Origin of the sequence: Evansella halocellulosilytica (assembly GCF_002335745.1) — a bacterium.
Taxonomy (GTDB): domain Bacteria; phylum Bacillota; class Bacilli; order Bacillales; family Salisediminibacteriaceae; genus Bacillus_CA; species Bacillus_CA halocellulosilytica.
In genome coordinates, this window is sequence record NZ_NIST01000001.1 from 2,267,437 (window position 1) to 2,325,107 (window position 57,671).

General features: G+C 38.3%; 55 protein-coding genes, 2 pseudogenes and 2 riboswitches (2 of these 59 only partly in view). Of the genes and pseudogenes, 39 read left to right on the forward strand and 18 right to left on the reverse strand.

The features are described 5' to 3' along the window. The 3 genes from CD001_RS10755 to CD001_RS10765 form a co-directional block, all read left to right on the forward strand. Positions 1-736, forward strand: the 3' portion of a protein-coding gene (locus tag CD001_RS10755) for an HD domain-containing protein (protein ID WP_096190564.1). Its footprint begins 239 nt before the window's first position; the window shows 736 of its 975 coding nt (coding positions 240-975); its start codon lies beyond the left edge, outside the window; the stop codon is at positions 734-736. A 428-nt stretch (positions 737-1,164) separates the two neighbouring features. Beyond that, on the forward strand, positions 1,165-1,698 hold the full coding sequence (locus tag CD001_RS10760; RefSeq protein ID WP_096187696.1) for a tetratricopeptide repeat protein: 534 nt from the start codon (positions 1,165-1,167) through the stop codon (positions 1,696-1,698). Positions 1,699-1,748: 50 nt separating this feature from the next. Next, positions 1,749-2,207 carry a DUF1801 domain-containing protein gene (locus tag CD001_RS10765; protein ID WP_096187698.1) on the forward strand — a complete coding sequence of 153 codons (459 nt, stop codon included), beginning with the start codon at positions 1,749-1,751 and terminating at the stop codon, positions 2,205-2,207. A 321-nt stretch (positions 2,208-2,528) separates the two neighbouring features. Here the strand turns inward: CD001_RS10765 and CD001_RS10770 are convergent, their stop codons facing one another. Continuing rightward, on the reverse strand, positions 2,529-3,557 hold the full coding sequence (locus CD001_RS10770; RefSeq protein ID WP_179298703.1) for a M23 family metallopeptidase: 1,029 nt from the start codon (positions 3,555-3,557) through the stop codon (positions 2,529-2,531). Positions 3,558-4,115: 558 nt separating this feature from the next. Between CD001_RS10770 and CD001_RS10775 the strand changes: the two genes are divergently transcribed. The 6 genes from CD001_RS10775 to CD001_RS10800 all read left to right on the forward strand — a co-directional run bounded on the left by CD001_RS10775 (position 4,116) and on the right by CD001_RS10800 (position 12,850). Then, positions 4,116-5,540 (forward strand): MDR family MFS transporter, encoded by a 1,425-nt coding sequence (locus CD001_RS10775; protein ID WP_096187702.1) that lies wholly within the window; start codon positions 4,116-4,118, stop codon positions 5,538-5,540. Positions 5,541-5,656: 116 nt separating this feature from the next. Continuing rightward, complete coding sequence (locus CD001_RS10780; protein ID WP_096190565.1) at positions 5,657-6,508, forward strand: AraC family transcriptional regulator; 852 nt, start codon at positions 5,657-5,659, stop codon at positions 6,506-6,508. Between the two features lie 613 nt (positions 6,509-7,121). Beyond that, on the forward strand, positions 7,122-8,411 hold the full coding sequence (locus CD001_RS10785) for a sugar ABC transporter substrate-binding protein (protein ID WP_096187703.1): 1,290 nt from the start codon (positions 7,122-7,124) through the stop codon (positions 8,409-8,411). A 115-nt stretch (positions 8,412-8,526) separates the two neighbouring features. Beyond that, positions 8,527-9,852, forward strand: coding sequence for a carbohydrate ABC transporter permease (locus CD001_RS10790; protein ID WP_096187705.1), 1,326 nt, complete (start codon positions 8,527-8,529; stop codon positions 9,850-9,852). Next, a complete protein-coding gene (locus CD001_RS10795; protein ID WP_096187706.1) occupies positions 9,849-10,694 on the forward strand; it encodes a sugar ABC transporter permease in 846 nt (281 codons plus the stop codon). The genes CD001_RS10790 and CD001_RS10795 overlap by 4 nt, the downstream gene beginning before the upstream one ends. A gap of 104 nt (positions 10,695-10,798) precedes the next feature. Beyond that, the gene (locus CD001_RS10800; protein WP_096187708.1) at positions 10,799-12,850 is read left to right on the forward strand and encodes a beta-galactosidase; all 2,052 of its coding nucleotides are present in this window, start codon (positions 10,799-10,801) and stop codon (positions 12,848-12,850) included. Positions 12,851-12,912: 62 nt separating this feature from the next. Here the strand turns inward: CD001_RS10800 and CD001_RS10805 are convergent, their stop codons facing one another. The 4 genes from CD001_RS10805 to CD001_RS10820 all read right to left on the reverse strand — a co-directional run bounded on the left by CD001_RS10805 (position 12,913) and on the right by CD001_RS10820 (position 17,777). After that, positions 12,913-13,230, reverse strand: coding sequence for an RNHCP domain-containing protein (locus tag CD001_RS10805; RefSeq protein ID WP_096187710.1), 318 nt, complete (start codon positions 13,228-13,230; stop codon positions 12,913-12,915). 763 nt (positions 13,231-13,993) lie between these two features. Further along, complete coding sequence (locus tag CD001_RS10810) at positions 13,994-14,656, reverse strand: DUF3889 domain-containing protein (protein ID WP_142303575.1); 663 nt, start codon at positions 14,654-14,656, stop codon at positions 13,994-13,996. A gap of 185 nt (positions 14,657-14,841) precedes the next feature. After that, complete coding sequence (locus CD001_RS10815) at positions 14,842-16,749, reverse strand: iron ABC transporter permease (RefSeq protein WP_257009783.1); 1,908 nt, start codon at positions 16,747-16,749, stop codon at positions 14,842-14,844. Between the two features lie 50 nt (positions 16,750-16,799). Continuing rightward, positions 16,800-17,777 (reverse strand): ABC transporter substrate-binding protein, encoded by a 978-nt coding sequence (locus CD001_RS10820; RefSeq protein ID WP_096187714.1) that lies wholly within the window; start codon positions 17,775-17,777, stop codon positions 16,800-16,802. 205 nt (positions 17,778-17,982) lie between these two features. On the opposite strand from CD001_RS10820, the gene CD001_RS10825 reads away from it, so the two are divergent. Next, positions 17,983-18,810 (forward strand): ABC transporter ATP-binding protein, encoded by an 828-nt coding sequence (locus CD001_RS10825; protein WP_096187716.1) that lies wholly within the window; start codon positions 17,983-17,985, stop codon positions 18,808-18,810. After that, positions 18,803-19,459 carry a hypothetical protein gene (locus CD001_RS10830; protein ID WP_096187718.1) on the forward strand — a complete coding sequence of 219 codons (657 nt, stop codon included), beginning with the start codon at positions 18,803-18,805 and terminating at the stop codon, positions 19,457-19,459. The genes CD001_RS10825 and CD001_RS10830 overlap by 8 nt, the downstream gene beginning before the upstream one ends. 193 nt (positions 19,460-19,652) lie before the next feature. Here CD001_RS10830 and CD001_RS10835 read toward each other — a convergent pair whose 3' ends face one another. The 4 genes from CD001_RS10835 to CD001_RS10850 all read right to left on the reverse strand — a co-directional run bounded on the left by CD001_RS10835 (position 19,653) and on the right by CD001_RS10850 (position 22,421). After that, positions 19,653-19,985, reverse strand: a complete 333-nt coding sequence (locus CD001_RS10835; protein ID WP_096187720.1) for an HIT domain-containing protein — start codon at positions 19,983-19,985, stop codon at positions 19,653-19,655. Positions 19,986-19,999: 14 nt separating this feature from the next. Next, a complete protein-coding gene (locus CD001_RS10840) occupies positions 20,000-20,539 on the reverse strand; it encodes a GNAT family N-acetyltransferase (RefSeq protein ID WP_096187722.1) in 540 nt (179 codons plus the stop codon). Between the two features lie 117 nt (positions 20,540-20,656). Beyond that, on the reverse strand, positions 20,657-21,589 hold the full coding sequence (locus CD001_RS10845; protein ID WP_096187725.1) for a sigma-70 family RNA polymerase sigma factor: 933 nt from the start codon (positions 21,587-21,589) through the stop codon (positions 20,657-20,659). Positions 21,590-21,740: 151 nt separating this feature from the next. After that, the gene (locus CD001_RS10850; protein ID WP_096187727.1) at positions 21,741-22,421 is read right to left on the reverse strand and encodes a S1 family peptidase; all 681 of its coding nucleotides are present in this window, start codon (positions 22,419-22,421) and stop codon (positions 21,741-21,743) included. Between the two features lie 612 nt (positions 22,422-23,033). Here CD001_RS10850 and CD001_RS10860 point away from each other — a divergent pair. The 5 genes and pseudogenes from CD001_RS10860 to CD001_RS10875 all read left to right on the forward strand — a co-directional run bounded on the left by CD001_RS10860 (position 23,034) and on the right by CD001_RS10875 (position 25,947). Continuing rightward, positions 23,034-23,333: a hypothetical protein gene (locus tag CD001_RS10860; RefSeq protein WP_142303576.1), complete on the forward strand. Its 300-nt coding sequence runs from the start codon at positions 23,034-23,036 to the stop codon at positions 23,331-23,333. Then, positions 23,305-23,451: pseudogene (locus CD001_RS27300) on the forward strand (IS1380 family transposase); the annotation flags it as partial. The gene CD001_RS10860 and the pseudogene CD001_RS27300, both read left to right, overlap by 29 nt. Before the next feature lie 475 nt (positions 23,452-23,926). Then, complete coding sequence (locus CD001_RS10865; protein ID WP_096187732.1) at positions 23,927-24,715, forward strand: PhzF family phenazine biosynthesis protein; 789 nt, start codon at positions 23,927-23,929, stop codon at positions 24,713-24,715. Between the two features lie 45 nt (positions 24,716-24,760). Beyond that, positions 24,761-25,213: a GNAT family N-acetyltransferase gene (locus CD001_RS10870; RefSeq protein ID WP_096187734.1), complete on the forward strand. Its 453-nt coding sequence runs from the start codon at positions 24,761-24,763 to the stop codon at positions 25,211-25,213. Next, positions 25,213-25,947 carry a hypothetical protein gene (locus CD001_RS10875; protein ID WP_096187736.1) on the forward strand — a complete coding sequence of 245 codons (735 nt, stop codon included), beginning with the start codon at positions 25,213-25,215 and terminating at the stop codon, positions 25,945-25,947. Before CD001_RS10870 ends, CD001_RS10875 begins: the two co-directional genes overlap by 1 nt. A gap of 40 nt (positions 25,948-25,987) precedes the next feature. On the opposite strand, the gene rsgA is transcribed toward CD001_RS10875, so the two are convergent. The 5 genes from rsgA to CD001_RS10900 all read right to left on the reverse strand — a co-directional run bounded on the left by rsgA (position 25,988) and on the right by CD001_RS10900 (position 31,796). Further along, complete coding sequence (gene rsgA, locus CD001_RS10880) at positions 25,988-27,028, reverse strand: ribosome small subunit-dependent GTPase A (RefSeq protein ID WP_096187738.1); 1,041 nt, start codon at positions 27,026-27,028, stop codon at positions 25,988-25,990. 408 nt (positions 27,029-27,436) lie between these two features. Next, a complete protein-coding gene (locus CD001_RS10885; protein ID WP_096187740.1) occupies positions 27,437-28,843 on the reverse strand; it encodes an ABC transporter substrate-binding protein in 1,407 nt (468 codons plus the stop codon). 24 nt (positions 28,844-28,867) lie between these two features. Further along, on the reverse strand, positions 28,868-29,674 hold the full coding sequence (locus CD001_RS10890; RefSeq protein ID WP_096187742.1) for a carbohydrate ABC transporter permease: 807 nt from the start codon (positions 29,672-29,674) through the stop codon (positions 28,868-28,870). Beyond that, positions 29,671-30,582: a carbohydrate ABC transporter permease gene (locus tag CD001_RS10895; RefSeq protein WP_142303660.1), complete on the reverse strand. Its 912-nt coding sequence runs from the start codon at positions 30,580-30,582 to the stop codon at positions 29,671-29,673. Before CD001_RS10895 ends, CD001_RS10890 begins: the two co-directional genes overlap by 4 nt. Before the next feature lie 56 nt (positions 30,583-30,638). Beyond that, entirely contained in the window at positions 30,639-31,796 is a 1,158-nt protein-coding gene (locus tag CD001_RS10900; protein ID WP_096187744.1) for an ABC transporter ATP-binding protein, read from the reverse strand. Between the two features lie 339 nt (positions 31,797-32,135). On the opposite strand from CD001_RS10900, the gene CD001_RS10905 reads away from it, so the two are divergent. From CD001_RS10905 to CD001_RS10980, 16 genes are all read left to right on the forward strand, one after another. After that, complete coding sequence (locus CD001_RS10905) at positions 32,136-33,545, forward strand: Glu/Leu/Phe/Val family dehydrogenase (RefSeq protein WP_257009784.1); 1,410 nt, start codon at positions 32,136-32,138, stop codon at positions 33,543-33,545. 195 nt (positions 33,546-33,740) lie between these two features. Next, positions 33,741-33,785: riboswitch (PreQ1 riboswitch) on the forward strand. 64 nt (positions 33,786-33,849) lie between these two features. After that, positions 33,850-33,978 (forward strand): hypothetical protein, encoded by a 129-nt coding sequence (locus CD001_RS26905; RefSeq protein WP_257009785.1) that lies wholly within the window; start codon positions 33,850-33,852, stop codon positions 33,976-33,978. Positions 33,979-33,991: 13 nt separating this feature from the next. After that, on the forward strand, positions 33,992-34,648 hold the full coding sequence (gene queC / locus CD001_RS10915) for a 7-cyano-7-deazaguanine synthase QueC (RefSeq protein WP_096187748.1): 657 nt from the start codon (positions 33,992-33,994) through the stop codon (positions 34,646-34,648). Between the two features lie 2 nt (positions 34,649-34,650). Next, the gene (queD, locus tag CD001_RS10920; protein ID WP_096187749.1) at positions 34,651-35,124 is read left to right on the forward strand and encodes a 6-carboxytetrahydropterin synthase QueD; all 474 of its coding nucleotides are present in this window, start codon (positions 34,651-34,653) and stop codon (positions 35,122-35,124) included. Then, entirely contained in the window at positions 35,117-35,845 is a 729-nt protein-coding gene (queE, locus tag CD001_RS10925; RefSeq protein ID WP_096187751.1) for a 7-carboxy-7-deazaguanine synthase QueE, read from the forward strand. The genes queD and queE overlap by 8 nt, the downstream gene beginning before the upstream one ends. 107 nt (positions 35,846-35,952) lie before the next feature. Continuing rightward, positions 35,953-36,477: a cysteine hydrolase family protein gene (locus CD001_RS10930; protein WP_096190569.1), complete on the forward strand. Its 525-nt coding sequence runs from the start codon at positions 35,953-35,955 to the stop codon at positions 36,475-36,477. 38 nt (positions 36,478-36,515) lie between these two features. Further along, positions 36,516-36,971: an NUDIX hydrolase gene (locus CD001_RS10935; RefSeq protein WP_096187753.1), complete on the forward strand. Its 456-nt coding sequence runs from the start codon at positions 36,516-36,518 to the stop codon at positions 36,969-36,971. Between the two features lie 37 nt (positions 36,972-37,008). Continuing rightward, complete coding sequence (locus CD001_RS10940; RefSeq protein ID WP_096187755.1) at positions 37,009-37,716, forward strand: response regulator transcription factor; 708 nt, start codon at positions 37,009-37,011, stop codon at positions 37,714-37,716. Then, positions 37,713-38,780 carry a sensor histidine kinase gene (locus tag CD001_RS10945; RefSeq protein WP_096187757.1) on the forward strand — a complete coding sequence of 356 codons (1,068 nt, stop codon included), beginning with the start codon at positions 37,713-37,715 and terminating at the stop codon, positions 38,778-38,780. The genes CD001_RS10940 and CD001_RS10945 overlap by 4 nt, the downstream gene beginning before the upstream one ends. A 106-nt stretch (positions 38,781-38,886) precedes the next feature. Further along, positions 38,887-39,663, forward strand: coding sequence for an ABC transporter ATP-binding protein (locus CD001_RS10950; RefSeq protein ID WP_096187760.1), 777 nt, complete (start codon positions 38,887-38,889; stop codon positions 39,661-39,663). Next, the gene (locus CD001_RS10955; RefSeq protein ID WP_096187761.1) at positions 39,641-41,590 is read left to right on the forward strand and encodes an FtsX-like permease family protein; all 1,950 of its coding nucleotides are present in this window, start codon (positions 39,641-39,643) and stop codon (positions 41,588-41,590) included. The genes CD001_RS10950 and CD001_RS10955 overlap by 23 nt, the downstream gene beginning before the upstream one ends. A 167-nt stretch (positions 41,591-41,757) precedes the next feature. Then, on the forward strand, positions 41,758-42,213 hold the full coding sequence (locus tag CD001_RS10960) for a GNAT family N-acetyltransferase (RefSeq protein ID WP_096187764.1): 456 nt from the start codon (positions 41,758-41,760) through the stop codon (positions 42,211-42,213). Between the two features lie 82 nt (positions 42,214-42,295). After that, on the forward strand, positions 42,296-42,616 hold the full coding sequence (locus CD001_RS10965; RefSeq protein WP_306454068.1) for a VOC family protein: 321 nt from the start codon (positions 42,296-42,298) through the stop codon (positions 42,614-42,616). Between the two features lie 20 nt (positions 42,617-42,636). Beyond that, the gene (locus CD001_RS10970; protein ID WP_096187766.1) at positions 42,637-43,236 is read left to right on the forward strand and encodes a hydrolase; all 600 of its coding nucleotides are present in this window, start codon (positions 42,637-42,639) and stop codon (positions 43,234-43,236) included. A gap of 278 nt (positions 43,237-43,514) precedes the next feature. Then, entirely contained in the window at positions 43,515-43,979 is a 465-nt protein-coding gene (locus tag CD001_RS10975) for a GyrI-like domain-containing protein (RefSeq protein WP_096187769.1), read from the forward strand. 43 nt (positions 43,980-44,022) lie between these two features. Further along, on the forward strand, positions 44,023-44,565 hold the full coding sequence (locus tag CD001_RS10980; protein WP_096187771.1) for an NUDIX hydrolase: 543 nt from the start codon (positions 44,023-44,025) through the stop codon (positions 44,563-44,565). 39 nt (positions 44,566-44,604) lie between these two features. Here CD001_RS10980 and CD001_RS10985 read toward each other — a convergent pair. Continuing rightward, positions 44,605-45,020, reverse strand: a pseudogene (locus tag CD001_RS10985) (NUDIX hydrolase). Between the two features lie 85 nt (positions 45,021-45,105). Between CD001_RS10985 and CD001_RS10990 the strand changes: the two are divergent. From CD001_RS10990 to CD001_RS11010, 5 genes are all read left to right on the forward strand, one after another. Continuing rightward, positions 45,106-45,498 carry a C40 family peptidase gene (locus CD001_RS10990; protein WP_096187773.1) on the forward strand — a complete coding sequence of 131 codons (393 nt, stop codon included), beginning with the start codon at positions 45,106-45,108 and terminating at the stop codon, positions 45,496-45,498. A gap of 105 nt (positions 45,499-45,603) precedes the next feature. Beyond that, positions 45,604-46,755, forward strand: a complete 1,152-nt coding sequence (locus CD001_RS10995; protein ID WP_257009786.1) for a glycerate kinase family protein — start codon at positions 45,604-45,606, stop codon at positions 46,753-46,755. 487 nt (positions 46,756-47,242) lie between these two features. Next, positions 47,243-48,979: an ABC transporter ATP-binding protein gene (locus tag CD001_RS11000; RefSeq protein ID WP_096187775.1), complete on the forward strand. Its 1,737-nt coding sequence runs from the start codon at positions 47,243-47,245 to the stop codon at positions 48,977-48,979. Next, positions 48,963-50,813 carry an ABC transporter ATP-binding protein gene (locus tag CD001_RS11005; protein ID WP_096187777.1) on the forward strand — a complete coding sequence of 617 codons (1,851 nt, stop codon included), beginning with the start codon at positions 48,963-48,965 and terminating at the stop codon, positions 50,811-50,813. Before CD001_RS11000 ends, CD001_RS11005 begins: the two co-directional genes overlap by 17 nt. Positions 50,814-51,074: 261 nt before the next feature. Then, positions 51,075-52,421 (forward strand): MATE family efflux transporter, encoded by a 1,347-nt coding sequence (locus CD001_RS11010; RefSeq protein WP_096187779.1) that lies wholly within the window; start codon positions 51,075-51,077, stop codon positions 52,419-52,421. 151 nt (positions 52,422-52,572) lie between these two features. On the opposite strand, the gene CD001_RS11015 is transcribed toward CD001_RS11010, so the two are convergent. Further along, positions 52,573-53,070, reverse strand: a complete 498-nt coding sequence (locus tag CD001_RS11015) for a hypothetical protein (RefSeq protein WP_096187781.1) — start codon at positions 53,068-53,070, stop codon at positions 52,573-52,575. Between the two features lie 204 nt (positions 53,071-53,274). After that, positions 53,275-53,376: riboswitch (purine riboswitch) on the forward strand. Between the two features lie 159 nt (positions 53,377-53,535). On the opposite strand from CD001_RS11015, the gene ade reads away from it, so the two are divergent. Further along, complete coding sequence (ade, locus tag CD001_RS11020; RefSeq protein ID WP_096187783.1) at positions 53,536-55,278, forward strand: adenine deaminase; 1,743 nt, start codon at positions 53,536-53,538, stop codon at positions 55,276-55,278. 48 nt (positions 55,279-55,326) lie between these two features. Here ade and CD001_RS26400 read toward each other — a convergent pair whose 3' ends face one another. Together CD001_RS26400 and CD001_RS11025 are read right to left on the reverse strand one after the other, a co-directional pair. Further along, positions 55,327-55,467 carry a hypothetical protein gene (locus CD001_RS26400; protein WP_179298704.1) on the reverse strand — a complete coding sequence of 47 codons (141 nt, stop codon included), beginning with the start codon at positions 55,465-55,467 and terminating at the stop codon, positions 55,327-55,329. Beyond that, on the reverse strand, positions 55,464-56,741 hold the full coding sequence (locus CD001_RS11025; RefSeq protein ID WP_096187785.1) for a tetratricopeptide repeat protein: 1,278 nt from the start codon (positions 56,739-56,741) through the stop codon (positions 55,464-55,466). Before CD001_RS11025 ends, CD001_RS26400 begins: the two co-directional genes overlap by 4 nt. A 370-nt stretch (positions 56,742-57,111) precedes the next feature. Between CD001_RS11025 and CD001_RS11030 the strand changes: the two genes are divergently transcribed. Continuing rightward, positions 57,112-57,671, forward strand: the 5' portion of a protein-coding gene (locus CD001_RS11030; protein ID WP_096187787.1) for a lysophospholipid acyltransferase family protein. Its footprint extends 385 nt past the window's final position; the window shows 560 of its 945 coding nt (coding positions 1-560); its start codon is at positions 57,112-57,114; its stop codon lies off the right edge, out of view.

Consider the following 57,671-nt stretch of genomic DNA (forward strand, 5'->3'; position numbering starts at 1 on the left):
TACTGCTTTTTCTCATGTGATTGATTTTGTTTTTAACAACTTAGAGGAAAGTTATCATGAAGACATTTTTGATGAAGTCATTAAACAATCAGAAATACCTGAAATCTTATCGAAATATTCATATGATGTTAAGGATTTTCTTGATGAATCTAGATGGACGTTGCTTGAACAGCCTGCACCTGAACTTTGTGCGGATCGTGTCGATTATACGCTACGAGATATGTATCATTACGGGTATATAACGATAGAAGAGATTGATGACTTTTTAAATCACCTTCTTGTCATTGACAGAAAAATATATGTGCAATCGATAAAGTATGCAGAGTGGTTCGTCTCAACGTATTACAAAGAAGTGATCGACTTTTTTATGGATCCGTTGAATATATATGGTTACGACATACTTGCAAAAGCGATTCGTACTTCACTTGAAAAAGGGGTTCTTTCACTTAATGACTTGCTAAGCACAGATGACTTAGTCATAGAGAAGCTGAATGCTGCTAAAAATGAGGAGATTCAGAAATTTATGAGCAAGCTTCATAATAAAGTTGTAGTAGAAGAGAATAAAGATCATTATGACATACACCGTAAAAATAAACTAAGATTAATAGATCCTTCGGTTTTTCATGACAATAAGCTAATAAAAGCATCCTTACTCTCACAAAAAGTTAAAAACATGGGAGAAGAAGCCTATCGAAAATCAGTCAAGGGGGTGTACGTAAAAGCTCTTGCCACGTAATGTCACCAAAGAAAATAGACTCATAAGGAGAGATGCTGTTGAGCAAATGGAAATGGCTTTTTCTCGGGGGACTTATGTTGTTTTTCGTTCTCGTTTTCTATAGCGCATATCATTGGTGGTATGGGATTCTCGAAAACATTGAATCGTTTTAATGAAAACCGTCCCAGTCTATGGATCTAGAAACATTATAAGCTATTTCTAAATAAAAACTCTTAGTGTATGTTCAAAAAGCGGGACAAAAAGAGGCGAGTAAATCAAAGCGGCGAAGTTTTGAGTAGGATCGTATGGTGTTCATACGTGAATAACAGAGAAACGAGTCAACGCAGAGATGTGAAAGCTATTTTTTCCGGGCTTTTTGAACATCCTCTATTATTTAAAAGGAGGAGTTTTTAATCGAGCTAACGAATCTAGAATGTGAATTTTTTGCTATGTCTCAGTTCATTTATGATGATCACGATCATTTTATGCGTGAAAAATGCTGTCACCCATCCAAAATAAAGGAGCTTGTAAAGAAAATGGAAACCTTTGCAAATGAAAGTTTGGAAGAGAGTGACCGATTCGTTTTATATGGAATGCTTGGAAACCTTTATCGCATCGGGAATGAGCCAAAAAAAGCAATCGAATATTTAGAAAAATGTTTGCATTATGCAAGGGATCACGAAGATGATATGAAGGAAATTGTTTCCCTCATCCGGCTTGGTGAAGCGATGAAATATAATCAGGACAAGCAAAATGCCTTAAAATTATTTGAACATGCTTTACAAAAATGTCGAAAGAAAAATATAAGCTCATATGAAGATTATGCATTACAACATATGGGAAAATGTTTATTAGAAATGAACAGGAATCAAGAGGCGTTAGCTTGCTTTAAAAAAGCACTCAAGATTAGAGAGTCTAAAGGTAATTCAGACTTGATCGAATCTACAAAAAAAGCAATTACTTTTACAGAGGGGCTTTTGTAAAAGGGGAATTGATAGATAGCTACAGTAATCTGTTACAAAGGAGTGAGAGGGTGTACGAACTGAAAACGAAAGAAAATGATAGCAGTGTGATTGAGTTTATTGAAGGTGTGGAGAGCCCTAAAAAACGAGAGGATGCCTACAAGCTCCTTGATATTTTTACCGAAACAACGGGGTATCCTGCGAAAATGTGGGGACAGAGTATGGTCGGTTTCGGTAAATATCATTATAAGTACGAGTCGGGGCACGAAGGAGACGCCATGCTTGTCGGTTTTTCACCTAGAAAGGCAAAGATCAGTTTATATTTTGCAACAGGAATGAGTGATCGGGAAGCATTATTGAAGGATTTTGGCAAGCATACGACTGGCAAAGCGTGTGTGTACATTAATAAACTCGCAGATGTTCATGTCGATGTATTAAAAGAACTAATTACCCAATCGATCACTTTTTTAAAGGAGAAATATCCTGGTAATAAGCTTATCGGCAAATGTCAAAGTTATGGGGGGCTTTAAAGCACTTTTAAATGAAGTAAATTGAACTGGAATACACTTACTCCAACTTATTTTTTTATGCGCTACTACTTGCGACGAGCGAACCTTCGCTGAATTCTCTACGAGCTGCTTCGACGGAAACGCTTCATCGATTATTCTTGAAGAAGAAGAAAAAATCCCCTAGGCGTACACAGTGTGGCACCTAGGAAGTTGAGGCATTGCCCGTGGAAAGGGTCCGCCAATTGCGATTTTAAATTCTATTTGATAATGAAAGAAAGGGTTTCCTCAAAATACTTTTGGGACAGCCCGATACTAATTGACAATTTAAGGCGGTCAGTTACTTCATTCAGTAATGATGTCTCCTGTTTCGATCTTGCCAAATTTATGGTGGACGGATTTTCCGCCAATATACCGGTTAAAGTTTTTAAAAGATATAGGCAGCCCTTCAGATTCAACGAAGCTCATATCGTTTCTTAATTCATAATGAAGATGAACCCAATCACTCGTATCTCCAGAAAAACCTATTTTCCCTATTTCTTCTCCTTGAGCAATTCGATCTTCTTTGGAAACGATGATACTTCCTTGTTTAAAATGAGCTAACATACTGAATTCCCCATTTTCGTGATCAATCAGAACATAATTGCCGGCAAATGATGACAAGTCAGTCATGTTTAAATTTTTCCCCATAACGACTTGGTGATCTTCAAACCAATTATCAGGAATGTCATTTACGACTTCTGCTACTATACCACTTCCTGGAGAAAAAACGGTTGTACCATATCCATACCAATTTTCCAAGTTTCGGTTGTTGTGAAAAAGGTTGCCTTGATCATCGATAACAGAAAAATCATAAGCATATCTTTGAGGGTTTTTTTGTAAGCTCAATTTCTGAGCAACAGGGTGTGTGAAGTCAACGCGTCGGTGATGAGAGTAATAATCATCTCCATCAGAAACATAGGTTCTTACTTTTAATGGAAGGATTAAATCTGTTTTAGTTTTGTACTCGACAGGCCTGATAGTCGCATGAGCATATAATTCATCTCCATTTTCAGTGGCAAATGTAAATACGAAATCTAAATAAGAAATGTTTAATTCTAAATCAAATGAATGAAAAGGGTTAAAAATATGGATAGATCCATCAGGGATCGCTACTCTTTGGGGAAATGTAGTAATACTTGGTGCCAAGCCATTTCCATTAATCAATTTGTGAGAAATGACATAATCAGATTGATCAAAAGCCATCATCCTAATAGCTGATAATTGGTAATTTCTATCACACATATTTTTAAAAATAAAATCACAATGAATTGTTTGTTGACTGCGTCCTTTTACAACAAATACTTGTTCAGGTTGTACCTTAACTGAAATCATACGAACCTCCTTTATTTTTTTAGTAGATAAATCATACTCAATGGTGATAGAAAAATAGAATTTGTTGACTATTGAAATCCTAAACGTAATTTGGTGTTTTTCTTCTGGCTGAGGTAGGTACATTTGTATATGATTTCATCGGCTGTCTCCTTAAACGGTCTGGTTATAGTGCCGATAAAAATGTTTGCTAATTAACTTTTATTATCTAATTAGAATCGTTCTCGATATGTAGATTATCTCTTAGATTATCATAATCAAATGACAGTAGAAAGTATACTTGGCAATTATAGTAAACTTGTACTACGAATTAGGTGGAAAAAGCTTATATATCGCGATGTAATAGCTATTAAGTTGTTAATTTTGATAAGTTTTTCGTTTCACTTTTATAAGTATCGACTTTGACACATTTCTGAAATTTGTAACGATCTTACAACAGGTGTATAATTTTTTATTAGATTCTCGAAATATCTTTCATTATTTAAACGATTTCAAGATGTGTAAATCTTGAAGTCTACTTTCATATACTAGTAGATTACATAGATAAGAGGAGTCTCTGTTATGACACAAAATGAAAATTATAGCAAAGTTTTGATTGCAGCTTTACTAATCTCAGGTTCATTTATTGCGGTGTTAAATCAAACATTGATGATTACGGCTATACCACCAATCATGCAGGAAATGAATATTACTGCAAATACAGCACAATGGTTGACGACTGTGTTTATGCTCGTAAATGGAATTATGATTCCTGTATCAGCTTTTTTGATGGAAAAATTTACAACTAGGCAATTGTTTATGACGGCAATGGGCATTTTTACGCTCGGAACTCTCGTTGGAGGAATAGCGACCAATTTTCCAATGTTAATAACGAGCAGGATTATTCAGTCTGCAGGGGCTGGAGTGATGCTTCCACTTATGCAAACGGTGTTTCTACTTATTTTCCCTGTTGAACGGAGAGGAGCAGCAATGGGGTATATCGGGCTCGTCATTTCATTCGCTCCTGCGATTGGCCCGACATTGTCAGGCTGGGTGACCTCACAATTTGAGTGGCGCTTTTTGTTCTGGGGAATCCTCCCACTTGCGATCATCATGTTGATCGTTGCACATTTTACGATGAGAAATGTTACTGAACTGAAAAATCCAAAGGTTGATCCGGTATCTATTCTGTTTTCAACGTTAGGATTTGGTGGACTTCTTTATGGGTTTACAAGTGCGGGGAATAATGGCTGGGGAAGTCCAGTCACTCTTATTGTCCTTGCAGTCGGAACAGCTTCGATTGTTATCTTTATATTACGACAGCTTCAAATGGCACATCCGATGTTAGAATTTCGTGTCTTTAAAAAGCGTATTTTTACCATTTCAACAATTATTTGCAGCATTGGCTTTATGGGGCTTATTGGTTTAGAGACGCTGATTCCATTGTATATGCAGAATATGCGAGGCTTTTCTGCTGTTGAAGCGGGAATCGTCCTGTTTCCCGGCGCTTTAATTGCCGGTTTGATGGCTCCGATTACAGGACGTATTTTTGATAAGATAGGAGCTAGAGCACTTGCAATTCCAGGGTTGATCTTAATGACGATCTCTACATTTGCGTTTTTATTTATTGATACATCGACTTCACTTACTTATTTAGCTGTGATGTATGCCATTCGAATGTTCGGTTTTTCGATGGTTATGATGCCAACGAATACAGCTGGTTTAAATGCGATGCCTCGAAAGTTGATTCCGCACGGAGCGGCAGTGACAAATACGATCCGCCAAATGTCGGCATCGATCGGAACAGCAGTTTTAGTTACGACAATGACGACCGCTGAACAAACAGCAAGCGGAAATCCTGCAATTGTAAATCCAGATATACTAGGAGCAATCATATCATTCGGTTTAATAGGACTTTTGACAGTCATCGCACTCGTATTATCATTTCAAATTAAACGGACATATCCTCAAGCGGATGAAGAATGGGAAAAAGCTAGTGGTCAGTAATAGCTTGATTGATGGGGAAAACAGGAACCTTTCTCGATGTGATTTGTTTGTTAGGTAATGATTCATAGTATACTCGTAGGAGAGAGTCGTTGTGTAAAGATGAAGGTGGTGCGCATATGGATCGTTTCAAAAAGAAGCGGTATACATTTTCGACATCAGAAAATACATTACCATTGTTTGTAGAAAGTATAGGTTTTAACCCTCAAGAGCAGGATTTTACCCGTCCGGAAGGTTATCCTTATTATCATTGGCTGCAAACGATTGATGGTCAAGGTAGCTTTACTTATTATGGTCAAGAGTATTTGTTAACTTCCGGTAAAGGAATTCTTTTAAAACCGTACACTCCTCATGCCTATTATACAAAGGGGAAGAAATGGTCGACTATGTATATTACATTTGGCGGTGACTCGGTTGTTTCAATTTTAAATTCATTAAAGCTGAACACATCTGCGATGTATACAAATATGGAAAAGTTGCCATTTGCAGCAATTATTGAAGAAATGCTTATGAAAGTTGAAGCGGATTCCGAATTTTCACGTTTAGAACTATCAAGTTTTTTATATAACTTTTTAATCCACTTGCGGAAGTACGGGAAAGTGAACAATCAGCCTTCTTTATCAAACTTTTATGATAAAGTAAGGCCGATTGTAGATTGGCTTGAAATGGTTTATGCAGAGAACATTGGATTACAAGATATTGCCCGTCATACAAATGTCAGCTCACAATATTTAAACAGGCTGTTTCAAGATACATTTAATGTAAGTCCATACTCCTTTCTGATTCAGCTGCGGATTAGAAAGGCAAAAGAAATTTTAGTTCAAAACCCAGAGATTCCGTTGAAAAACGTTGCTCACTTAGTAGGCTTTAATGATGTAAGTAATTTTGTTGCGACTTTTAAGAAAAAAGAAGGGATTACCCCTAAAAAGTATCGCGACTTACACATGAATAATTTTGTTAGTACAAAATGATGGAGCTGGGACAAAACAGTCTCATTAAAGCAAAAAAAGAATCCGATTATTGACATTTGATAACCGGATTCTTTATTATGATCAAAATCATGTCCATGAAGTTTGTGGACGGTGTACTTTCTCAAGTTCACCGCCATAAGTGCAAATCCTAATTCATATTGTACCTTTGAATGCTTTATTGGGGATGTCTTGTACCATATCATTCACGGCAAAAGCGATATCATTTTCTTGAAGTTTATAGGCTAGATCCATCGGGGGCGTTTTATCCCGGCTAGCTGAAGCCTTGCCCACGGCAAAGAAGACACTACGAATGCAAACGAAGTGCAGTACGAGTAGATGTCGCACTTGTGCTCTGGAGTGCAAGCGAGTGTACTTTTGAACAATCAACCATAATGCTGCATATTCTATTTAGCTGGGTTTTGTCCCAGCTTTTATTTTTTGTTTAAAGAGATTCATCTTGCTAAATATAAATATAAATATAAATATATACAAAGTTCGTCAGATTTAGTTTCAGATTTTTATAAAATATCAGAGTAATTTTATATTTATCGCATTTTGAAATCGGTTACAATTAATTCATATTCTTATATTTAATAAAAAGGGGAGAAACAAATTGAAAAAAGCTCACTTGTATTTGTTTTCGTTATTATTTAGTTTAATATTCATTATTGTCGCTTGCGGCCCCGATGACTCAGAGACATTCGATGAAGAAGTAACAGGAGACACTGAAACGGAGGAAGGAGAACAAGGTGAAGATGCATCTGTACCAGAAAAGCCGGAAACATTAGAAATTTGGGCGAATGATGACGAATATCAGTATGCTGCTGTTGAGCATTTAGTATCACAATTTGAGGAAGAACATGGGATTGACGTGACGGTCACTCCATATTTAATGGCTGATCAAGACGAAGCATTTGCTTTAGATGCACCAGGCGGAATTGGACCAGATGTTATCTTTCAACCACACGACAGACTTGGAAACTTAGTCACACAAGGGTTACTCGCTCCGATTGAAATTGATGAGGAAGTTTTAGGTGAATATACAGAAGATGCTGTTACGGCGTTTACATTTGATGGTGAAGTGTATGGAGCACCATTAGTTATGGAAAATACGGCGTTATATTATAACAAAGACCTTGTAGATGAAGTTCCTGAAACGATGGACGAGCTATATGATTTGGCTGAACAATTAACAGATGCTTCAAACGATGAGTACGGGTTTTTATTTGAAGCTCTGAACTTTTATCACATTTACCCTTGGCTTGGCGGCTACAACGGATACGTATTTGAGCAGGATGAAGATGGAAACTACGATATTGACGATATTGGTTTGAACAATGAAGGTGCTGTACAAGCGTATTCCGAAATACAATCTTTATTTGATCGTGGTATTTTACCGAGAAGTGTTGATGAAGATGTCATCAATGGTTTATTTACGGATGGAAAGGTAGGAATGGTTGTTTCAGGACCTTGGGCACTTGCTTCTTTCTCAGACGCTCTCGGCGACAGTCTTGGCGTTGTACCGATGCCTGCATTATCAAACGGGGAACAACCGACACCATTTGCTGGTGTAAAGGGTTGGCTCGTTTCCAATTACAGTGATAGCACTTATTGGGCTTCACAACTTGCTTTACATTTAACTACAGCAGATTCACAAGCTTATTATTATGAAGAAACGGGTGAAATTCCTGCTCGACCGGATGCAGACATTGATAGTCCTTACGCTGAAGGATTCCTAGAACAATCACAAACTGCGATTCCGATGCCTAACATTCCAGAGATGGATCAAGTATGGGATGCGATGGAGGATTCACTTCAGTACAACGCAGATGGAGATGAACCAGAAGAAGTATTAAATGAAGCAGTAGAGGAAATTCATGAGTTTATTCATATGATGCAGTAATGAGCATTGAACGTTAGATGAAGGCTGTTCCATAAACTAAAAATGCCATCGGTCGTTATGCGAGGCTAACAGGGAGCAGCCTCATTGTAAATTCCTTGTTGTAGGAGGTTGTTGGATGGGAACAAAACAACAAGAAGAATCTGTTGGACAAGACTCCAATTCTCATAAATATTCTAGTCAAAATCCGAAACTAGCTCTGCTCTTATCAATTGTTCCAGGGATTGGACAATACTATAATCACCGCTTCGTAAAAGGAAGTATGTTTCTTGTCATTGCGGTAGCATTTGTCGTAGCGTTTGCCGATTTTATCGATATTGGTCTTTGGGGAATCGTGACGTTAGGTACTCAAGTAGGCAGAGACCACTCTTTAGTATTAATTATTCAAGGTTTAGTAACGATCATTCTATTAATATTTGCACTTCTATTCTATGTTATTAATTTGAGAGATGCATATAAGGACGCACAAAAGTTGAAAAGTGGTTTTCGTATTCCATCGCTTGGTGAAGCTTTTCATCATACTTATGACAAAACATTCCCATATTTTTTAATTGGGCCAGGTGTGTTCTTAGTCATTTTTGCGATTATCCTCCCGTTAGGGTTTATGCTCTCTCTTGCGTTTGTAAACTACCATTTACGTAATTCACCGCCTGCTAACTTGTTGGATTGGGTCGGGATTGAAAACTTTATCATGCTAGCGACATCTCCTATGTGGCAAGCGACATTTTTTAACGTATTAAGCTGGACGATCGTTTGGACAATCGTTGCAACAACGCTTCAAATTGCCCTCGGCTTGTTTTTAGCGATTCTTGTCAATGATAAGCGGATTAAATTTAAGAAATCGTTACGTACCCTCTTTATCTTACCTTGGGCAGTACCAGGGTTTGTATCAATTCTCATTTTTGCAGCGATGTTTAATGATGGTTTCGGAGCAGTGAATCGTCAAATTTTTGAACCGCTGTTTAATGTAAGCATTCCTTGGATGACAGATGTGATGTGGAGTCGTGTCGCAATCATCTCGATCCAAGTTTGGCTTGGCTTTCCGTTTGTGTTTGCCTTGTTTACCGGAGTACTTCAAAGTATTTCTGATGATTGGTATGAAGCTGCAACGGTAGACGGTGCTTCAAGGTGGCAAAAATTCAAAAGCATTACATTTCCACATGTCATGTATGCAACGGCACCTCTTATGATCATGCAATATACAGCAAACTTTAACAACTTTAATATTATTTATTTATTCAATGAAGGCGGTCCTGCTGTCCGGGGACAAAATGCTGGAGGGACGGATATATTAATTTCTTGGGTATACAATCTGACCTTCTCCCAGCAAAACTACAGTATGGCAGCAGCGATTTCAAAGGTTATTGGATTAATGATTGCGATATTTGCCTTTTTCCAATTCCGACGAACTAGAACGTTTAAAGAGGAGGGGAAAGTCTATTGAAGATGAAAACGAAAAGCAGAATTGAAGTGACACTGATCTATATGTTTTTCGCGATTATGGCAGTAATAATTGCTTATCCTCTCCTATGGGCTGTTGGAATGTCCCTTAACCCAGGACGAAGCATGTTTTCTGCAACGATGATCCCTGAAAATTGGAGTTTAGATCATTATCGCTGGCTATTTTTTGAAGACCCGCGCGGACGTTATGTTATGTGGTATAAAAATAGTTTAATTGTAGCTGGATTTACATCGTTCTTTTCGGTTGTCGTAGCAACATTAACTGCATATGCCTTTTCACGATATCATTTCGTCGGGAAAAAGAATGGGATATACGTTCTGCTCGTCTTACAAATGTTCCCGATCTTAATGGCTATGGTTGCGCTCTATTTATTACTTAACTTAGTCGGACTGTTAAACACATTAACAGGGTTAATTATTATTTACGTAGGCGCAAGTGTCCCAATGATGACATTCCTCGTTAAAGGATATTTTGACACAATTCCAAAGGAGCTTGATGAAGCTGCAAAAATTGATGGAGCTGGTCATTTACGGGTGTTCTTTATGATTATGCTACCACTAGCAAAACCGATTTTAGCCGTAGTCGCTCTCTTTCAATTTATGGCGCCGTTTATGGACTTCCTGCTGCCGAGAATTGTATTAAGAAGTGAAGAGAAGTTTACATTAGCACTAGGTCTTTTCAACTTTGTAAGTAATGAATTCGACAATAACTTTACTCGTTTTGCTGCTGGAGCTATTTTAGTGGCAATTCCGATTGCCTTAGTTTTCTTATTTTTACAAAGGTATCTCATCTCTGGTCTGACTGCGGGAGGAACGAAAGGCTGACAGTGTTTGTTTAAACAGGGGTGATTTTTTCTTATTTGAACATCCTCTGACAGAAAAAATGGAAATGACATAACAACTTACAGAGTAGAAATAAAGGTGATAATATGACAAAAACGTTTTTACCGATCAGTAATAAAATTCCGAAGATGCTACACGGAGCAGATTATAACCCAGAGCAGTGGCTTCATTACCCAGAGGTTTTTGAAGAAGATATTCGACTCATGAAGCTTGCAAATTGCAACGTGATGTCTGTCGGGATTTTTTCATGGGTATCTCTTGAACCGGAAGAAGGAACATTTACATTCGAATGGCTGGATCACGTTCTTGATACATTTGCAGAAAACGGTATTTATGCTTTTCTAGCAACACCGAGCGGCGCACGTCCAGCATGGATGTCTGAAAAATATTCAGAAGTATTACGTGTAGGGGAAAACCGAGTGAGGAATTTGCACGGTGGGCGTCATAACCATTGTTATACCTCTCCGGTATACCGTGAAAAAGTAAACATAATGAATTCGAAATTAGCAGAACGGTATAGCAACCATAAAGCTGTCATCGGCTGGCATATTTCAAATGAATATGGTGGCCATTGCCATTGTCATTATTGCCAGGATGCATTTCGTACTTGGCTGAAAAACCGGTACGGTACACTTGATGAGCTAAATCATGCTTGGTGGACGACGTTCTGGAGTCATACGTACACAAGTTGGTCGCAAATTGAGTCACCTGCACCACACGGTGAGAAATCAGTACATGGTTTGAACTTAGATTGGAACCGCTTCGTGACGGACCAGACGGTAGACTTTTTAAAACATGAAGTAGCTCCGTTACGCAATGTTAATCCTGATCTTCCTGTTACAACGAATTTCATGGAAGCGTTTGAAGGGTTAAACTATTGGAAGTTTACAAAAGAAGTCGACGTTGTTTCGTGGGATTCTTACCCGACGTGGCATGATTCAGATGATGAAACAGACCAAGCAGCTTGGGTAGCGTTGAATCATGATATGATGCGTTCTTTTAAAGGTGGTAAACCGTTTATGTTAATGGAGAGTACGCCGAGCTTAACGAACTGGCAGCCGATAAGTAAGCTGAAAAAGCCTGGGATGCATGAGCTCTCTTCATTACAGGCTGTTGCTCATGGCTCCGATACGGTTCAATATTTCCAGTGGCGTAAAAGCCGGGGATCTAGCGAAAAATTTCATGGAGCAGTTGTCGATCATTGCGGCAGTGAACATACACGTGTTTTTCAGGATGTAGCGAAGCTTGGGAAGTCCCTTCAGGAGCTTTCAGATATAGTCGGAACGAGTGTCGAAGCTGAAGTTGCTGTTATCTTTGATTGGGAAAACCGCTGGGCTGTAAAAAATGCACAAGGACCTAGAAATAGCGGCATTCATTACGAGAAGACCGTAAGGCAGCATTATAAACCGTTTTGGGAACAAGGTGTTCCTGTTGATGTCATCGATATGGACGGTGATTTTTCGAAGTACAAAGTGATCGTTGCTCCTATGCTATATATGGTGCGATCAAACGTTGGTGAAAAAATCGAAGCGTTTGTTGCAAATGGAGGAACGTTTATCGCGACTTATTGGTCTGGGATTGTGAACGAGAGTGACCTCTGCTTTCTCAACGGTTTTCCTGGTCCGTTACGAAAAACGCTCGGCATTTGGTCTGAGGAAATAGACGGGTTGCATGATGGAGAAGAAAATCAAGTTGTCATGACAACGGATGGGACGAAAGCTTATGTCGCCCATGAACTTTGTGACTTGATTCATCTAGAAGGGGCAAAGAGCTTAGCTGAATATGGCAGTGATTTTTATAAAGGAAGGCCGGCATTAACAGTAAACAACTTCGGTAAAGGGAAGGCGTATTATATTGCCTCGCGTAATAAGGAACCATTCCATCGTGACTTTTATGGAAAAATTATAAAGGATGCGGGAATTGCGCGAGTTTTAGATACGGACCTGCCTGAAGGGGTTACAGCGCAATTACGTTCAGACGAAGAGAGTGAATATGTGTTTTTACTTAATTTCAGTACGTATGAGCAAAAAATCACATTAGATGGGAAGAATTATTTAGATGTCATAAAAGAAACTCTAATAGTGGACAACGTTTTATTGCCACCTTATGGAGTGAGCGTGTTAAAGCGTAAAAAATAGCCATTAATGAAGGATCTATGCAATTTTGCATAGATCCTTATTGATGGCGGCATATTTCTGTTTTAATTGCGAGTATTGAAATACATACAAGAGTTGAACCGATCCTCTTGTTCAGTATTTAAAGCAATTTTATTTCTGCGTTGTTCGTTGCATTTCAAGCATCGATGAATAATTTGATAACCTTTTTTACTATTGTAAACAACGTTAACAGGCTCCATAAGACCTTTACAAGAGTTTTGGCGGTCTCCTGGGAAAATGTCTACGTGCTTCGAAAAAAGGCAGTAAGGGCAGTGATTTCGGTAACTGCCATTTGTCAATGGGATGACTATAGATTGACAATTATCACATGTGAATCCTTGATTTTCCTTTTTTCTGCTCAAGCTTCTACCTCCTAAGATTTTTTCAATAAAATCTTGGAGGCAGGGTTCCGTTTCTTTTCCTTCTTCAATGAAGTCTCAGGCTTTATAAAGCTAGTGACAAATTCACCGCTTTCCTTTTGGGAGAGCGATTACTTCTGATTCCTGCTTCAATATAGCTTCTTTCATCTATATATCCGTACCTCGACTGGCTTTATCATTGTACCAGCCACTGTAAGACGGAAATCACTCCACCTTCCACCAGTAAGTGTATGCTTTATATCACTGACGTCGGCACCGTCCCCTTTTATGCTTGAGAATTAAAATGTTGTAACATTGAACCAGCTCCTGGTTAAATTGAACATACCGCCATTTATAGTTTACCATTGATAATTATTTAAGTAACCATTGTTACCTGAATCCGTGATGATAAGTGTTGATATGCCATTCACCTACTCGCTTTCACCTCAAAGCACAAGTGCAGCACGAGTAGATGTCGCACTTGTGCTTTGGAGTGAAAGCGTCCGCCTATAGCGATTTCGAATTCTATTTGATTATAAAAGGGATGTCCTTAGAATACTTTTGGTACGGACCAAAAGTGATAAAGTGCCCTTATAGGGCGAGATTAAAACGGCTCGTTTTACGGGCGGATAGTTATTAAAAAAATATAGCAAAGAAAGTTACGTAATAAGAGAGTTAGTCAAGAAAATATACTGAACATACAAAAAGTCCTGTTTGTAAGCTGTTAATATACAAATTACAAAACAGGACTTTTGCAAGAAAGGGTTTATAATTCAGTTAAATCTAATGAAACGACTTGGTTCGTTTGAGGATTGTAAGTGATATTGGCACGAACAGAAATGGTTTCCTCTGGAGATTGCAGTCGATATTCATACGTTTCTATAATTTGAGTCGGTGATACTTCAGTTTCTTCCGTTCGAGTATAATCCAACACATCATAGCCAGTATACGCAGTTTGAACGATCCTCAGTAAATATCGTCCCCAAGCATTTTCTTCATCTTCCTCTGGTGTAATTTCAACTTGAATGATGCCGACATTTGGATCTGCACCTAATGCTTCAAAGGCGTTTCGATGTAAGTTGATATTATTTGGCGGGTATCCAGGAACTTGGTCTACGACCATGACAGATATCTCTTCTTGATCTGGAGAAGTTATATTTTTTACTCTTAACATTTGGCCACATTGATATGGAGCATTTGCTCCCACAGCAGCAGTCATATAATCATTATGGGACCAAGGGATATTACATTGTGTGACAGGTCCGCCTTCAGTCCAAGAAGCTTGCCCTCTAACTGTCTGCTGCCGCCACATGTCATGAGGATTCACAGTAAAACTTCGATCATACGAATGGTAAGGATGCTGATTATATCGGTTTCCTTCGATAAAAGGATAATATCCATGTTGATAGTAGGGGTAGTAATAATACATAATTGGTCCTCCTATTTTGCACAATTTATAATACTATATGCAGTGGGCAGGTTGACCAGTGACAGAAGTCTAAAAACTTTCATTTCTAGCAAATTAGAAAAAGCGACCATTCGATAACCGAAAAGAAGGCTGTATTCAATTAGTCATATATCATGACTATAGAGACAGCCCTTTATAAATAATCCTTATTTCATTTTTCTCAATAAATAGAGTAAATATGGAGTTCCAATCAATGCAACGACGAGCCCACTCGGAATGTCTTGCGGAGCAATGATGACTCGACCGATAAAATCAGCTGTTACAAGCAATAATCCGCCTAATAAGCTTGAGACGAGAATGAGCGGGAGATGGCGAAACCCTACTAACCTTCTTGCAATATGCGGAGCAACGAGTCCGATGAAACCGATCGTTCCAACTAGAGAGACTGCTGCCGTACTTAATGCAACACCGATTAGTAATGCCCACACACGAGCAGAACGTACGGATAAGCCAAGACCAGCCGCAACATCATCGCCAAATGTTAACGTATCAAGCTTTCTTGTCATGTATATAGCTGGCCCTATGAAAATAAGGAATAAAAAGAACGAATATTGAACATCGTTCCAACCCATTCCGTACGTACTACCTGACAGCCATACTAGTGCTGAAGAGACAGCAAGTTGTGCTTTGACGACAAACACTTGGGTAGCTGCCGATCCGAATGCGGTTATCGCTATCCCCATTAATGCGACGAGCATCGGCTGAAATTGATTTTTCCATGCGGTTGTTAAAATAATAAGCAACGCAGTAATTGCCCCGAAAACCGCCCCTAATGGCATGTAAGCAGGTGGAATAGCAGGGAACATAACGAGTAATAGCATCGCTCCTGCCCCTCCCATTGAGGTAATCCCAATAACGCTTGCATCGGCTAATGGGTTACGTAACACACCTTGTAACAGTACACCAGTTACGGCTAACATCATTCCGACGAGAAAAGAAGTAAGCACACGTGGAATTCTGAAATTCCATACGACAGGGTTTAGCCATTCAATTGTCCATGCTTGCCCATTATAGGAAAGGGCAAGGATGCTTGTTAAAGCAATTAGTATAATCATAATTGGAATAATCACTGTTAACTTAATTGGGGTTGTTGTTCCGCCCATTTGACGATCAGAACGCTTCATCGATTTTGCTGTACGCCATGCTAAGTAGAGAAGCCACGGTGCACCGATTAATGCTGTCATTGCACCGACAGGAACTTCTTGCCCTGGCTGGATAAGCCGTCCTAATACATCAGCTGCAACGAGCATAATCCCTCCCCATAAAAAGGAGTGAACAAATATCATTAGATGTCCTTTAATACCTAGCATGCGAACGATGTGAGGAGCCATCAACCCAATAAATCCAATTGGCCCAACAACACTGACCGTAACAGCTGCAAGTGTAATCGCTAATGCCCAAGTTGAGAGTTTGATTGCTGAGACATTTTGACCAAGTGAAGAAGCGACATCTTCACCGAGTGATAATGTATCTAAAGGCTTGGCAATGATAAGCATCCCGACAAATGCGATTATAATCATCGGAGCGGCAAATGAGACGCCGTCCCAGTTTAATTGAACGAGCGTTCCAGAGCCCCAAAGGAAAAGTCCATTCGTCTTATTTTCAAATAGTAACTGTAATGTACCAGTCATAGATGCAAATAGTAACGAGATAATCATACCCGTTAAGGCAACTCTCACTGGTTCCATTTGACGACCTGACAACGCAACAACCATCACTGAAGACAAAATCGCCCCAAGCAGCGCAGTTAGAAAAGGTAAGTTTCCTAGAAAACTCGGGAAAAAAATCGCCGAAATGATAACAAAGAAAAATGCACCTGCATTAATTCCTAATGTACCGGGAGCAGCTAACGGATTTTTCGTTAATGTTTGTAAAGCAGCTCCTGAAACTGCAAGTGCTCCGCCAGCAAGAATCCCGATGACGAGGCGTGGAAGACGCATCGATAAGACGATATCTTGAATCCTTCCTTCATACCAAACCTCATTCACTAGCTCTGTAATTGAATATTCTGCTTGACCTTGAGTGAGATGAATGAACGATAATAGAATAAGCAAGAAAAAGCCCCCTGTCAGGAGGACAAAGGACTTCTTTATTTTTCCCGCAATCATTCGCCATTCACCATCGTCGTTGTAATTTGTTCAACTAACGTGCCAGCGGATAACGGGCCTCCATATAACCAAGTATCTGCACCAAGGTCATATAATCTATCTTCTTGAACGAACGTTAAGTTTTCCCATACACTGTTTCCTTGCAATTGATTCTCATAAATGTTGTCATCATCCGGAACCGTATATAAGTAGTTGGCGTCTTCATATTTGACGAGACCTTCCACATTATATGTGCTTGATCCAAAGGCTTCGAATTGCTCAGGTTCATGGACGTTATTTAAGCCAATTTTTTCTAAAATAATCGAAGCCATTGAGTTCGGTGTGAAAACACGAATTTCAGGTGCTTGTGCACCAGAATAAGCGAGCGTTAAAATGACATCATTTGTTTCAAGGTCAGCAGCTTCAATTTCTGATGCAGCAGCTTCATATTTTTCATCTAGATCTGCCATTACTTGTTCAGCTTTTGCTTCTTTGCCTGTAGCTTTTGCCATTTCATTAAAAGTGACTTCCATTTCTTCATAAAGATCGATACTTTCATCTTCAGGGTAAGGATTGAAAATAACTGTCGGTGCAATTGATTCTAAATCTTCAAGCATAGTATCATGACGGAAGCTTACGCCGACGATTAAGTCTGGCTCGAGAGCAGCAATTGCTTCAAGGTTTGGTTCTTGTCTGCCACCAACATCAGTTACGCTTTCGTCGAGCTGTGGTTCAATGTTGACATACTCACCGTACTCTTGGATATCAGCCATTCCGGAAGGCTGAATCCCTAAGGCTAATAAGTTTTCTGCATAAGTCCATTCGAGAACAACGATGTTTTCTGCAGGTTCATCTAGCGTAATTTCTCCATTAACACCTTCAAAAGTTACTGGATCGCCAGCTTCATCGTTTACAGGCGTTTCTTCATTTTCCGAAGAGCACGCTGCTAATAAAATAGTAGATAAAGTAAGTATCATTGCTAGTTGTCGTTTCATCGTGAAACCTCCATTATGCTTATGTGTATATATTATGATGGTGATAATCATTCTCAATACGATAATTAGTGTATAGCTGATTATTAAATTTGTAAATAGTTTTTGTGAATTTAATTGAAAAATATTCTCAACTGATATACTTATATGTTATCATTAATTCTAATGAGAAATATTTTCAATTAGTTCGGAGTGGAGGAAGGACATAATGAAAACATCGATCCAAACAAATGATTTATCGGTCGGATACAATGACCAATACCTGTTTGAAAAACTAAACTTAACGATTCCTCGCGGGCAAATTTCTGTTTTTGTCGGAAGTAACGGTTGTGGGAAATCTACACTTCTGCGTTCTATTGCACGCTTATTGAAGCCTGCAGAAGGGTCTGTTTTAATGGAAGGTAAAGATGTTAATCGAATGTCCTCTCGTGAAGTTGCAAAGAAAATGGGAATCTTGCCGCAATCACCTGTATCGCCTGAAGGGTTAACTGTTTATGACTTGGTCAAACAAGGACGTTACCCTCACCAATCATGGTTAAAAAAATGGACGGAAGTAGATACAGAAAAGGTTGAAGAGGCGATGAAAGCAACACGTGTCTATGAGCTGAAAGATCGCCCTGTTGACGAGTTATCAGGCGGGCAACGCCAGCGTGCTTGGATTGCCATGACTTTAGCTCAAGATACAGAAGTGATTTTACTTGATGAGCCAACGACATTTTTAGATATGACTCATCAAATTGAAATTTTGGATTTGTTGTTTGAGTTGAATGAAAAAGACTCACGTACGATTATTATGGTGCTTCATGACATTAATTTAGCTTCTCGTTATGCGCACAACATTATTGCGATAAAAGATGGAGCGGTATTTAATCAAGGAAGTCCTGAAAACATTATCGATTGTAATCTAGTCCGTGAAGTATTTGACATGGAGTGTCAAGTAGCAAAAGATCCGATTTTTGGAACTCCTCATTGTATTCCATTTGGTCGTGGTCGATGTGTGCTTCCTAACGTACAAGAGGCGTTAAAAAGTGTATAAAATTGAAGATTTAAAACGATTTTCGGTCTATGTATCAATTGAGCCAAAAGGATTTTTAACGATAGAGGACACGGTCAATCAAAGTTTTCATTCATTGATTGCTGAGATTAAAGCTGACTCGGGCGCACCGACAGACTCTGTAGCAACTTCAGTCTTTATGCGCCGGTACGGCTTTTTTATTGTTGCACAGCTTTATTTAAAAGCTCACCAGTTCATATGGGATGGTCCACTTGATGAAATATATATAGCGGAAGCTGCAGGGGGATTGTCTTTTGAAATACATCCTGCCTATATAAGAGAAGCAGGAGAGGAAGACTTAGCCTATATTCTAAAAAAATATGGACAGCCGATCGTTGATGATATGGCGAAGAAAGGGAACATTTCGAAGCTCATCTTGTGGGAAAATATTTGGGGATACGTCCAGTGGATGTACGGTTCCATTGAAACAGCCCAAGGGAAAAAAGATGTGGAAGAGTTATTGCAAGATGAGGTTTGGCAGCCAGAAATGCGTAGCTCGATATTTCGAAAGTTCCTTTCAGGTCGCACGTTCGAACAATCAGCAGCAGAGTATAAACGCATCACTTGCTGTTTATACAAAGAATTACCCAACCAGAATAAATGTCCATATTGTCCTCATGCTGATTCTTAACATTGTAGATAGTCTATGAAGAAAGCCATGCAAAGTACTCTCAAATTAGGAAAGTCTTTCGCATGGCTATTGTACCTGAATTCACCAGTTTTAAGTAGTAGGGCATATGGTTTTAATACGTGAGTAACGGAGAAATAAATCAACGCACAGATGCGAAAGCTATTTTTCCAAAACTTTTCGAACATTCTCATGATTATTTTTTGATCGCTTCGCCTGAAACAATGTGCCAATGTAAATGCTTCGAATCTTGATAGTTACCTAAATTTGTGATGACCCTGCATGCCCCATACTTATCAGTCACTTTTGCGGCAACTTCTTTTATGACTGAAAATAACTCAATAAGTAGTTCGTTATCGCTTTCCTCCAGTGTGATTAACGATGAAATATGTTTTTTTGGAATCGTGACGATGTGTACAGGCCAAAATGGTTTCGTATGATAATAGGCTAATACGTTTTCAGTTTCCATGACTTTATTTACTTCCGTTTTACCGCTCAACACTTCATCGCAATAAAAATCATCAGTCATGGCAAACCCTCCTTTTATAATGAATGATATTTCATATAGTTTTTTTGAAAAAAAGCCATATGAATAATGCTGTACCACTTTCCATTTCTGTATAGCTGATCTTTTAATTCTCCTTCTTTAGAAAAGCCGATTTTTTCATAAAGACGAATAGCTCTCTCGTTAAATGAAAAAACTCGTAAGTAAACTTTATGTAAATTTAACTCTCGAAAACTATAGTTAAGAAGAAGCTGCATCGCTTCCTTTCCATAACCATTTCCCCAATATTCTTTTTCACCGATGTCGATAATACATTCAGCATTTCGGTTTTTATAGTCAAGATGGATTAACGAAATGATACCGATCGGTTGCTTGCTTTCTTTTGCTACTATCATATAGCTTTTCGAAGTAGATGAACGGACAATACTGTTAATGAATTCCTCGGTTTCAGACATGGTAAATAAGTCAAGGTGAGGAGAAGTATTCTGCATGACTTCAGGGTCATTACGCCATTTATAGTATGTTTCGGCATCTTGTTCTGTCACTTTTCTCAGCATGATTCTATCACTAATAAACATCGATTCATTCCTTTCACTAAAGTTATTTTCTATTATATTCCATTGACCAATTTTTTGCTTAATAGAAAATAGCCACCGTGTATGCCGATGGCTGTATGTGAACTTAGTGGGATGGTGCTACCATTGTACTGGCGGCTTATTCAGTTGAGGCGGTACGCCGATTTCTTTTGCTGCTTCAAAAATAAATTCTTTTCTAAAGAAGTAGCTTTTATGATAGACAATTTTTTCGTTTTCTACTACTTGGTATTGAATATCATGAATGAAAGATTCGCCGTCCTGATCAACAAAAACGATGATCACGCTTTTCCCCCATAAAACATACTGTTTAGCACGGTGTCCAGGCAGGCCATACTGCATTGAGCCTTTTCGCATTTCATCTTTCGAAAACTCATGAAAGCCAAGAGAGGCTTCATTATGAGCAGAATCACTGACGAGAGCGAGCATCGCCTCAAGGTCCCCTTCGTTAATCGCTTTTAAATAAGCTTGAATGACATCTGAATGATTTTGCTTCGCATTATTGACTGAAGCTTTCTTTTTCATAGGATATTCTTCCTTTGATAATTTCAGTTTCATTCTTCTGACGGTTGCATATACCGCACCTTCAGTTGTCCTTGCGATACTCGCTACTTCTGCAGCTTTAAACTTAAAGACTTCAAAAAGGAGAAAAACAGCAACCTGTCTAGGTGCAAATAATCCAATTAAATGTTCTAATGCCTCTTCAATTTCAAGTGTGTCTGAAAAAGGTTCAGATGGCTTATCAACTTCTTCTAACGTTCCGACATACCGTTTTTCCCGTCGACAGTGGTCAATCCAAGTATTTGTCGCGACACGGTATAAATATGATTTTGGGTTTGTCGGCTGCCAAAGTTGATAAAAGCCGCCAAATGCTTTAAGAATTGTTTCTTGAAAAAGGTCTTCACCGTCCCAAGGAGAACCGGTTAAATACTTGCAATATTGCCATAGGTCTGTACGGTATTCATCGATTAACTGATCAAACTCCTTGTATAATTCACGTGACTTTTCATTAAATGATGTTGTTGTCGATTTCATAATAACCTCCTTTTTATTTTCAGTGTATCCAACGAATAAGTACATGAATTTTATACACATTAGAAAAAAGTTTTGACCGTTTTCTATAAGATCATTGCTTCGAATTGTTAATAAAACAACAATCTATGCGAAAAAAGCCCAAAGTTTTAGTTTACAGGTCATCTTTAAGCTCCATATCCTCAATAAAGTACTCAACTGGAACTGCAAGGCCGACTCGTTTGCGTGAGCCTTCATAGTCGACTCTTGATGTTGCATATATGACAGCAATCACGTTGCCATCTTCATTGATGACAGGACTGCCACTGTTGCCTTTATATATCGGTGCATCAACCATCAGCATCGGTATGTCACGATCAGGTGTCAGATCAAGAATGTTCCCTTTGTTCGCGATGTAATTAAAAAATAAAGGGTTACCGATAAAATATACTTGCTGACTAGGCTCCCAGCATTCTTCAAAATCAAGCACAGGGTGGTCAGAATCGTCTGTTTCCATTTTTAATAAGGCAATATCGATGTCATCATACGTCCTCACGACCTCCGCATGATACATGTCACCACCTTCAAAGGTGACAACGACAGAGGATCGTCCGTCAACAACATGCTGATTCGTTAAGATGTGACCGTCTTCTGAAATGTGAAAGCCTGTTCCTTTACTATTTCCGTCACTGACAACGACAATCGATTCTTTATATAACTGAACATCTTCATTTTGTGATAGCTCTCTAGAGACTGAAATAAATTCAATCGACGCTAAGTTAAAGATTTGCGGCCAGATTGAAAAAACGTTTCCGAGTAAAGCAACGGCGATCATCGAAGCTATTGTAACTTTCAACCATCGCCGGTTCTTTTTTCGGTGCGGTTCATTCTCTTCATTTTCCTCATCTGGTGGATTGAAAAATTCTTCACGTGTATAATACTTTTCACCATCAAAGAATAATTCTTCTTCAGGCTGTTGGTTATTTTCTTCTTTATTCTGTTCGTCTTTGTTATAGTCGCTAATTGTACTCCCCTCCTGCTAAATCCATGTAAAGTAGATGGAGTTATTTTATAGTTTACCACGACCTTTCCTTAATAAGGAATTGTCAGCTTAAAACAGAAAAGTCGATAAGGGAATTGGATATTTATGTTAAAATAACGATAACCTGAATCCGTGATGAATTAATTTATTCTTTGTATGAATCCTAAAAATCTTTCGATTTAACTTGGTGGATTAAATACTCGAATCCGTAACTGGCGGACGCTTTCCGCGGGCACGGCCTCAGCCTCCTCAACGCAAAGACTAGCGTCTGCGGGGTCTTCAGCTCGCGCTGTTCCCCCTGGAGTCGCCGCCATTCACTTCTTCGAGTGAACAGAAGATTCTTCATAAATTAAGTCTTCAAACCTTGTTATAATTAGAATAGGAACTATTATTTTATTCAAATTCTTATTTACTAGGAAGGTGTTATTGTTGAAATTTATTTTAGAAGTCTCTGATGAAACTTTATCCACTCATTCTGGATTAAGTCTAATTGGTTTACTTTTATCAAAAACGGATCTCTCCACTCGTTTAACTAGCTTAAATGTTCCTGAGATAAAATCTGCTCCAGCCATTAGAAATGGTGATGTCATCACATCTTATATCGGGATTCTATGTCAGAGTAAGAACGATTTTGACCATATTGAACCATTCCGAAAAGATCCCTTCTTCTATCGTGCATTAGGTATAAAAAGTGTTCCGGCGACGAGTGAAAACTGTAATCCATAATTTAATAATTCTAGCATCGAAGATGGTATCACACGCTCGCAGGGTCTATTTGAAATTTGGTAATCATAGTCCGTGGTTTCTAACATTTAAGCGAATATATTCAGCTTTTTCAACGTAACTTTTTGTGATAATATCATTTTTACAGCTTACAAAAAGCATTTTTTTGTGAGGTTTATTTAGTAAACTTAAAAACAGTAATACATAAGAGTACCGTTGATATGACAGGAATCTACGAGACTGTCTCTTCCTCTACTAGTATGGCTCTGTCGTATATCCGTCGAGACAAATCGATGTATTTTCGAAGAAGCAATCCTCTTTCCTGCGGGAAAAGCGAGCCTGGCCATGCCCCGCAGAACGAAACGAAGTGGAGTTTGAGGAGACTTGCGGTTCGCCCGCGGCAAAGAAGACACTGTGAATGCAAACGAAGTGATGCATGAACGGATGTCGCACTTGTACCTAGAGGTGAAAGCGAGTAGATGGATGGCATATCAACACCTGTTATCACGGATTCAGGGATAATCATGGAAATGGATAGTTGTGATGACAATACATCATTTTTATCCTTGTAAAGGTCAACAATTGAGGTGAATGAAATGTCAGTTTACATTTATTTCGTCAATGCATTTACAAACAAAGCGTTTAAAGGAAACCCAGCAGCGATTGTTTTTTTACAAAACGAGCATTCTGAAAGTTGGATGAGTAGTGTCGCGGCCGAAATGAATCAATCTATCACAACTTTTCTATTAAAACATAATGGAAATCCCTATCAAATTAGATGGTTCACTCCTGAGAAGGAAATTCCATTATGCGGTCACGGAACATTAGGTGCAGCACATATATTATGGAATGAGTTTAATGAGACAAGTGAACGGATCTCCTTTCAATCAAATACTAGTGAGTTGTATGCAGAAAAAAAGGGAAAGAAGATTCAATTAACCTTTCCAAAAATCGATTCAACGATGGTTGAGACTCCGAATCAACTGAATGAAATACTTGGTTGTTCTATTCAATCATGCTCTTGGGCAAGTGACCGATATATCGTTGAAGTCGAGAGCGAAGAGGTGATTCACTGTATAGCGCCCAATTTTGAAAAAATGAGAGAACTTGATGGGACGGGTGTGATTGTAACGAGTCGCGGAACCGGAAGCTATGATTTTGTATCGAGGTATTTCGCACCGAAGATTGGAATAAAAGAGGATTATGTCACAGGTTCGGCTCATTGCTCATTGGCACCATATTGGAGTTCACGTTTACATAAAACAGAGTTTACTGCATATCAAGATTCAGAGCGCGGCGGAGAAGTGTCGATTCAGCTAACACAGGATCATGTTCAGTTAAGTGGAGATTGTATAACGGTATTAAAAGGGAATCTAGTAATATAAATGATCACGACTTGAAAAATAGTTTTAAAGGAAGGGGAGATAAGGATGGAAATATGGGTAAAGGATGATTTTTCTGTATGTACGAACAAAGACTATTTAAATATGAGTTTCATCCATGCGTTTTTAAGTGAAGAATCCTACTGGGCAAAAGGGAGATCGAAAGACATTGTAGAAAAATCAATTGTTAACAGCCCGTTATGCTTTGGTGTATTTCGAGGTCAACCAGGTTCCAATCAATGTGAACAAATCGGCTTTGCACGTGTTATTACAGATTTTGCAACCTTTGGATTTTTAGCAGATGTATTTATTATTCCTACGTATAGAAAAAAAGGACTCGCAAAATGGTTAATCAGATTAATCGCCAATCATGATGACCTTAAAAAATTGCGACGCTTTATGCTCGTAACGAAAGATGCCCATACATTATATAAAAAATATGGTTTTAAAACGATAGATCAGCCAGAGTTATTTATGCAAAGACTGTTGGAGGGAGATTGATGGGAGAAGTAGCACTTATTACGGTTGTTCATGATCCAAATGGGAAAAGTACAGTATTATTTAATCAGCTCCGACCGGAATTAGAAAGACTATATTCAGAGTTATTTATTACGATTAGTGATGAAACATCCCCTTTATTAATAAAAACATTGGAGAGCAGTAGTTTTCAAACGAAGCTCATTCCAAAACGAGGCGCTGCTCATGCTAGAAGAGAGACGGTCGCGTTCGGGCTGACAGGGGATAGCGACTACTTCCATTATTGTGATTTTGACCGAATATTGGCATGGGCAAAAAATCATTTGTCAGAACTTAAGGAAGTCGTCAAAGACATCACTAATCATCATTATTTAATATTAGGCAGAACAGAAAGAGCCTTTCAATCCCACCCTGAAGAATGGATTGAGACGGAAAAAATAACGAATCGAATATGTTCTTTAGAGCTTGGAAGTGAAGTCGATATTACTGCTGGATCTTGTGCTTTTTCTCGAAAAATTGCACAATACATCAAGCAATATTCTAAGGAAAAAATGACAGATGCAGAATGGGCGATGATCGTAGGTCGAATTGCTAACATGCAAGTCGACTATCGGGCTGTTAATGGACTTCAGTATATTGATGACATTAACAAGTCGAATGAACTTAATGATTCAGAAGCATGGTTAAGCAGGCTACGGTTAAGTTTCATCATCAGTGATACTGCGGTTAACGTAGGAAAGCAGACGAAGCAACAATAAGAAGAAGCTAAGAGGAGCACGCCTCTTAGCTCTAATCCATTTACCATTTCCCTTTTAACAATTCATCAGCCTGGATACGGCTAGCTCTTTGACTTCCGTACTTTTTCTTAAGATCGAGGAATCTTGCTTCACGCTGAAGTTTGCGGAAACTCTTGTATCGTTCTTTGGAGAGGTCGCCTGTGTCAATTGCTTTTTTTACTGCACAACCAGGTTCGGTGTCATGACGACAGTCGCGAAATTTACATCGTTTTTCAAGTGCTTCAATATCTTGAAACGTTTGACTTGCCGCATCTTCACTTGACCATAATTGCAATTCTCGCATCCCTGGTGTGTCGATGATGACACCTCCGTCGGGTAAAATGAATAGTTCCCGGTGTGTTGTCGTATGGCGCCCTTTTGCATCATCTTCCCTGATCCCTTGAGTTTTCTGGACTTCTTCGCCGAGGAGACGGTTAATTAATGTCGATTTACCGACACCTGAAGAACCGAGGAGTGAAATCGTATTACCAGGATGCAGAAAAGGTATAAGCTGGTCCATTCCTTCATTATGAAGAGCGTCCACTGTTAATATTGGAACTCCAATTGCGACCTCCTCAACTTGACTTATTTTCTCATCGACATCATCACATAAATCTTTTTTCGTCAAAATTAATACCGGGGATGCTCCGCTTTCATACACTTGAGTTAAATAACGTTCCATTCTTCTCAGGTTAAAATCATTATTCAATGCACTCACGAGAAATACAGTGTCAACGTTCGCAGCCATTAGCTGCTCCTGTTGTTTTTCACCGGCAGCATGGCGCGATAAAAGACTTTTACGTTCTAACACTTCATGGATAATCCCTTTTGAATCTGTCGTTGTGCAGTCAAACAGTACCCAATCACCTACGCTAGGAAAATCACGAGCATCTTCAGCAAGGTGAAAAAATTTTCCGGATACTTCGCAATGATAGCTACCATTAATTGAATAAGTCAGATATATGCCGTTCGCAGACTTAGCTACACGGCCAATCGTAAATTGAGTGTCTTTTATTTGTTCTTGAAAGTAAGTGTCAAACCCTAATTCATTTAAATCGTACAAAATATTTCCTCCTTCAAAATAACAGGAGGATAAAGCTTAATCGTTAAAAAGCGACATCCTCTCTGTTTCGTTGCTGTTTTCTATGCGACTTTCGGTTAAATACAATGCTCATAAACCATCACGCTCCTTTATAGATGTTGATGTTAGTATACCAAAGTAAACATAAAATGCCACATTCTATCTGCAAATTATTGAAACTGAAAAGAGACCGAGTCACAACCTAGTTAATAAAGGCTGAAGCGTTGCCCGCGAAAAAGAAGACACTGCAAATGCAAACGAAGTGTAGCGTGAGTAGATGTCGCACTTGTGCCTAGAGGTGAAAGTGTCTGCCATAAGCGATTCGGGCAAGTAAATTAAAATTAATGTTAAAAAAGAGGCTGACCCTTTTTGGACAGCCTCATGATTGGATTATTCAGATGCGCGTTGTGATACTTCAATCGAACGGTTGGTTCCTTCAGCTGCTTGATTTAACGCTTCCTCAGGAGAAGTTCCTTGGTACATACCTACAAGTGCTGTGACCACTTGTTCACGAGACTCAGGGAAAACCGTAATTAATGCGCCTTGTGTTGCAGACGAAGGAATCGTCTCTTGTAATTGATCAATTGGAACTCTTAATTGAGGGTAAGAGTCATGCTCCTCAGCTACAATGTCTAAGTCATACGCTGCTGGGTTTGTTGCGAAATATCCAGTATTGACGTGCCAAGCTGCTTGAACTTCTGGTTCATTGAAAAACTTCATAAAATCCCAAGCACCTTGCTGCTGCCCTTCACTAATGCCATCCCCCATCCAAACGGATGCTCCTCCAATGACAACACCGTTTCGTTCAATTTCATCGGCATGCGGAATAAATGTGACGCCGACTTCAAACGGAGCGTTGTCAACGGCACCTTTGATCCCTGCAGAAGAGTCCATGTACATAGCAACATTTTCAGTTTGGAAAGCAGCTCGAATATCATCCCAGTCGCGTCCGAAGTAATTAAATGTTCCAGCTTCATTCATGTCATTTAACCATTCGAATACGCGAAGGCCTTCTTCGTTGTCAAAATTAGCTTCTGTTGCTTCATCACTTCTGCCGTTATCATTGTTTACATAGTCGATCCCTTGTGTAGCCATTAGCTGTTCAAAAAACCAACCATATCCGAGCATTGAAAACCCATATGTATCATCGATTGTCAACAACTCTGCTGCCTCTTTTATTTCATTAAATGTCGATGGTGGGTTTTCCGGATCTAGTCCTGCTTCTTCAAACATATCGATATTATAATAAAGAGCAGGTGTTGATGAGTTGAATGGCATCGAGTAAAGTTGATCATCGACCGTATAATAGCTTAAAATATTTTCTTCAAGCTGATGAATGTCATAGCCATCTTGGTCAATCCATTCTTGAACAGGAATAATATAGTCACTTTCGATCATATACTTCGTTCCTACTTCAAACATTTGAATTAATCCAGGAGCTGTTTCTGTGCCACCGACTGTTCTGAATTGAGTTAACAATTCTTCGTAGGATCCTTGATATTCGGGAATGATCACATATTGTTCCTGAGAGTTGTTATACTCCTCAACAAGTGCTTCTAGCGTGTCACCTAAGCCGCCACCCATTGCATGCCAGAACTCAATTTCTACGATGTCATCACCATTTTGTTGACTTTCTTCTACATCTTCTTCATTTCCTTCATCGTTTACTTCGTCATTTTCTTCAGAGTTATTATCATCATTTTGATCATTTGGTTCAGCAGCTGTTTCTTCATCATTACAAGCAGTTCCGATTAAGAGACTTGCAAAAATAACGAAAAATAACATGATTCTTTTCATTAATAAACCTCCTAAAAATGAATGCTATTTAATGGCTCCTTTAGTCAAGCCTTTTTGAAGCTGTTTCTGTCCGACTGTCAGTAAAAGTAATGTAGGGACAATGACGATGACAACTCCTGCCATTACGACGCCCCAGTTAGTTGCAACTTCGTCAGCTTGCAGTCTACGAAGACCAATTTGAACGGTTCGCACTGTATCATTTGTCGTAACAAGAAGTGGCCATAAATACATGTTCCATGTGGTTAGAAAACCGTAAATACCTAATGTGACAAAGCTCGTTTTTGCGTAAGGAATCACCACCTTATAAAAAAATTGGAATTTTGATAAGCCTTCTACTTGAGCTGCTTCATGTAATTCGAGTGGAACGGTTTTAAAATGTTGACGTAGAAGGAAGGTACCAAAGGCTAATGCAAAAAACGGGACGGTCATCGCTAAGTAGCTATTCATCCATCCGAATGATTGGATCGTTAAAAAGTTCGGAATCATCGTTGCTTCCCAAGGAATTAATAGTGTCGAGATGAATAATAAAAACACGGCTTGTCTTCCTTTGAACGGCACAAAAGCAAAAATATATGCAGCTAAAGCGCTGACGATCAACATTCCTAAAGTCGCGATAGACGAAACGATAAAGCTGTTCATTAAATAATGTAAGATCGGGACTGAATTGAAAATGTAATTATAGTTTTCGATTGTAGGCTCACTCGGAATTACAGCCCGGCTCATCACATCTTGACTAGGCATAAAGCTAACAGAGAATGCGTACAAAATTGGAAAGAACATGACCAATGCTGAAAGTGTTAGCAAAAAATATAAGAATAGTTTCCTAATCATTGATAATGAACCTTCCTTTCTCCGAATTTAAATTGAAGTAATGTTAATACTAGAACAGCTAAAAACAGGAGGATCGCCTGTGCACTGGCAGGACCAAACTGGTAATAAATAAATGCTTCACGATAAATTGAATAAATAATTAAATTTGTCGCTTCAGCTGGTCCACCACCTGTTAAAATGTCGATTTGACCGAATGATTGAAAGGAATTGATAAATGTGATAGTAATTATGAAAAATAAAGTAGGTGATAGCATAGGGACCGTAATTCGACGTAGTTGATAAAAATAACTAGCACCATCAATTCTCGAACTTTCGTAAAGGTCACGATCAATATTTTGCAGCCCGCCAAGAATAATTAAGAAAGAAAACCCAGTATTCATCCAAACGGTCGTGATCGCGACTGAGATGAGTGCCATTGTTGAATCTTGCAGCCAATTAACAGAAGGGAGGTTTATAAGTGATAAGAAGCTGTTCAAAACCCCTGCTGTCGGATGGAACATAAAAAGCCATATGACCGCTGATGCTGCTACACTCATTCCAAGAGTGGAAGCAAAAATTGTCCTGAATATGCCAATTCCTTTTAAATTTTCATTTGCGATCAACGCAAGAAATAAGGCGAGTATGACACTAGGAGGCACCGTATACAGCACAAAGAGTAAGGTTGCAACAACACTTTTACGAAAAGATTCTGACTGAAATAAATACAAATAATTTTCCCAACCAACAAAAGTAGTTGGCTCACCTTGGGCATCTGTAAAGAAAAAGCTTAAATAAAGAGAATTGATCATCGGATAAAACATGAAAAGACTAAACAACACAATGGAGGGGAGAAGATAAAGCAATGCAATACGATAATTTTCTGTTCTTCTCCAAAACGATTCTTTAGTATGTACACGGTGCTTTTTAATCGATTCTGCTACAGTTTTTGAGTACTTGTTATTAATCGTTTCATTTAGTGCTTCTTTCAAAACAGATGCACCCCTTGTTCAATTGGACGGTGAAATGATTTAGGAGAAATCCTGAGATTGATCGTTTGACCAGTAAGTCGGTCAAAAAAGTGAATATGTTTATGACTGACGGAAAATGAAAGTTTTTCCCCTTGTTTATACCGCCATTGTCCCGGTATTTTCGCTTTCCAAATGTTATTTCCGAGCTCAAATGCAACTAATGTTTCATTACCGAGAATTTCAACATTTTTACACTTTGTATTGAACGTAACGCGATCGAATGAATCATCATCAATCGATGATTCTGGCACTAGGTGTTCAGGGCGTATGCCAATATTTACAGAACGATCATTCAAAATATCTTGGCTTTTGTTATTTAGTGGTAAAACAAAAGAATTTTCAATAGAAAGATTCGAATATTTCCCTTTATTTTCAGCTGGTGAAATGTTCATCGGTGGTGAACCGATAAAATTTGCTACGAATTCATTCGTTGGATGATTATAGATTTCCAAAGGGTCCCCAATTTGTTGTACTTCACCATCTTTTAGTACCATGATTCGGTCGCCCATCGTCATTGCTTCAACTTGGTCATGTGTCACGTAAATCATCGTTATTCCTAATTTTTGTTGGAGTTGCCTGATTTCAGTTCTCATTTGGCCACGGAGTTTAGCATCTAAGTTAGATAATGGTTCATCCATTAAACAAATTGGCATTTGACTGACGACTGCTCGAGCCAGTGCAACTCGCTGACGTTGTCCGCCTGATAATTCGCGAGGCTTTCTTTTTAAATAATCGGTCATTCCTAACATTGTTGCTGCTTCCATACAGCGCTTCTTTTGTTCGTTTTTGGAGACTTTACGTACTTTCAATCCAAATATAATATTTTCTTCAACCGTTAAATGAGGGTAGAGTGCATAATTTTGAAAAACCATTGAAATGTTTCGTTTATTAGGAGGTGTTGTGTTAGCAAATTGACCATCAATCCAAACTTCTCCAGCAGTAATTTCTTCAAGTCCAGCTATCATTCTGAGCAATGTACTTTTTCCACATCCAGATGGTCCGACTAAAATAAAAAACTCTCCAGGTTGAATCGTCACACTTGCTTCTTTTACAGCGAAATCTTCACCGTTATAACTTTTTGTCAAGTTTCTCAACTCTACACTTGTCTCAATCATCAAATCCCCCCTCGATCCTATAAACATAACTGTTTCTACTAATTAACATTAACTCACGAATATTGACGCCATATTAATTGAATATGGAGTATCGTAATGATTTGGTAAAAAAGATGAACAATATGAATGGATGATCTTATTGTGTTCAATAGTGTAAATGAAGCTATGAAGTGAGAGTAACTTCGTTTATACTAGCAGACAGAAGTCGCATTTCCTTTGATCGTGTAAATGTCAACTAAGGCTTTCGTTATTACTTGGTAATAAGCTAAGTTTTGTTTAAAATGAAAGCGGACGTGAATTAGGAAACCGAAAAAGGATGAGAGAAGGGGTGTTTGCAAAGTGACAATTTCTGAGACACAGCAGATGATGAAACAAATGATGGTGCACATTGAAAAAGATGAAGAGTTTCTGCCAAAGCTCCGTGGTGATGATCGGGTAAAGGTGTTTCAATCCGCTACAGAAGTATTAACAACGACAGATAAAGTTGTGAAAAGCTACATACGAGTATCAAGGGATGATAGAAAAATTGAACGGATACCAGCTTATCGCATCCAACACAATAATATTGCAGGTTTCTATAAAGGTGGAATTCGTTTTAGTGAGATGGTGAATGAAGAGGAGGTCGAAAATTTAGCTGTTTTGATGACATTAAAAAATGCCTTGCATAACCTTCCTTACGGTGGAGCTAAGGGCGGGGTTGTTCTTAACCCGAAAGATTATTCTGAACGAGAGCTTAACTTAGTTTCTAAAAAATATGTACAGCGCTTTGCTCCGGATATTGGTCCAACTCATGACATCCCGGCTCCTGATATGGGAACAGATGAACGAATCATGGATTGGATGGTCGGAGAATACAAAACGATTCATCCTGGAGGAAACTATTTAGGTGCCTTTACAGGGAAGAGTATTGATAATGGTGGGGCGAAAGGTCGTAGAGAAGCAACTGGACGTGGAGTATATCGAAGCTATTGGTGGCTCGTTCATCAATGGGCGAGAAAACAAAAGGACCAAGAGGAGCTAATTCCTAAAGGTGTGCATTTCCAGCAATATAAAAAGTTGAAAGAGGTTTATGAGAAGAGTCATGATGGGCATCCAGTTCAACTGGCAGTGCAAGGGTTTGGGAATGTTGGTTCGGTTGCTGCATTGATGGCTTATGAATGTCCAGATATTAATCATCACGTTGTGTCTGTCAGTGATCACATTGCTACGTTGTTTCATAAAGATGGATTGGACATACCAAAACTAATCGCATTTCAGGAGAACTACGGTCAATTGCCAAATACAGAGCAACAATTAGAAGAGTACGGAATTGAGGCGGAGATTCTAGAACGTGATGAGATTCTTACATTACATGTTGATGTACTCATATTAGCAGCGATCGAAGATGTGATTACAAGAAAGAATGTCGAAGAAATGAAGGCAGAGATTTTTGTAGAAGGAGCGAACGCACCGATAACAACGGAAGCTGACCATTATTTGTACGAGCAAGGAAAGGTTGTTATTCCTGACATTTTAGCCAATGCAGGTGGGGTAATGGTTTCGTATCTAGAATGGAAGCAAGACCGAATTACTCAATATTACTCAGAGCAAGAAGTGCTAGAAGAAATGTATACTCAAATGGAAGATAGCTGCAAAAGAGTTTTTAACGAGTATTTTTCTAGAGGAATAAACGGGATTCGACATACGTGCTACATCAATGCACTAAAACGACTATTCACACTCATGTATAAGCACGGAAAACTGTTTTAACAGGCATCATCAAATATTCCGAAAAGAAGACCCCATGTTCTTCCAGGTGCCTGGCACCTGGGAGATTTTGGGTATTATACTCTTCGTATAGATGTTAATGATAGCGACTTTCCAAACTATTCTAATGCTGAGGATGATTTGATATGTTATAATGCATTTTGCAACTGAAAAGCAACTCTGTACATGATCATTCGTACAGGCGAGGTTCTAGCCAAACCCTCGATAAAAAACTAAGGAAAAGACATGTCCTTAGGGGCGGTCTATTTTTATTCTCTTTTTTCGTTATTGTGGCAAAACATAGAAGTTGCGTCAACTCGTAGAGAAGTTGCGCACGATCAGAGAGAAGTTGCGCACGATCAAAGAGAAGTTGCGTCAACACAGAGAGAAGTTGCGTCAACACAGAGAGAAGCTGCGCCGAAATAGAAAGTTGTAAGGAGCGAAAATAAATGAAAAATGACAAAGCGATTGTTGTGTTTAGCGGAGGACAAGACAGCACAACATGTTTATTTTGGGCAAAAGAGAAATTTAAAGAAGTGGAAGCCGTGACATTCAATTACAACCAACGTCACGAACTAGAAATTGACGTTGCCAAGAATATCACAGAAGAATTAAATGTAAAGCACCACGTGCTCGACATGTCATTGTTAAATCAACTAGCTCCGAATGCATTAACACGTGATGACATTGATATAGAAGAAAAAGAAGGAGAACTTCCGTCCACGTTTGTACCAGGACGTAACCTTGTCTTTTTATCATTTGCTGCGATTCTCGCAAAGCAAGTCGGTGCAAAGCACTTAATTACAGGTGTTTGCGAAACAGACTTTAGCGGTTACCCGGACTGTCGTGATGTGTTTATTAAATCACTAAATGTTACCTTGAATTTGTCGATGGACGATCAGTTTGTCATCCATACGCCCCTCATGTGGCTGGACAAAGCAGAAACATGGGAATTGGCAGACGAGCTCAATTCACTCGATTATATACGAGAAAAAACATTAACTTGTTACAACGGTATAATTGCAGACGGCTGTGGTGAATGCCCAGCATGTAAACTACGTAAAAATGGCTTAGATTCATATTTAAAGGAAAAAGGAGATTCATAATTATGTACGACTTTAAAATTGTCGACAATTTACAAAAAATTGATAAAGATATTAAACGAAGTCAATTAAAATATCATCATAAACGGGTACTTGTTAGTAAAGAATTCACATTCGATGCTGCTCATCACCTTCATTGCTATGAAGGGAAATGCAAAAACCTCCATGGTCATACGTATAAAGTGATTTTTGGTATTAGTGGTTTTGTTGATGAGACAGGGCTAATGATGGATTTTGGAGATATTAAAGAAATATGGAAAAATGAGATTGAAATCTTTCTTGATCACCGTTATTTAAATGAAATGCTGCCGCCGATGAATACGACAGCTGAAAATATGGTCGTTTGGATTTATGAAAAAATGTCAGAAGCACTCGAGAAAAGAAACTCAGGTCAACAAGAGCGTGTCGAATTTGTACGTTTGTATGAAACTCCGACAAGCTATGCGGAAGTGAAGCGGGAGTGGATGGAAAGTGAGTAAAATCCCTGTACTTGAAGTATTCGGTCCGACGATTCAAGGAGAAGGAATGGTAGTTGGTCAAAAAACGATGTTCGTTCGAACAGCAGGCTGTGATTATGCTTGTTCATGGTGTGACTCAGCTTTTACTTGGGATGGAAGTGCGAAAGATGAGATTGTTCAAATGACTGCAGAACAAGTTTGGCAGCAGCTTCTTGAAGTTGGCGGGCAAACATTTTCACACGTCACGATTTCTGGAGGCAACCCTGCACTCATCCGATCAATCGGTGAACTTGTTGAACTTCTTCATGAAAACAACGTTGAAGTTGCGCTCGAAACACAAGGGAGCAAATGGCAAGATTGGTTTCTTCAAATTGATGATCTGACTTTGTCGCCAAAACCACCGAGCTCAAGCATGAACGTCGATTTGGCAAAACTTGATTATATTGTGCGTCAATTAATAGAGAGCGAACGTCAACGTTTCGTCAGTTTAAAAGTTGTCATTTTTAATGAAGGAGATTACGAGTTTGCTAAAAAAATAAGTAAACGGTATCCAAAGCTTTCTCTCTATTTACAAGTAGGAAATGATCATGTTGTTACAAAAGACGACACAGCTTTACGTCATGAGCTATTACAGAAGTATGAATGGCTCATTGACTTAACGATGAAGGACCATGAATTAACGAACATCCGTGTATTACCCCAGCTTCACACACTCGTCTGGGGGAACAAACGCGGAGTATAAAAATAGAGCACATGGTTTTCAAAAAAGGAACCCATGTGTTTTCTACATTTAAGGTTGGATATTTATGTTAAAATGACTACATAAAATTGAAAAGAGAGGTTGTTATGATGATGAAAACGGCTCTTATGATTATTGATGTTCAAAATGACATGTTTGCTGAAGGGAACCCTGTTTTTAACGGAAAAAAATTGATAAAAAATATTCAAATGTTATTGGAAGAAGCACGTTCCAAAGGGGTTCCGGTCTTTTTTGTACAACATGAAGAAGGGAAAGGGACACCGATGGAATATGGAACGAAAGGATGGGAAATTCATCCTGACATTGAACCGTTGCTAGAGGAGACGATCATTCATAAAAAAACACCTGATTCTTTCTACGAAACAACATTAGAAGAAAACTTGAAAAAACAAGGAATCAATCATCTTATTTTAGCTGGTATCCAAACGGATGTTTGTGTCGATACGACGTGCAGACGAGCATTCAGCATGGGGTACAAAGTCACATTAGTTTCTGATACACATAGCACATGGGGGACAAAAGAGTTATCAGCTGAACAAATTATTCATCATCATAATCAACTGTTACGCTGGTTTGCTGATGTTAAGCCTATGAGTGAAATTACATTTCATTAATGGTGAGATGAAGAAATGAACGAAGGAGCATAAAACAAGTGGGATATGTCGAAGACTTACGTAAAATTGTCGGACATCGTCCGCTCATTTTAGTTGGAGCTGTCGTTGTCGTCGTCGATGAGCATGGAAGAATTTTATTACAACAACGTAAATACCCAAAAGGGACATGGGGCTTGCCTGGAGGGTTACTAGAATTAACGGAGTCGACTGAGGAAGCAGCAAGACGTGAAGTATATGAAGAGACTGGGTTAACTGTCAATGATCTCACATTATTAAACGTATACTCGGGAAAAGACTATTTTGTTAGAGCAGAAAATGGCGATGAGTTTTATGCTGTTACTGTTGCCTACTCTACCAAAAACTATGAAGGAAAGCTAGAAGCAGACCGTAATGAATCAGTCCAGCTCACCTTTTGTTATCCGAAAGATTTTCCAGAAAACTTCATTGGAAGTCATCGGCGAATACTTGATGACTATGTCGACCATTCTTTATAAATGAATCTTTATCGTGAACGGACGGGGAAGTGAAAGTATGTATCAAATTTTATTAGTAGAAGACGACCATAAGATTGCTTCGATCTTAACGAATTATTTAATACGCTACGGTTATCAAGTACACGTCGCAGAAAATTTAGCTGCGGTTGACGAGGAATTTGCTGCTGTTAAACCGGACCTTGTGTTACTTGATGTCAATTTGCCTTACTATGACGGCTTTTATTGGTGCAGACAAATTCGCATGCAATCGAAAGTGCCAATCCTATTTATTTCTGCTCGCACGGAAGAAATGAATCAAGTAATGGCGATTGAATATGGCGGAGATGACTATATAACGAAACCTTTTAACTTGGAAGTTGTCTTGGCAAAAATAAAAAGTACGTTAAGAAGAGCTTATGGTGAATATGCGATTTCAGCAAGACAAGATGAACAAAAATTAGAAAAAGCAGGACTCATCCTTCACCCGAATCAGTTCACTGTTGAATATAAAGGTGAACAAATCGTGTTAACAAAAAACGAGTTCCAACTTCTTCGTACGTTATTTCAGTCTTACAACGCGGTTGTAAGTCGGGAAGAATTACTCGAAGCGTTATGGGACGAAGATGCGTTTGTTGATGATAATACCTTGACGGTTAATGTTACGAGAGTGAGAAAAAAGCTGACAGAAATTCATGTTGAGAATGCGATTCACACTGTTCGAGGCAAAGGTTACAGGTTATTCATAAAAGGGGACGAGCCATTATGAAGCTGAAACATTTTCTAGGAGATCGTCTCATCCTCCTTATATTTTTCGTTATTTTTGTTAGTACAGTTTTACTCGTGTACAGCTTATCACTTATAGAAGTTGGCTTGTCACCATCAATGGGCAACCTTCTTTATATGATCATTCTCGCTGTTTTCCTGCTCATCATATTTTTCCTTATCGATTATTTTCGTCACAAACGATTGTATCAACAAATCAATCGAATGAATGAGTTGAACAGTCCAACTTTTGATCAAATTGATGCATTAATGAATATTCAGCCAATCACATATGAACAGCAGCAATGGATAAATCTCATAAAGATAACTAACGCAGCTGGAAGAGCTGAAGTTACAGATGAAATGAAGCAAAGAGAGCAGTATGAGGTTCTTATCCACCAGTGGGTGCATCAAATGAAAACGCCAGTGTCGGTTATTTCACTTATCGCCCAGGAGGGAAAAACGAGGTTTCATGATCATCATATGAAGCACTGTATAGAAGAAATTGAAGAAGAAAATGATAAATTTAGGCGTGGACTTGACATTATTCTCCACGGAGCAAGGGTACGGAACTTTGCAGAAGATATAACACCAACTAAAATGAATCTCGTCTCTTTAGTGAAAAATGTCATTAATGATGATCGTAAGCAATTTATAAAACGGGGACTCTATCCAAAACTAATAACGAAAAATGAACAGATCTTTATCTATAGTGATGAAAAGTGGCTTCGTTTTGCGATAAGTCAGGTGCTTTACAATGCCTTGAAATATTCGGTCCAAGGTAACGACGATCATATTACATTTGAAGTTATTGAAAAGAATAAAATTGTAAAGCTTAACGTCATTGATCATGGAGTAGGCATTCCGCGTCATGATCTCAAACGAGTGTTTCAGCCATTTTTTACAGGGGAGAATGGCAGACACTATCAAGAATCAACTGGAATGGGACTTTATTTAGTGAAAGAAATTTGTACGTCGTTAGGTCATACTGTATCCGTTGATGCTGAACCTGAAAAAGGGACAACTGTATCGTTCACGTTTGAATCTGAAACCTTACATGGTATGTGACAAAAATGTAAGGTTCTTTACGGTTATGAAAGAAACTTCGATGGCAGACAAGATTCCAGAGAACGTATACTTAGTGTTGTCAAAAGGTTAAAGGAGGCAGTTATCGATGGAAATATTGAAAGCAGAAGACTTATCGAAAATCTACACCCAGAAGAAAGGGGAACTTTCTTTTAAGGCACTTGACCGTTTTTCTCTCGAGGTTGATAAAGGAGAAATGGTTGCAGTTATGGGGCCATCAGGAAGTGGAAAAACGACATTTTTAAATATTATTGCAACGATTGATAAGCCAACATCAGGAAAAGTCATCATTAATGATACAGATCCACGTCACTTAAAAAACGATAAGCTTGCACTGTTTAGACGAAGAGAAATTGGCTTTGTGTTCCAAGATTTTAATTTGCTAGATACATTAACGGTTCGGGAGAACATTTTACTTCCTCTTGCCCTGGACAATTATTCAACAAAAGAAATGAATCGACGAATCACTGAGTTAGCAAATATTTTAGGAATTACTGACATTTTGGAGAAACGAACGTATGAGATTTCGGGGGGACAGCAGCAAAGGGCAGCCGTTGCGCGTGCGATTATTCATGAACCTTCGATTATTTTAGCTGATGAACCGACAGGAAACTTAGATTCTAAATCGGCAAAACAAGTCATGAACGCATTTTCCCTCCTACAACAGGAGAAAGGTGCGACAACCTTAATCGTTACACATGATCCGACAGCAGCTAGCTTTTGTGACCGAGTGCTCTTTATTAAAGACGGAAAATTCTTTTCTGAAGTTTATAAAGGGAAGAATCAAGAGACCTTCTATAAGCGAATTCTTGATACATTGAGCGTTCTCGGAGGTGACTTTCATGAACATTCGTCACCTAGCTAAACGAAACATTGAAGGCAACGCCAAACGATACTTGGCATATTTTTTAAGCTGTATTTTTGCCGTCACAATCTTTTATATGTATGCAGCCTTTATTTTTCACCCAGACGTCATTGAAGGAGAAATGAAAGGAGCAGCTGTTACGAGAAGAGGAATGATCGCAGCAGAAATCATCATTATCATTTTTTCTGTCTTTTTTATTTCTTATTCAAATGGAGCCTTTCTTCAGACGAGAAAAAAAGAATTTGGTTTGTTGACACTTTTTGGGATGTCTAAGGGACAGCTTCGAAAACTTATCTATTTTGAACAAACGATCGTTTCGATTTTGGCAATTGTTGTTGGAGTTGGACTCGGACTGTTATTTTCGAAATTATTTCTGATGCTCATGTCTGCACTTCTTTCTGTAGATAGTCCGATTGAATTTATGCTCGTTCCTGAAGCATTTCTGTATACGATTGGTGGATTTTTCATTTTATTTCAACTGTTAACGTTGCTTGGGTTGTTCAAAGTTGGCAAGCAGGAGCCAATAGATTTGTTAAAAGAAGCAAGCAAACCGAAAAATACACCGCTATTTTCTTATTGGCTCGTCCTTTTAACTGTTGTCTGTTTAAGTATAACGTACTACTTAGCAGCAACAATAGCAATGCTTAACGTTTTTGGAAGGATTTTGCCGATTTTGTTCTTTGTATTAGTCGGAACTTATTTTCTGTTTACTCAAGGAAGCGTTGCAGTTATGAAATCGATTTACGGAAAAAAATCGAGACTGTACCGCGGAACGAATCTTGTAACAGATACGAATATGTTGTTCCATGTGAGAGACTTTTCAAAAATGTTTTTCCTCACCTCGGTCATTACTGCAGTTATTTTAACGGCAGCAGGCACCATTTTTATGTTTTATGCGGATTTAAAAGATCAAAGCGAAAGGAATATGCCTCAAGCGATAGGCTGGGTGGAAAATAACGCAGAACAACATTCAATTATTGAACCGGACAAAGTGAGGAAGACATTGAATGATGGAGGTTTCGAGATTCTGTATGAAGTCGATATTGTCGGTGTTCCTGTGTCTCATTTCATGGAGAATGTTACCGGAGAAAGAGTAGAAGGTGAAGCACTCCTTTTACCGGAAAGCGAAATTAATCGGATTCTGGAAAAAAGAGGATTTGCAACGATAGAATTGCGAGATAATCAAGCGGTCTATAATTATCCATATGAGTACCTTGAATATGATTTTTTCGAGAAAGACGAACATTTAGAGATTCAAGTGCAAAACTTAACCGAGGAAGTAGTTATAATAGAACAGTTAAATAAAGGAGTCATTGCTCCTATTGGAATTGCTACATCATCGATCATTGTGAGAGACCAACTTTACGAACAAATATCTAATGAAGTCCCTCTTTCTAATAAAGCTCGTGTACACGGCTTTGAAATGGATAATTGGGAACAAGCAATAGAGGTATCAGAAATGATTGAAGCTGAAGCTAACCTTGACGGTGCAGAACATCAATTACAAACGAGAGCGACTGGCTTCCAATCGATAAAACAAGGTAGCGCATTGACGCTGTTTATCGGGTTATTCGTCAGTCTATTATTTTTTATCGTTCAAGGCAGTATGATTTATCTAAAACTATTTACGACGATTGAAGATAAAAAAATGCAAATCTATTCGTTATTTCGCGTAGGGTTAACTCGTAAAGAAATCCGGAAAATTTTAAATCATGAAGTAGCGATGTTATTTTTTATCCCATTTGTCATTGGAACGGTGCATGCTTTGTTTGCTTATGTAGCGTTAAGCAATTTATTAGCAGCCAATTTAACTAGATATGCTGCACTCGTCATCGGAATTTACTTTATATTGCAGCTTTCGTATTACTTAATCACAAGAAAGCTTTATGCAAAATCTGTCACAAATGATATAAGGTATACGAATTAAGTGAAAACAGAATACTTGGAAACAGTAAAGCGACTGAAAAAGGGGCTCGTTCATCTTAAATGATCAGCTCCTTTTTTAGTCTTTTTTTCCTTGTAACCGAAAGTAAAAAAAGGAAAAAGATCCCTTTTGTTGAATAGTGAAAATAAATTAGGAAGGGAGGGCGTGGGATGTATGAATACTTTCAAGGGCTAGTGATCAGGGAAAGCACGAACGAAGTTCCACCTGAAAAAGTTGAAAGTTTGTTTCAAGATGCAGGAGGGGCTCGTCATACACCGAATTGGCAGAAAGAAAAGTTCTCATTGATTTTCAAGAATTCTACTTGGGCTTTTACAGTTTGGGATGACGAAAAAATGATTGCTATGGTACGTGTGATATCTGATCAAATTATGGCAGCAACGATTATGGACTTAATTGTCCACTCTACATATCGTGGAAAAGGGATTGGTAAAAAATTAGTTGAATGCTGTGTTAAAAAGCTGCCACATGGAGACTGGTTTGCACATACTTCTGCAAATAATTATGAATTTTATAAACGCTGTGGCTTTGATGTGAATGATCTTTCTCAAAACGGAACATGTGTATATTACGGATATATTGAAGCGAGAAAAGCTGGACATCGATAAATTGAGATACTCGATGATTGTTGACATGACAGTGTAAGTACGCATTAAAAATTTAGAAGAAGGACAAAAATTTTATAAAGTATTGTTAGACCGTAAGCCCGATTTCATCCCTCATGAAGGCTTTGCAGAATGGGAGTTAATTCGTGGTTGTTGGTTACAGGTAGCAAAAGGAGAACCGACACCTGGAAGTGGTCCATTAAGGCTTGGAGTAACAAATATTGAGAAAGAACGGACGAGAGTAATAGAGAAGCTGAATGTTGAAGCATTTAAAATTTATTCTCGAGAAGAAGTTCCAGTAAAGTGGGGCACATTTACTGATCCATGGGGGAACCGACTAGGGTTCTATGAATTTATGGATAAAGAAGAGCAAAATGAACGAGTAAAAATGGTGTTGCAACAGTAACACTTAGGAGGAATAGACACTTGGGATCAAGAATAATGCATGTAATTATTACTGATCGAATTTCCGAAAAAATAGAGGTAGCAGATAGAACGGCATTTTTACTCGGAGGAATTGCACCGGACGCTGTTTCATCGAAAGATTTTTCGCATTTCTTTTCTGGTAATGTCGCTGACTATTCTCGAACAATTGATTATCATGCTTTTTGGCAAAAGTATTACACACTAGAAGCAGTTGATTACGTTTGCGGTTACTTTACTCACCTTGTTGCAGATGATATTTGGTTAACAGGGTTTTACTTACCTTGGTTAAAAAATAGGCTAGAAAACGATCCATCTATGTTTACAAAATATCATAACGACTTTCGTTTATTAAATCGCATGTTACTGGCACATTACCAGCTATCACCACAGTTGTTGGACACCACGAAAGAAAAAATTCTCCCAGACCTTGAAGAAGTAAAAGCAGCAGATGTGAGAAGCTTTATCCCATATTTATATTCAGATATGGAAGATCAACAGACTGACACGAATAAATTAGATGCTTTTACGTTTGAACAAATCATTGGTTATATCGAAACGTCAATCGATAAAGGGGTGCAACAACTTCAATTGCTAAAATAGTTTCCAAGCGGACATAGTATACCTTATTTTATAAAATTGAGTCCGTTTTCAATTTATCGGACATGAAGGACTCTATTTCCTTTTAAATTGACTAAATCATCGTCATTTTTTAGTAATAGCGAACCTGATGTCCGTTGACATTGAAAAAATACCGGTTTGTTCACAAATAACGGTTCACACGTCCTAAATGGTTTATAAAGTCGTTTGAAAAAAATAAGAGGAATTTCAAGTGGTGGCTCGAATTCTATTAACAAACTAAATTAGAGAGGGGCATTAAAATGATTAGTTTAAAAAATAGGAAGGTCAAGTTAGACGAGTTTACGTTTTTCGGATTCAGCGTGGAAACGAGTAATCAAGCTGAAATGAGTGGCGAAGGAGTCATACCTGGATTGTGGGAAAAGTTTTATAGCGGTGGGGCACCATCCCATTCACCAACGATTGCCTTATATACGAATTACGAGTCTGATGAAAACGGAACATATACGTTTGCTATCGGACACAAATTGTCTGAGGATTCGAATGTTCCAAAAGGGATGAAAGAATTCACGGTTCCTAATTCTAATTATGTTGTTTTCACAACTAAAAAGGGGCCTGTTCAAGAGGTAGTCGTTGAGGCATGGCAGGAAATATGGGAATGGTCTAAAGAAAACGAGCGCGCATTTACAGCAGATTTTGAAGTTTATGACGAACGAGCACAAGATCCAAATAATAGTCAAGTTGATATTTATATTGCAGTGAAATGATGCTGTTACACCAAGGAATTGGATTAGTAAGGGGGGGAATAGTATGAAAGAATGGAAAACGTTACATTCAGAATATCTTTATCAAACCCCTTTCGGAAACTTAAGGAAAGATCGCTGTGAGCTTCCGGACGGAAACGTCATTCCAAACTATTATGTCCAAGAATATTCAGACTGGGTTAATGCTATTGTGTTAACAAAAGAAAACCAAATCGTATTAGTCAAACAATATCGTTATGCAGCTGCTGATCATTTCTTAGAAATACCAGCTGGAAAGCCGGAAGAAGGAGAAGGCTATGACGATGCAATTGTTAGAGAAGTGAGAGAAGAAACAGGATTTGTCTCAGATCAAGGTCCCATTTGCCTAGGAGAATTTTATGTGAATCCTGCTACACAAACGAATAAAGTCATCACCTTTTTAGTCAAGGATGCTTATAAAGCCTTTGAGCAAGATTTAGATCCAACAGAGTTCATTAACATTCATATAATAGATTGGAATGACATGGAGGAGATGATTGCAGCCGGGAAAATAAATCAATTATTTTCAGTAAGTGCATTTTTTTTGGCAAAAGCAATATTAAAGGGATGATTTTTTGGTGGAGAGAAGAACAGTAAGAAATGACCAACTTCATTCAGAGGCGATTAAATAGATTATTTTTGCGATTTCCTCCGGGCGAACGTCTATTGAATCGAGCTGACCGATGTGAAGCCATACAGGTTCATATGTTCCGTCAAGCACATTTCTAGCTGTGTACTCTTCACCTTTTCCTGTACCGAATGTTCCCCGATGATTTTAGAAAGAAAAAAATATTGGATTCCGTTCCATTCGACTTTCCCGAGTAAATGTTCGATGCGAATGTGTACGTCTAACTCTTCATACGCCTCTCTTATTGTTGCTTGTTCCGGTGTCTCTCCTGTTTCAATTCCTCCTCCTGGAAAAACATAATATGTTCTGTTGCCTTTTACTCTTTTGATTAACGCGACTTCATCTTCTTTAAGAATGATAGCAGCCCCTCTATTTCTCAATTCAACCACTCCGATCATAAAAAACAAACTCTTCTTGTCCAATCGCTTAAATGGATCATGAATAAATTATACTAAAAGTTTTTGACGAGAAGGAGTGTTACGTATGAAAGCAAAACAAATCATTCGTACAGGTAAGAAATACTTAGGTACTCCCTATGTGTTTAACTCTCCTCCGTTCCAATCAGCAACTTTTGACTGCAGTTCATTTATCCAATATATTTTCCATAAAAATGGTATCGCACTGCCTCGTAATTCACGACAGCAATTTCTAGCAGGTAAAGACATTTCAGGTAGAAAGATTAAAAAGGGGGATTTGTTATTTTTCACGACATCAAAGCGGAAAAATCTCATAGGCATCTCAAAAATTGGACATGTTGCCTTATATATTGGTGATGGGAAAATGTTGCACACATTTAGGCAAGGGGAAAAAGTGAAGGTATCAAAACTAAAAAAGTATTGGAAAACTGCGTATGTAGGAGCGAGAAGAGTCACCTAAAAAGAATCTCCTATGAATAAATATCGATTTCAAAGCAACGTTCTTTTATGTTTTCTCTTGAAAATCAGTTGGAGTCAATGGGAAAATAAGGATGATACATTATAGATGAAGGGCGTTGTTATGGAGATGAGAAAAATCTTAGTAGCTCCAGACTCATTTAAAGGCTCAGTATCAAGTGAGGAAGTAGCCAGGCAAATGGGCAGAGCGATAAAGGAAGTCAATCCGGCAATTGATGTTGTCACATTACCTATGGCAGATGGTGGGGAAGGAACTGTCGATGCACTGCTATATGCTCGTGGCGGCGAGCGAATGAAAGTGAAGTCTGTTGATCCACTTGGACGTCCGATCGAAGCATCATACGGATGGTTTCCTAAGGAGAAACTGGCTGTTATTGAAACTGCTGCAGCTTCCGGTCTTCCACTATTAAATGTCAATGAACTGGATCCGTATCGTGCAACAACGTATGGTACCGGTTTACTCATAGATAGTGCTATTCAAGAAGGTGCTAAGACGATTATGCTTGGCTTAGGTGGGAGTGCAACTGTTGATGCGGGAGTGGGTCTCCTGCAAGCACTAGGGGTAAAAATATATGATGAAAATGATCAGGAACTGTCAATTGTCGGCGGGGCACTAGAACAAATCAAATGTATAAATACGGAATTATTGCAGGAAAGAATCAAGCATGTTCAGTTCATTGTCGCATCAGATGTGACAAATCCACTACTTGGACGAGACGGGGCTAATTATACATTCGGTCCGCAAAAAGGATTGACTGAAGAAACATTACCTTTGTTTGAAAAAGGAATGGAACAGTTTGCAAATATTGTTGTTGCTCATACCGAAGTTGATCACCGGTTCCATGAAGGCGCAGGAGCGGCTGGAGGAATCGGATTTACGGCATACTCATTGTTAAATGCCGAGTTTCGTTCAGGAATCGACCTTGTCATGGAGTGGTCGAACTTTGATGAGCATGTAAAAGGTGCGGATTTCGTTTTTACTGGTGAAGGAAAAATAGATGGGCAGACTCTATTCGGAAAAGTTCCTGTTGGAATAGCGAGAGCTGCGAAAAAGTATGATATACCAACAATCGCTTTTGCTGGTTCGGTTGGAGAAGGTGTTGAAAAATTAGAATCAGAAGGAATTGTGATGACAATGCCGATCGTAGATCAACCGATGAGTTTAGAAAAAGCGATGGAGCAAGGTGCTGATTTGATCTATAAACAAACGAAACGCGTCATAAAACTTATCAGTCTATAAAAGTGCCTGGCACCTGGGAAATCATTCCCAGGTGCCAGGCACTTTTATCCAATTTTACGTCTTATTTATTCATGATTTAAAGGGTGATCATTTGAAGCTGGTTCAAGTGAACATGCTTCAATCTTGTATGCTTCAAAAAGTGAGTAAATAAAAGGTTTCAGCTGGAAATTAGAGGACAGACATCAGCCCCACTTCAGCCCTCCAAGACGACTTAATCCAACCACTATCTCTATGTCCCAAAACAACAAAAAATTTCGGTATTCGAAGTTTTTCCTCCTATCTTCCCTTTAATTTATGGTAAAGTAGAGGGAGGATACTTATAGATTTTCTTCAACTTACGTTATCAGAAAATTTAAATTAGTGAAAACTACGTATTCCTTTGCCCCGCTTTTCATCAAATCAACAAATCAACAATTCTATTATTCTTTAGGTATGGTGATGATAGACGCTAAGCCTAAACCTGATAAGTCATCATGGAGGATCAAATATGAAGAAAGTTTTTTCGTTTTTAAAACCTTATAAGTTACCAATTTATATTGCACTATTTTTAACGTTAGTAGAATTGGCAGTCGAGCTTCTCCAGCCATTAATTATGGCAAAGATTATCGATGACGGAATTCTTGCAGATGACATCGGAGTCGTCATGACTTGGGGCGGTGTCATGATCGGTTTTGCATTAATCGCTTTTGCTGCAGGGATCATCAATTCCTTCTATGCAGCTCATGTGAGTCAAAACACCGGATTTGATCTAAGGAGCAAGCTTTTTGGAAAAGTTCAGTCGTTCAGCTTTTCAAATTTTAACGAACATCCGACATCATCGCTTATTACGAGGATGACAAACGATGTTACCCAGCTGCAAAATACGATTTTTATGAGTTTGCGGATCATGCTCAGAGCCCCGCTGCTCGTGATCGGATCAGTCATTATGGCACTGATTGTTAATTGGCAGCTCGCTCTTATTCTCGTCGTTTCTGTACCGCTGCTTGTCGGATTCCTCATTTGGGTGATGGGGAAAGCTGGCCGCTTATTTAAAGCCGTACAGCAAAAGCTAGACAAGGTGAATGGAGTTGTACAGGAAAATTTAATGGGAATTCGTTTGATTAAAGCTTTTTTAAGAAGGCACCATGAATCGGAACGATTTACTAAGGAAAGTAAAGATCTGCATAACAGGACCGTTTCTGCGTTACGGTTAATCGAAACGACGATGCCGGTTATTTTATTTGTCATGAATATGAGTATTATTGGTGTCCTCTGGTTCGGAACAGTAAACATTAATACACAAGGAGCGACTGTCGGTGAAGTCGTTGCAATTGTCAACTATGTCACACGTATGACAGGCGTACTATCAGTTTTTTCAATGATTGTGATGATTTTTTCTCGTGCAAAAGCTTCATCTGAACGGATTGCCGATGTACTTGAAACAGAAGTCGACCTCGTCGATGGGGAAGGAACGTTGGCTAAGCATCCGAATGAAGGAAAGCTTACATTTGATTCGGTACATTTCAAATACCCAGGAACAACGACCCCCGTTTTGCAAAACATCAGTTTTGATGTGAATCCAGGAGAACGTCTCGCAATTCTCGGAGCGACAGGGTCTGGAAAAACATCATTGTTTCAGCTGATTCCAAGGTTATATGATGCAGGCGCCGGTACTATTTATTTCGATCATACAGACATATCGAAAATGAAGCTTGATGATTTACGAAAAAAAATCGGCTACGTACCACAGGAAGCCTTGCTTTTTACCGGGTCCATTAAAGATAACATTGCCTGGGGAAAAGAAGATGCAACAATTGAAGAAATACAAGAGGCAGCTGTTCATGCACAAATTCATGAAACGATTGAGGGGCTGCCAAATAAATATGATACGATTCTAGGGCAGCGTGGTGTCAACTTATCTGGCGGACAAAAACAGCGGATTTCAATTGCGCGTGCGCTCGTTCGAAAACCGTCTATTCTCTTGCTTGACGACAGTACGAGTGCACTTGATGTGAAAACGGAAGCGCACTTACTGAAGGCGTTGCAAGTGTACAATTGTACGACACTTATGATTACACAAAAAATGAGTACGACGATGCGGGCTGATACGATTCTCTTGCTCGAAAATGGTGAGATAACGGCAAAAGGAAGTCATGAAGAGTTACTCATGCATTCTAAATTGTATCAGCAAATCTATGAATCTCAGTTTGGAAAGGAGAAGATGACACATGTTCAACGATCTTAAAAAACCTTTCCAGCATGAAAAAATAAACATTTTTGATGAAAATGAACGTAGCGGCCAAACGAATAGTGACAAACAGAACAAAAAGCCGCGTGTCAGTAACTGGGCGACTACATTAAAACGTGTATGGAACTATTTATCTGAAAGTAAAGGAAAGCTGTCACTCGTTATTTTGATGATTGTCTTTAGCTCTGCGTTTGCTTTACTTGGACCATTAGTCGTTGGTTTTTCGATTGATTATTTTGTCATGCAAGGAGATTTAAGCGGACTTCAGCTAGCTATTCTGCTTCTTGCAGTCATTTATCTTCTTCACTCATTGTCTGTATTTCTGCAGCATTTTTGGATGATACGTGTAGCGCAAAAGACGGTCTACACATTGAGGACAGAGCTGTTTAAGCACTTGCATAAACTGCCTATTCCTTTTTTTGATAAGCGGCAGCAAGGTGATATTATGAGTCGGGTAACAAACGACATAGAAAACGTCAGTAATACGTTGAACAGTTCAGTTATTCAAATTTTCGCCAGTTTATTAACGTTAATTGGAACACTGTCGGTTATGCTTTGGCTTAGTCCGTTACTCACTTTGTTAACCGTATTAATTATTCCATCAATGTTTTTAGGGTTAAAATGGATTACGCGCAGAACTGGAAAACTGTTTAAGGAGCAGCAAAAAAATCTCGGTAACTTAAACGGATATATTCAGGAAACGATGTCGGGACAGCGGATTGTTAAAACGTTTTCTCAAGAAGAGAAAGTGATCCGTGAATTTGAAGAAAAGAATACGAGACTTCGAACTTCTGGCTTTTGGGCACAAACGATATCAGGTTTTATTCCGAAGCTGATGAATATGCTAAACAACTTAAGCTTTGCGATTATTGCAGGAGTTGGTGGAATCCTTGCTTTAAATGGCCATATTAGTGTCGGTGTTATCGTTATTTTTGTAGAATACGCACGTCAATTTACAAGACCACTCAATGACTTAGCGAACCAGTTTAACACACTGTTATCAGCAATAGCTGGTGCAGAAAGAGTGTTCCAAGTGATGGACGAAAAACAGGAAATGGCTGATGAAAAAGGATTAATTGAGCTTGATCAAGTCGATGGAGAAGTGTCCTTTGAACACGTTTCTTTCTCCTATGAAGATGATGAGGATACCGTTGATCATATTCATTTCCATGTGGAAAAAGGTGAAACCGTTGCTTTCGTTGGACCTACTGGTGCTGGAAAAACAACGGTGTTAAATCTATTATCGCGTTTCTACGATCCGGTTGGCGGTCGTATTTTAGTAGATGGTCAAAATATCGGTGAAGTAAAGCGAGAAAGCTTACGAAAGCATATGGCTTTTGTGCTGCAAGATTCGTTTTTATTTGAAGGGACGATCCGAGAAAATATCCGTTACGGCAGGCTTGATGCAACGGATAAAGAGGTAGAAGAAGCTGCTAAATTGGCAAATGCCCATCCATTTATCGATCGTATGCCTGATAAATATGATACAAAAATTAATTCTGAGGGTGGTGGAATCAGCCAAGGGCAAAAGCAGCTGCTATCAATTGCAAGAGCCATATTAGCCAACCCTTCGATTTTAATTTTGGACGAAGCAACGAGCAGTATTGATACAGTGACTGAAATAAAAATTCAGGAAGCGTTGCATCGTCTTATGGAAGGACGTACGAGTTTTGTTATTGCCCATCGGTTGAACACGATTCAGCAAGCTGATCAAATTATTGTTCTAAATGAAGGAAATATTATTGAAAAAGGCTCACATAACGAATTGCTTGAGCATGATGGCTTTTATGCTGATCTATTTTACAGCCAGCTTAAAAAAGAAGTTGTGTAAAAAACAATCAGATTTATGTTTGCCTTCTTTAGAAATAGGAGTATATAAAGTTACTCAACGTTCAATCCTCTCTTGTCGCAAGGGAGGATATTTTTTCCTAAATTAATGCGAGGTAATTTCGATTTGTTATTGACACTTATTTCATTTGTTGAGTATAGTAAACTAATGAAAATAGTAATCATTACAATTTGTATCAACTTAATTAAATGAATAGGGTTCAAACCGGGGCTTTCTTGCCCTACACAATAAAAGGAGAACGACATGAAATTAGCGAGGGTGTCCTTACAAGAAAAAACTCAGTCGATATTAAGTCAAAAGCAGTATTTATTTTTGGCGATCCCGTTAATCATTTCTGGTATAACGACACCGATATTAGGTGCTGTTGACACAGCTGTTGTTGGTAGAATTCCGGACCCCGCTGCAATTGGTGGAGTTGCTATCGGTGCTGTCATTTTTAATACAATGTATTGGCTTTTAGGCTTTCTTCGTGTGAGTACGAGCGGCTTTACATCACAAGCAGAAGGAGCAAATAATGAAAGAGAAGTCGTTTTAACGTTTTTGCGGCCGATGATCATTGCGATTTTATTTGGTCTATTATTTATTATATTTCAATCTCCTATATTACATATATCAATGATTGTTATCGGTGCAAGTGAACACGTAAATCAATTTGCTTCAACGTACTTTTCAATCAGAATATGGGGAGCGCCTTTTACATTATTAAACTATGTAATTGTTGGTTGGTTAATGGGATTAGGGAAGGTAAAGCTTTCTCTTGCTTCACAAATATCGATGAATGTTTTAAATATTATTTTGAGTATTGTATTCGTGATCGGATTTAATTTGGGGATCGCCGGGGCAGCTTATGCGACATTAATAGCGGAAATGAGTGCCGTTTTATTCGGTATATGGTTAATTTTCATTAGCAAAAAGTTATCGTTGAAAAATGTTCATGTGAACATGTTATTTGATTCTGAACCTTTACTGAGCATGTTAAATGTCAATCGGGATTTATTTCTAAGGACTGTTTGTTTACTAGCCATGACGGTGTCTTTCACAGCAATGGGGGCTAGTTTAGGGGAAGTTACTTTAGCAGCTAATGCTGTATTATTGCAAGTTCATTATATAATGGCTTATTTAATTGGCGGATTTGCTAATGCTTCCAGTATTTTGATCGGAAGGTCTATCGGAAAAAAAGATAAGCTCCTATATAAGCGGGTATTTCTTTTATCCGTGCAATGGGGGCTCGTATCATCAATCCTCTTATCTGGATGTATGTTTTTATTAGGAGAAGCGATCGTTTCTTTATTTTCAACGGATACAGCTGTTATAGAAACGGCAGCCAGTTACCTTATTTGGATGATTGTTTTCCCGTTTGCAGGATTTTGGGGATTGCAATTAGAAGGAATTTTTTCCGGTGCAACAGAGGCGCGATTTATTCGAAATTCAATCATTTACGCATTAATTATTTATTTAATTGCGATTTTATTGTTTCCATCGGCTTTTCATAATCATGGCGTTTGGCTGTCATTTATTTTATTTAGTTTGTCACGTACGGTATTTTTAGGATTATACGTACGAACCTTAACCCGAATAAAATTTTCCTAAGTTACTCTGATTTGCGGATGGAATGATAGAGGCTATTAGGTGAGTTCAGCGGCTTATTCTTTGCATAAGGAATTTAATCAGCATAAAAAGGGATTATAAAGGAGGTTGACTGTTTATTTAAAGGGAAAACCTCCTCTTTTCCACCAATTCGTTAGAATGGAACATCCTCTTCTAAGTCTTCTCGAAGAAGCTGAGTTTCTCCTAAAGCTTCTAAGGCTGCCCCATACGAGTCTAACCAAGAGCCGATAATAGCGAGTTTTCTTCCTTGTATTTGCATTTCTCGGTTAGGTAAAAGTTGTTGTGTAAAACCAATCGCACCTAGGCCTGTTCCGATTGTTTGAAACCAAACACCTAAAACAGCTTTCTTTTCGCCACTAAAGTTTTCATCTTCTCCTTCAGTTTCCGCTTCCTCTTGAAGAATAAGAAGTTCTTCAGTAACACCAACTGCTTCAAGGACATTTCCGAAGGTTTGAATCCATGTTCCAGCAAGCACTTTCCTTTCTGCTGCTTGGAGTGCTGGATTTTCGTTGTTATCTAGTGCATTAAGTTCTGCCCTTAATTGATCAATGCTTTCTTTCGTCGCATTTCCCTCACTATCGATCATATTTTGATGAAACCTTTTATTTTTACGTAATCTTTTTTGGGGCATTTCAATCACTCCATCTTCCGACATTCAGTTATGATTATGTATATTCAAAAAGGAAACTGCTCGTTAGTATGAAAGTGGAGGAGAAAGGAATCAGATGACATTTAAAGTCATTGGCGGAACAATGAGTGTACATACGATAATAACTGAGGTGTTACCGTTGACAGAATGAACGTTTAACTTTAGAATGTTTTTCAATATCCAATTATGTATACTCGCTAAACCTTTCGTATAATGCTGGAAATAAGGTCCAGAAGTTTCTACCAAGCTGCCGTAAAAAGTTTGACTACGAGAGGATAATGACACGTATTTTTACTCGTGTATATTCTCCTCTCATTATAATGCTAAAATCTGAGGTCAGTCTGGATTTTTTGGTCGAAAAAGACACGTAGTTGAATCGTCTCGTAAAGGATACATATATTAACGATATGTCAAGAAGTTGTACGCTGTTCAGAGAGGAGAATAAAGGTGATAACCGAAAAGGAAAGTGTTAAAAAACGAATTGCTGCTGCAAGTAAAGGTGTCGACGCTGATTTAGTCATTAAAAACGGAAAAATTGTTGATGTTTTTAATTTAGAAATTATCGAAGCTGACGTAGCTGTTTCAGAAAATAAAATTGTCGGGATTGGACATTTTCAAGGAAAAACAGAGGTTGATGCCTCAGGTCAGTACATTTGTCCGTCATTTATTGATGGACATGTTCATATAGAATCATCGATGGTAACTCCGTCAGAGTTTTCTAAAGTTGTGTTACCACATGGAGTGACAACAGTCATTGCCGACCCGCATGAAATTGCAAATGTTTCTGGTACGAAGGGAATTCAATATATGCTTGATGCATCTGAAGGAATCCCGCTAGATGTATTTGTCATGCTCCCATCATGTGTACCGGCAACACCGTTTGAGAATTCAGGGGCAACATTGTTGATCGATGAGCTAAAACCGTTTTTTCGTCACGAAAGAGTGATTGGATTAGGCGAAGTGATGGATTTCCCTTCAGTGAAACACCAGTCAGAGTCAATGATCGATAAGCTAAGTCAGTCGAAAGAAGCTGGAGCAGTAATAGATGGGCATGGGGCTGGGCTTTCACCTGATGATATAAATGTTTATAGTACCGCAAATATTCAAACAGACCATGAATGTGAAACAGCCGAAGAAGCGAAAGTGCGTCTGCAACGTGGCTTGTATGTCATGTTGCGAGAAGGATCGGTTGCAAAAAATGTGAAGGCTTTATTAAAGGCGGTTACTCCGGCAAATTCTAGAAGATGTTTCTTTTGTACAGATGACAAGCACCTAGATGAATTAATAACGGAAGGCAGTATTGATCATAATATTCGGTTGGCGGTTGAACAAGGGTTTGATCCGCTAATGGCTATTCAAATGGCGTCATTAAACGCTGCTGAATGTTATGGACTGAAAAATAAAGGAGCAATCGCACCGGGATATGAAGCTGATTTTTTATTATTAGATGACTTAAATAAAGTAACGATAAACAAAGTGTACAAATCAGGTTACTTAGTCGCTGAAAATGGGCGATGTATGGTTAAAATTGAAGATGAATATACAGAATCACATGTTGTCAAAAATACCGTAAATCTCCCGGAAATGAATAAGGAATTATTTAAAATTCCGATGGAACAGGATGAAGTCGCAAATATTATTGAAGTGGTCCCTAACAGTCTCGTTACGCGGCATCGAAAAGAAAAGGTCGCTTCAATGAATGGAGAATTCGAGTCATCAGTTTCGAATGATTTACTAAAAATTGCCGTGGTTGAACGTCACCATGCTACAGGGAATATCGGTCTTGGAATCGTTAATGGGTTACATTTGAAAAAGGGAGCGATTGCTACGACGATTGCCCACGATTCACATAATGTTGTCGTAACAGGAGTGAATGATGCCGATATCGTAAGGGCGGTAAAAGCGATTGAAACTATTAGCGGCGGAATCGTGGTCGTCAATGACGGAGAAGTGATCGCATCGTTACCATTGCCTATAGCAGGATTAATGACGGATCAACAAGCATCGACGGTTGTTTCTGAAGTAAATGAACTTCATAAAGCGTTAAGCAAACTCGGTTTTGCAGAAGATTTTCATCCTTTTGTAACATTGTCATTTCTAGCTTTACCAGTTATCCCAGAGTTGAAAATGACAGATAAAGGGTTGTTCGATGTGAAAAAATTTGCACACATTCCTTTATTTGAACGCTAGAGCATGAACAAGCCCCCTAAAGCTATTAGCTTCAGGGGGCTTGTCCAGTTACATAAGCTGATCATGGGTGATGGTCATCGGGCGTGGTGCGTCTCCTTCGTGTGGATGAGTACTATCCACAAAAGAAGTATTCGTAAACATGACTGCAAATATTAGGACGGCTAACAGTTTACTTAGGTTTTTTTTCATACTCTTGGCTCCTTATATATTTTTTGTATTACATCCATCTCCATATCTAAATAATAGTAAGCCGATTTATATTTCTTTTGATCATAATAATAGTCACTAATATGTTTACATTCGTTTTCTAAAATAATAAAATGCCTTTGTTTATAAAAGTATTCTATCGATTTTTTCATGTAGTCTTCATACTTTTCATAATTCATCAACAGGTATTCCATTTTTGCTTCTAACATTTTTAAAAGGTGAAAATCAAATTCAGACTCACAATAGTCTCTCACCTCACCTAGTAATTTTTTAAGACTAGGTAAATCTTTTTGCTTCAAATATAATTTTGCTAAAGTGTAATAAGTGATTAGTACATTATCTTTATCATATATTTTTTTCTTTTCTAAACTTTCTTTATAGTAATACAAAGCTTTATCATATTCTTCATTATCTCGATAAACATTACCTAAATTATGGTGGATTTTAGTAGTTTGTATATAAAGTGATTTTTCTTTTGCCAAGTTTAAGCCTTTTTTTAAAACTTTTTTTGCTTCTTCAAAGTTTCTCATTTCAAATAATATCATTCCTTGAAGAATGTAACATTCTACTGTTTCTTTCCAACGATGATTTTCAAGGAATGCAGTTCGTGCAGAGATTACATATTCTAAGGCTTTTGTTAAATTAAATAAGTAAAAACTAATCAGTGCTAAATTAAATGTAACTTTCATTCTCTTTGACTCATCAGAAAGATACTTAGAAGCTTTATTAAAGTAATGATAACTATCAGTATAGTTTTTTTGATCATATTTAAGTAATCCGGTTACATAGGTGTATTTGAATTTTAAGTTTTTATTATATGAATCTAGTTCTTCTTCTTGAATATAAAATTGAATCTCATCATAAAGTTTTTCTGCTTCATTAAGGTTAAGCTGCTTTATGTGATGCATACACCTTAATAAAAGAAATTCAGTTTCTTGGTAGATCGAAGGAATGTATTCAAATTCCTTCTTGTTTTTTTGTAGAAATTCCTCAGCTTTTGCGAGATCGTTTTCAATTAATTCCTCGTATTCTGTCAAAAGCTTATCTGTAGTAGGAGAATGTTCATGAATATTCAGTAAATAATTCGTCGGAACTTGTAACCTTTTTGCGATTGACTCTAGTATATCGGTTGAAGGAACATATCGTCCACCCTCAATGTTACTATAATGCGACGTTGAGACTATCCCTTTACAAAGGTTTTGTTGAGAAACGCGGTTTAATTTGCGTATTTTCTTCAATCTATTGCCAATATGCAAAATATACCCCTCCTTTTGAATTATTCCAATATATAAAATAATTTGTTTTAAATTTATATGTAGTATTTAATTATAAGTCAATTTGATAAACTCTGCGAACGAAATGTTTTAGAAATTGTTTAAAAGATACTAGTTATAGAAGGGATTGTTTCATGATAAGGGCATACTTTTGCGAAAATGACAAAAGGTTTCTTCTTCGGCTTATCATGATATGATTTTTTTAAGAAAGAAAAAGGAGTGAATTTCCTTGTTTTGCTAGAGGATGCAGAATGAATCAGACTTAACTATTACTATAATTGCCATAAAATGAAATAACAAGGTACTTTCACATCGTTTTTTCAAAATAATAGTTTTACTGGGAGGGTGAGAGATGGTAATAGACGAGAGAAAATTGCATGATGATTTATACGGTATTATGCAAAATCAAGTTCAGCAAGATTTTCATCACGGATTGTTTGACGACCATTTATTGACCCTGTCTCACATGTCTACAACATTAGCTCAACGACAAAAGCTTGATGAGTCATCATTAATCGACATTTGGATCCGTTACCGTATTCACCATCAGATTCAAAAAGTGTATATGAAGCAGCCTGCCGTTTTTGAAGGGTATAAAAAAATATCAGGATCAGAAACAATTGATGAATTATCTGAAATAGGAGCAATTTTCGTATCGTTTCATTTTGGACATGACCACTATGCACCGTTAGAAATAGGTAAAAAGTTGCGTGAGTCTGGTAAGTACCTTTATATCGTTACCGATCCAGAGGAACAGAAGCCTGAACAATGGGTTCAATATCAACAGTATGAACATGTTGATGATGTCGTTTCAGATGGTGTCTATCATGATCCAAAAGTTGAAACATTATTGTCGGAAAATGAAAACCTCTTCTTTTATTTAGATGATCACGTAGGGTTTGATGAAAAAGT

What these genes read in the sequence shown, in the direction of transcription:
- CD001_RS10820 (WP_096187714.1), bottom strand. Translation starts at nt 17,777, where the DNA reads ATGAAACGACAACTAGCAATGATACTTACTTTATCTACTATTTTATTA.
- CD001_RS10940 (WP_096187755.1), top strand. Translation starts at nt 37,009, where the DNA reads ATGTATCAAATTTTATTAGTAGAAGACGACCATAAGATTGCTTCGATC.
- CD001_RS10990 (WP_096187773.1), top strand. Translation starts at nt 45,106, where the DNA reads ATGAAAGCAAAACAAATCATTCGTACAGGTAAGAAATACTTAGGTACT.
- CD001_RS10930 (WP_096190569.1), top strand. Translation starts at nt 35,953, where the DNA reads ATGATGAAAACGGCTCTTATGATTATTGATGTTCAAAATGACATGTTT.
- CD001_RS10780 (WP_096190565.1), top strand. Translation starts at nt 5,657, where the DNA reads ATGGATCGTTTCAAAAAGAAGCGGTATACATTTTCGACATCAGAAAAT.
- CD001_RS11005 (WP_096187777.1), top strand. Translation starts at nt 48,963, where the DNA reads ATGTTCAACGATCTTAAAAAACCTTTCCAGCATGAAAAAATAAACATT.
- CD001_RS10975 (WP_096187769.1), top strand. Translation starts at nt 43,515, where the DNA reads ATGATTAGTTTAAAAAATAGGAAGGTCAAGTTAGACGAGTTTACGTTT.
- CD001_RS10835 (WP_096187720.1), bottom strand. Translation starts at nt 19,985, where the DNA reads ATGACTGATGATTTTTATTGCGATGAAGTGTTGAGCGGTAAAACGGAA.
- CD001_RS10790 (WP_096187705.1), top strand. Translation starts at nt 8,527, where the DNA reads ATGGGAACAAAACAACAAGAAGAATCTGTTGGACAAGACTCCAATTCT.
- CD001_RS10865 (WP_096187732.1), top strand. Translation starts at nt 23,927, where the DNA reads ATGTCAGTTTACATTTATTTCGTCAATGCATTTACAAACAAAGCGTTT.
- CD001_RS10810 (WP_142303575.1), bottom strand. Translation starts at nt 14,656, where the DNA reads ATGTATTATTACTACCCCTACTATCAACATGGATATTATCCTTTTATC.
- CD001_RS10955 (WP_096187761.1), top strand. Translation starts at nt 39,641, where the DNA reads ATGAACATTCGTCACCTAGCTAAACGAAACATTGAAGGCAACGCCAAA.
- CD001_RS10980 (WP_096187771.1), top strand. Translation starts at nt 44,023, where the DNA reads ATGAAAGAATGGAAAACGTTACATTCAGAATATCTTTATCAAACCCCT.
- CD001_RS10875 (WP_096187736.1), top strand. Translation starts at nt 25,213, where the DNA reads ATGGGAGAAGTAGCACTTATTACGGTTGTTCATGATCCAAATGGGAAA.
- CD001_RS10945 (WP_096187757.1), top strand. Translation starts at nt 37,713, where the DNA reads ATGAAGCTGAAACATTTTCTAGGAGATCGTCTCATCCTCCTTATATTT.
- CD001_RS11015 (WP_096187781.1), bottom strand. Translation starts at nt 53,070, where the DNA reads ATGCCCCAAAAAAGATTACGTAAAAATAAAAGGTTTCATCAAAATATG.
- CD001_RS10760 (WP_096187696.1), top strand. Translation starts at nt 1,165, where the DNA reads ATGTCTCAGTTCATTTATGATGATCACGATCATTTTATGCGTGAAAAA.
- CD001_RS10890 (WP_096187742.1), bottom strand. Translation starts at nt 29,674, where the DNA reads ATGATTAGGAAACTATTCTTATATTTTTTGCTAACACTTTCAGCATTG.
- CD001_RS10775 (WP_096187702.1), top strand. Translation starts at nt 4,116, where the DNA reads ATGACACAAAATGAAAATTATAGCAAAGTTTTGATTGCAGCTTTACTA.
- queC (WP_096187748.1), top strand. Translation starts at nt 33,992, where the DNA reads ATGAAAAATGACAAAGCGATTGTTGTGTTTAGCGGAGGACAAGACAGC.
- CD001_RS10840 (WP_096187722.1), bottom strand. Translation starts at nt 20,539, where the DNA reads ATGTTTATTAGTGATAGAATCATGCTGAGAAAAGTGACAGAACAAGAT.
- CD001_RS11010 (WP_096187779.1), top strand. Translation starts at nt 51,075, where the DNA reads ATGAAATTAGCGAGGGTGTCCTTACAAGAAAAAACTCAGTCGATATTA.
- CD001_RS10825 (WP_096187716.1), top strand. Translation starts at nt 17,983, where the DNA reads ATGAAAACATCGATCCAAACAAATGATTTATCGGTCGGATACAATGAC.
- CD001_RS10800 (WP_096187708.1), top strand. Translation starts at nt 10,799, where the DNA reads ATGACAAAAACGTTTTTACCGATCAGTAATAAAATTCCGAAGATGCTA.
- CD001_RS26400 (WP_179298704.1), bottom strand. Translation starts at nt 55,467, where the DNA reads ATGAAAAAAAACCTAAGTAAACTGTTAGCCGTCCTAATATTTGCAGTC.
- CD001_RS10960 (WP_096187764.1), top strand. Translation starts at nt 41,758, where the DNA reads ATGTATGAATACTTTCAAGGGCTAGTGATCAGGGAAAGCACGAACGAA.
- CD001_RS10845 (WP_096187725.1), bottom strand. Translation starts at nt 21,589, where the DNA reads ATGAAATCGACAACAACATCATTTAATGAAAAGTCACGTGAATTATAC.
- CD001_RS10870 (WP_096187734.1), top strand. Translation starts at nt 24,761, where the DNA reads ATGGAAATATGGGTAAAGGATGATTTTTCTGTATGTACGAACAAAGAC.
- CD001_RS10770 (WP_179298703.1), bottom strand. Translation starts at nt 3,557, where the DNA reads ATGATTTCAGTTAAGGTACAACCTGAACAAGTATTTGTTGTAAAAGGA.
- queD (WP_096187749.1), top strand. Translation starts at nt 34,651, where the DNA reads ATGTACGACTTTAAAATTGTCGACAATTTACAAAAAATTGATAAAGAT.
- CD001_RS10995 (WP_257009786.1), top strand. Translation starts at nt 45,604, where the DNA reads ATGAAGGGCGTTGTTATGGAGATGAGAAAAATCTTAGTAGCTCCAGAC.
- CD001_RS11000 (WP_096187775.1), top strand. Translation starts at nt 47,243, where the DNA reads ATGAAGAAAGTTTTTTCGTTTTTAAAACCTTATAAGTTACCAATTTAT.
- CD001_RS10900 (WP_096187744.1), bottom strand. Translation starts at nt 31,796, where the DNA reads ATGATTGAGACAAGTGTAGAGTTGAGAAACTTGACAAAAAGTTATAAC.
- CD001_RS10950 (WP_096187760.1), top strand. Translation starts at nt 38,887, where the DNA reads ATGGAAATATTGAAAGCAGAAGACTTATCGAAAATCTACACCCAGAAG.
- CD001_RS10885 (WP_096187740.1), bottom strand. Translation starts at nt 28,843, where the DNA reads ATGAAAAGAATCATGTTATTTTTCGTTATTTTTGCAAGTCTCTTAATC.